Source organism: bacterium (assembly GCA_019695335.1).
Classification (GTDB): Bacteria; CLD3; CLD3; order SB21; family SB21; genus JABWBZ01.
This window is the reverse complement of sequence record JAIBAF010000020.1, coordinates 1-54,500: the sequence shown is the minus strand read 5'-3', so window position 1 is coordinate 54,500 and position 54,500 is coordinate 1. Positions and strand designations below refer to the sequence as shown.

General features: G+C 43.8%; 39 protein-coding genes. 23 read left to right on the top strand and 16 right to left on the bottom strand.

The features are described from left to right. The 7 genes from K1X84_07220 to K1X84_07190 form a co-directional block, all read left to right on the top strand. Positions 1-390: hypothetical protein (locus K1X84_07220; protein MBX7151413.1), on the top strand; the 390-nt coding region annotated here is incomplete at its 5' end. A gap of 2 nt (positions 391-392) precedes the next feature. Beyond that, a complete protein-coding gene (locus tag K1X84_07215; protein MBX7151412.1) occupies positions 393-3,365 on the top strand; it encodes a DEAD/DEAH box helicase family protein in 2,973 nt (990 codons plus the stop codon). A 459-nt stretch (positions 3,366-3,824) separates the two neighbouring features. Then, a complete protein-coding gene (locus K1X84_07210) occupies positions 3,825-4,028 on the top strand; it encodes a helix-turn-helix domain-containing protein (protein MBX7151411.1) in 204 nt (67 codons plus the stop codon). Between the two features lie 624 nt (positions 4,029-4,652). Continuing rightward, the gene (locus tag K1X84_07205; GenBank protein ID MBX7151410.1) at positions 4,653-5,312 is read left to right on the top strand and encodes a hypothetical protein; all 660 of its coding nucleotides are present in this window, start codon (positions 4,653-4,655) and stop codon (positions 5,310-5,312) included. Positions 5,313-6,650: 1,338 nt separating this feature from the next. Next, positions 6,651-11,360, top strand: coding sequence for a T9SS type A sorting domain-containing protein (locus K1X84_07200; GenBank protein ID MBX7151409.1), 4,710 nt, complete (start codon positions 6,651-6,653; stop codon positions 11,358-11,360). Between the two features lie 30 nt (positions 11,361-11,390). Beyond that, positions 11,391-11,969, top strand: a complete 579-nt coding sequence (locus K1X84_07195; GenBank protein MBX7151408.1) for a hypothetical protein — start codon at positions 11,391-11,393, stop codon at positions 11,967-11,969. A gap of 146 nt (positions 11,970-12,115) precedes the next feature. Beyond that, positions 12,116-14,806, top strand: coding sequence for a T9SS type A sorting domain-containing protein (locus tag K1X84_07190; GenBank protein ID MBX7151407.1), 2,691 nt, complete (start codon positions 12,116-12,118; stop codon positions 14,804-14,806). 41 nt (positions 14,807-14,847) lie between these two features. Here the strand turns inward: K1X84_07190 and K1X84_07185 are convergent, their stop codons facing one another. Further along, on the bottom strand, positions 14,848-15,237 hold the full coding sequence (locus K1X84_07185) for a hypothetical protein (GenBank protein MBX7151406.1): 390 nt from the start codon (positions 15,235-15,237) through the stop codon (positions 14,848-14,850). 171 nt (positions 15,238-15,408) lie between these two features. Between K1X84_07185 and K1X84_07180 the strand changes: the two genes are divergently transcribed. Beyond that, positions 15,409-16,158, top strand: a complete 750-nt coding sequence (locus K1X84_07180) for a protein phosphatase 2C domain-containing protein (protein ID MBX7151405.1) — start codon at positions 15,409-15,411, stop codon at positions 16,156-16,158. A 10-nt stretch (positions 16,159-16,168) separates the two neighbouring features. Here the strand turns inward: K1X84_07180 and K1X84_07175 are convergent, their stop codons facing one another. From K1X84_07175 to K1X84_07135, 9 genes are all read right to left on the bottom strand, one after another. Continuing rightward, positions 16,169-16,318: a CcmD family protein gene (locus K1X84_07175; protein MBX7151404.1), complete on the bottom strand. Its 150-nt coding sequence runs from the start codon at positions 16,316-16,318 to the stop codon at positions 16,169-16,171. A 43-nt stretch (positions 16,319-16,361) separates the two neighbouring features. Continuing rightward, positions 16,362-17,765 carry a hypothetical protein gene (locus K1X84_07170; GenBank protein ID MBX7151403.1) on the bottom strand — a complete coding sequence of 468 codons (1,404 nt, stop codon included), beginning with the start codon at positions 17,763-17,765 and terminating at the stop codon, positions 16,362-16,364. Continuing rightward, the gene (locus K1X84_07165) at positions 17,762-18,436 is read right to left on the bottom strand and encodes a redox-sensing transcriptional repressor Rex (GenBank protein MBX7151402.1); all 675 of its coding nucleotides are present in this window, start codon (positions 18,434-18,436) and stop codon (positions 17,762-17,764) included. Before K1X84_07165 ends, K1X84_07170 begins: the two co-directional genes overlap by 4 nt. Continuing rightward, positions 18,436-20,880 carry a DNA gyrase subunit A gene (gene gyrA, locus K1X84_07160; protein MBX7151401.1) on the bottom strand — a complete coding sequence of 815 codons (2,445 nt, stop codon included), beginning with the start codon at positions 20,878-20,880 and terminating at the stop codon, positions 18,436-18,438. Before gyrA ends, K1X84_07165 begins: the two co-directional genes overlap by 1 nt. A 39-nt stretch (positions 20,881-20,919) precedes the next feature. Continuing rightward, positions 20,920-22,857, bottom strand: a complete 1,938-nt coding sequence (gene gyrB, locus K1X84_07155; GenBank protein ID MBX7151400.1) for a DNA topoisomerase (ATP-hydrolyzing) subunit B — start codon at positions 22,855-22,857, stop codon at positions 20,920-20,922. Between the two features lie 26 nt (positions 22,858-22,883). Further along, entirely contained in the window at positions 22,884-23,174 is a 291-nt protein-coding gene (locus K1X84_07150; protein MBX7151399.1) for a DUF721 domain-containing protein, read from the bottom strand. Next, positions 23,167-24,273: a DNA replication/repair protein RecF gene (recF, locus tag K1X84_07145; GenBank protein MBX7151398.1), complete on the bottom strand. Its 1,107-nt coding sequence runs from the start codon at positions 24,271-24,273 to the stop codon at positions 23,167-23,169. The genes K1X84_07150 and recF overlap by 8 nt, the downstream gene beginning before the upstream one ends. A gap of 26 nt (positions 24,274-24,299) precedes the next feature. After that, entirely contained in the window at positions 24,300-25,412 is a 1,113-nt protein-coding gene (dnaN, locus tag K1X84_07140) for a DNA polymerase III subunit beta (GenBank protein MBX7151397.1), read from the bottom strand. Positions 25,413-25,662: 250 nt separating this feature from the next. Beyond that, entirely contained in the window at positions 25,663-26,409 is a 747-nt protein-coding gene (locus tag K1X84_07135; GenBank protein MBX7151396.1) for a class I SAM-dependent methyltransferase, read from the bottom strand. A 195-nt stretch (positions 26,410-26,604) separates the two neighbouring features. On the opposite strand from K1X84_07135, the gene K1X84_07130 reads away from it, so the two are divergent. The 4 genes from K1X84_07130 to K1X84_07115 all read left to right on the top strand — a co-directional run bounded on the left by K1X84_07130 (position 26,605) and on the right by K1X84_07115 (position 31,041). Then, entirely contained in the window at positions 26,605-27,330 is a 726-nt protein-coding gene (locus K1X84_07130; protein ID MBX7151395.1) for an alpha/beta hydrolase, read from the top strand. 1 nt (position 27,331) lies between these two features. Next, a complete protein-coding gene (locus K1X84_07125) occupies positions 27,332-29,422 on the top strand; it encodes a hypothetical protein (protein ID MBX7151394.1) in 2,091 nt (696 codons plus the stop codon). A 227-nt stretch (positions 29,423-29,649) separates the two neighbouring features. After that, on the top strand, positions 29,650-30,450 hold the full coding sequence (locus tag K1X84_07120) for a glucose 1-dehydrogenase (GenBank protein MBX7151393.1): 801 nt from the start codon (positions 29,650-29,652) through the stop codon (positions 30,448-30,450). Positions 30,451-30,456: 6 nt separating this feature from the next. Next, complete coding sequence (locus K1X84_07115; protein MBX7151392.1) at positions 30,457-31,041, top strand: hypothetical protein; 585 nt, start codon at positions 30,457-30,459, stop codon at positions 31,039-31,041. A gap of 73 nt (positions 31,042-31,114) precedes the next feature. Here the strand turns inward: K1X84_07115 and K1X84_07110 are convergent, their stop codons facing one another. Continuing rightward, on the bottom strand, positions 31,115-32,101 hold the full coding sequence (locus tag K1X84_07110) for an ABC transporter ATP-binding protein (protein ID MBX7151391.1): 987 nt from the start codon (positions 32,099-32,101) through the stop codon (positions 31,115-31,117). Positions 32,102-32,311: 210 nt separating this feature from the next. Here K1X84_07110 and K1X84_07105 point away from each other — a divergent pair, with 210 nt between their 5' ends. From K1X84_07105 to K1X84_07075, 7 genes are read left to right on the top strand one after another with little or no spacing between them, the layout of a single operon-like run. Next, the gene (locus K1X84_07105; GenBank protein MBX7151390.1) at positions 32,312-33,916 is read left to right on the top strand and encodes a phosphomannomutase/phosphoglucomutase; all 1,605 of its coding nucleotides are present in this window, start codon (positions 32,312-32,314) and stop codon (positions 33,914-33,916) included. Positions 33,917-33,929: 13 nt separating this feature from the next. After that, positions 33,930-34,244 carry a hypothetical protein gene (locus K1X84_07100; GenBank protein ID MBX7151389.1) on the top strand — a complete coding sequence of 105 codons (315 nt, stop codon included), beginning with the start codon at positions 33,930-33,932 and terminating at the stop codon, positions 34,242-34,244. Beyond that, positions 34,231-34,707: a hypothetical protein gene (locus tag K1X84_07095; protein ID MBX7151388.1), complete on the top strand. Its 477-nt coding sequence runs from the start codon at positions 34,231-34,233 to the stop codon at positions 34,705-34,707. The genes K1X84_07100 and K1X84_07095 overlap by 14 nt, the downstream gene beginning before the upstream one ends. 46 nt (positions 34,708-34,753) lie before the next feature. Beyond that, entirely contained in the window at positions 34,754-35,797 is a 1,044-nt protein-coding gene (gene ftcD / locus K1X84_07090; GenBank protein MBX7151387.1) for a glutamate formimidoyltransferase, read from the top strand. A 53-nt stretch (positions 35,798-35,850) separates the two neighbouring features. Then, a complete protein-coding gene (locus K1X84_07085) occupies positions 35,851-36,618 on the top strand; it encodes a polysaccharide deacetylase family protein (GenBank protein MBX7151386.1) in 768 nt (255 codons plus the stop codon). 15 nt (positions 36,619-36,633) lie between these two features. After that, positions 36,634-37,368, top strand: coding sequence for an SDR family oxidoreductase (locus K1X84_07080; protein ID MBX7151385.1), 735 nt, complete (start codon positions 36,634-36,636; stop codon positions 37,366-37,368). Continuing rightward, positions 37,368-38,438: a GNAT family N-acetyltransferase gene (locus K1X84_07075; GenBank protein MBX7151384.1), complete on the top strand. Its 1,071-nt coding sequence runs from the start codon at positions 37,368-37,370 to the stop codon at positions 38,436-38,438. The genes K1X84_07080 and K1X84_07075 overlap by 1 nt, the downstream gene beginning before the upstream one ends. On the opposite strand, the gene K1X84_07070 is transcribed toward K1X84_07075, so the two are convergent. Then, positions 38,439-38,861 (bottom strand): ubiquinol-cytochrome c reductase iron-sulfur subunit, encoded by a 423-nt coding sequence (locus tag K1X84_07070; GenBank protein ID MBX7151383.1) that lies wholly within the window; start codon positions 38,859-38,861, stop codon positions 38,439-38,441. It lies immediately after the preceding gene. 129 nt (positions 38,862-38,990) lie between these two features. On the opposite strand from K1X84_07070, the gene K1X84_07065 reads away from it, so the two are divergent. Genes K1X84_07065 through K1X84_07050 form a run of 4 tightly spaced genes read left to right on the top strand, consistent with a single transcriptional unit; the run spans position 38,991 to position 42,423 of the window. Further along, complete coding sequence (locus K1X84_07065) at positions 38,991-39,983, top strand: phosphotransferase (protein ID MBX7151382.1); 993 nt, start codon at positions 38,991-38,993, stop codon at positions 39,981-39,983. Then, on the top strand, positions 39,967-40,746 hold the full coding sequence (locus K1X84_07060) for an HAD family hydrolase (GenBank protein MBX7151381.1): 780 nt from the start codon (positions 39,967-39,969) through the stop codon (positions 40,744-40,746). The genes K1X84_07065 and K1X84_07060 overlap by 17 nt, the downstream gene beginning before the upstream one ends. After that, positions 40,743-41,453, top strand: a complete 711-nt coding sequence (locus tag K1X84_07055) for a nucleotidyltransferase family protein (GenBank protein ID MBX7151380.1) — start codon at positions 40,743-40,745, stop codon at positions 41,451-41,453. The genes K1X84_07060 and K1X84_07055 overlap by 4 nt, the downstream gene beginning before the upstream one ends. Then, positions 41,443-42,423, top strand: a complete 981-nt coding sequence (locus K1X84_07050; GenBank protein MBX7151379.1) for a stage II sporulation protein M — start codon at positions 41,443-41,445, stop codon at positions 42,421-42,423. Before K1X84_07055 ends, K1X84_07050 begins: the two co-directional genes overlap by 11 nt. Here the strand turns inward: K1X84_07050 and K1X84_07045 are convergent. The 4 genes from K1X84_07045 to K1X84_07030 all read right to left on the bottom strand — a co-directional run bounded on the left by K1X84_07045 (position 42,404) and on the right by K1X84_07030 (position 53,943). Further along, the gene (locus K1X84_07045; protein MBX7151378.1) at positions 42,404-46,033 is read right to left on the bottom strand and encodes a hypothetical protein; all 3,630 of its coding nucleotides are present in this window, start codon (positions 46,031-46,033) and stop codon (positions 42,404-42,406) included. The two genes, K1X84_07050 and K1X84_07045, sit on opposite strands and share 20 nt — an antisense overlap. Before the next feature lie 217 nt (positions 46,034-46,250). Next, positions 46,251-47,270 carry a PorV/PorQ family protein gene (locus K1X84_07040; protein ID MBX7151377.1) on the bottom strand — a complete coding sequence of 340 codons (1,020 nt, stop codon included), beginning with the start codon at positions 47,268-47,270 and terminating at the stop codon, positions 46,251-46,253. Between the two features lie 79 nt (positions 47,271-47,349). Then, positions 47,350-50,922, bottom strand: coding sequence for a hypothetical protein (locus K1X84_07035; protein ID MBX7151376.1), 3,573 nt, complete (start codon positions 50,920-50,922; stop codon positions 47,350-47,352). A 66-nt stretch (positions 50,923-50,988) separates the two neighbouring features. Continuing rightward, a complete protein-coding gene (locus K1X84_07030; protein MBX7151375.1) occupies positions 50,989-53,943 on the bottom strand; it encodes a TonB-dependent receptor in 2,955 nt (984 codons plus the stop codon). Between the last annotated feature and the right edge of the window lie 557 nt (positions 53,944-54,500).

Sequence of the window (54,500 nt, the reverse complement as noted above, 5' to 3'; positions counted from 1 at the left end):
AATAAAGGTAATTTGAAAATGGCATTGCAAACCTTCATAGACATTATAAAATTAATACCCGAAATTTTATTACTATTTGGCAAAAAAAAAGAAAAGGCGGTTGATGCGTTGGTGAGCTTACGAAATGCAATTAGAGAAACAAGAAAATTTATAGCAGAAAGCGGCTATGAGCCAAACACTGATTTAAGCATGCTTTGGCTGGATGCTTTTGGCAAGATTAAAAAGGCAGGTATTTATTCTGAAAGTGAGTTCCCTGATTCTTTGTACCATAAGGCGAGATTTTGGGAAAACCCAAAAATGTGGCTTAGAGAATCAGGCTCTTTGGAACTCATTCCAACTTTAATTCAACTTGAAAACGAATGTGATTTACTCTTTGAAAAAATAAAATAGTAATGGCCCGACCAATTCACACAGAAGTAACATTCGAAACCGCCATAGTAGATTACCTGACCAAATGCGATTGGCTTTCAGGTCGCGCGGAGGACTTTAATCGGGAAACCGCTCTGGATGAAAAGAATGTTTTGGCTTTTCTCCAAGATTCACAGCCGAAAGCATGGGAAAATATTAAAAAACTCTATCAAGCCGATACCTCCGCAAAAGTCATTTACCGCCTTTGCAAAGAATTGGAATTACGTGGCTCGCTTGATGTCATTCGCAATGGTTTCACCGATAGTGGCGTGCGCTTCAAGATGGCCTATTTCAGACCTGAAAGCGGGCTGAATCCCGAAACGATTGCGCTGTACAATAAAAACCGCCTTATCGTTACCCGGCAAGTTCACTACAGCACCAAAAATGAAAACTCCATTGACTTGCTTTTGAGTTTGAACGGCTTGCCCGTTGCGACCGTCGAGCTAAAGAATCCATTCACCGGGCAAGACGTGACGAATGCTGAAAAGCAATATATGTATGACCGCGACCCGCGCGAATTGCTGTTTCAATTCAAAAAACGCGCGTTAGTTCATTTTTCTGTTGACCCCGACCAAGTTTATCTGACCACAAAATTGGAAAGCGAGCGTACCCGTTTCCTTCCTTTTAATAAAGGCTTTAATAACGGCGCGGGCAATCCGCCGAACCCTGACGGCTACAAGACGGCCTATTTGTGGCAAGAAATCTGGCAAAAAGACAGCTGGATGGATATTATCGCCCGTTTCCTTCATTTACAAGTGGAAGAAATTACCGTAGATGGAAAAAAATTTAAAAAAGAAACTATGATATTTCCGCGTTTCCACCAGTTGGAATCTGTACGGAAAATGACAGCCGATGCCAAAATATACGGCGTAGGAAAAAATTATTTAATACAACACTCAGCCGGAAGCGGTAAAAGCAATACGATTGCATGGCTGGCGTATCATTTATCGAGCCTCCACAATAAAGAAGATAAACGCGTTTTTGATTCGGTCATTGTCGTGAGCGACCGGAATGTCTTAGACCAGCAATTGCAAAACACGATTTATCAATTTGAACACAAAACAGGCGTTGTTCAGTGCATCAAGGAAGATTCAAAACAATTAGCGGAAGCTATTACCGCAGGGACAAGCATTGTCATTACAACATTGCAGAAATTTCCGTTTACGCTCGACAAAATTAAAGACCTGCCAAAGCGGAATTACGCCATAATCGTTGACGAAGCCCACAGTTCGCAAGGCGGCGAAGCCAGCAAAAAGATGAAAGAGGTTTTGTCTGCAAAGTCTTTGGAAGACGCGGAGGTTGAAGATGGAATAGAAATGGAAGACGGCGAAGATGAAATTCGTAAATCTATGATAGCGAGGGGCAAACAACCGAACCTTAGTTTCTTTGCTTTTACAGCTACACCCAAAAACAAAACGCTGGAGGTTTTCGGAGCGAAGAATAACAACGGAAAACCGGAGCCGTTTCATCTCTATTCCATGCGGCAAGCTATTGAAGAAAAATTCATTCTGGACGTATTGCAGAACTATGTAAGCTATAAAACATATTTTAAACTCTCGAAGGCCATCGAAGACGACCCTGAACTGAATAAGAAAAAAGCCAGCCGGGCAATTGCGCGTTTTGTCTCTCTGCACCCGCATAATCTGTCCCAAAAAACAGAAGTAATGGTTGAACATTTCCGGCAAGTGACATCGAAAAAAATTGGCGGTAAGGCCAAAGCAATGGTCGTGACCAGTTCACGACTTCACGCTCTGCGTTATTACTTGGAATTCAAAAACTATATCAAAGAAAAGAATTATTCGCATATAAAAGCTTTGGTTGCTTTTTCAGGCAAGGTCATTGATGAAGGCTATACGGAAGGCGTGTCGGAATCTGAACTCAACGGATTCGGCGAAAAGGAATTGCCTGACAAATTTAATACCAGTGAATATCAAGTTTTGTTGGTAGCCGATAAATATCAAACGGGATTTGACCAGCCCCTCTTGCATACTATGTACGTGGATAAGAAACTTTCCGGTGTAAAGGCCGTGCAAACGCTTTCAAGGCTTAACCGGACTTGCATGGGAAAAGAAGATACATTCATTTTAGATTTTGTAAACGATACTGATACGATAATCGAGGCATTTCAGCAATACTACGAACAGACTGGCTTGGCAGAGACTACCGACCCGAATCATTTGTATGACTTAAAAAATAAACTCGATGCCGCTCAAGTCTATTTTCAATCAGAAATAGACGCATTCGCATCAGTCTTTTTTAAACGGGATGCTTCCCCTACCAAAGACCAAGCGAAGCTTTACGCATTGACAAGTCCGGCGAAAGACCGTTTTTCAAATTTAAAAACTGAGGAGTTGAAAGATAGTTTCAAGAAATCCTTGATTTCATTTGTAAGGCTTTATTCTTTCTTGTCTCAAATCATGCCTTTCCAAGATGTGGAATTAGAAAAATTCTACTCGTATGGACGTTTATTATTGAATCGCCTGCCCAAGACTGATGCAAGCGAACGGCTAAAATTAGATAATGATGTGACGTTGCAATATTATCGCTTGCAGAAAATAAGCGAGGGTGGTTTAGTCATGGAAAAGATGGGTGAATACAATCTTAAGCCTATGACCGAAGCCGGAATTTCAAGGGATAAAGAAGAAAAAGCAAAGTTATCACAAATTATTGAAGTATTGAATGACCGTTTTGGAATGGAACTGGACGAAGCGGACAAGTTATTTTTTGACCAAATTGAGACGGAATTACTAAAAGACGAAACTCTCATGAAGCAGGCTCAGACCAATTCAATTGAGAATTTTAAATTCGGATTTGAAGACAAACTCATTTCGACGCTTATTGACCGCATGGAAGATAACCAAGATATTTTTCAGCGAATCATGGAGAACACTTCTATCAAAGAAACCGTAGCTGACGTTATGCTCAAGAAGATTTACGAGAGGTTTAATACGAAGTAAAAAATTCTCTTGGCAAAGATTTCGCTAATAGGCTTGAGTGACAAAATCCATGAAGACTTCTTTATTTTGTATGTATAAGGTAAATCCAGTTTTATCTCATAACATTCCATTATCATTCGAAAATCCTACGCAACTCCCAATATAATTACACTTACAAAAGGTAGCTTGTATTAATTTGCACTAAAAAAACGCTTTGAAAAAAAGGCTTTGAGACTGAACGATATTTGTTTATCTTATTCAAGACTGAACAGTATTTGTTTGTATTAATTGATAAACACCGTGTTGTTCTTTGAAATACAGGGATGGAGTGAGAAATGGGAGATATGAGGTCTTGCCTATCTTTTGTATTTTTATTCAGAGAACAAAGGTGACTACTTAGTAATTTAAAAAATAACAATAAAAAAAGGTGCAGAAGAGTTGTATAGACTCTTTTTCACCTTTTTTTTTTAAGGAGAAAAAATGGATAAATGTAAATTTCTTAGTGTCAGCGAGGCTGCGAGTTACTTAGGCTACTCAAAATGGACTATTTACGACCTTACGCGTAATCGCCGGATTAAATATTACAAAGGCAAGCGATTTATAAGATTTCTTCAAGAAGACTTGGATAGATTCCTTGAGGTAAAATATTTACCAATTGACGTTTTAAAATCAAAATATAACTAAATAAAAAAAGCGGCCTCAGTATCAGTGAGTTCCGCTTTTTAGAAAGAGTACCAAATGCGCACATATTCTACGCCAAAAATGGGACTGATGCAAGAGTCATTTTCAAATCGGTCTCAGATTGAAATTACGAGTTCAGGAATTGTTAATTGGCATGACGGCAAACAATCCCGTAATATCGGCTGGATAATTGGAACAACATTTCACTGCGAACGCCTTCCGACAAAACATCTCCACAGAAAATCCAATGCCTACGGCTTCAATTACGAGCTACTCAAAGGCAGTTCATTTACAACAATCATAATCCACCTACCCTTTGGTAAGTTCCTTCAAACAAGTCGAGAGACTGTCCTCCGCAAAGGGTTTTTTATGCAGTTTTCCGGTTTTGAAAAGCAGATTTTTTTGAAAGTTAACGACTTCGGAATTGATAAGGAAGTACCTTCAGAAATAGTCATGTCATCTCAATTAGAGATATTTTAAGAAATGCGGATTCACGTTGAACTGTCAAAGGAAATAATCAAACAAAAGCTTTATAAACCATTTAGCTTTTGGATAGCTGCCCGATACTTATTTCCAATCGGAAAATTTACTCCCAGCTTTACCAATATGAACACTATGGGGCAACTAATGAATCGGAAGGAAAGAACAGTCAGAAAGTATCTGGCAATGGCGAAATCATTGCATTGGGTTCGCCCCGTCGATTCTGCTGGCTGTTATTACTTTACGAGCTATCAGAGGCTTTTGTATGATTTTTCCATTGAATCTGCTTCCTGCTTCAATTTCAACGTGGAGGATTTGCCTCTCATGAAAGAGATATTTTTTTCGGTCAATATTGAGCATTTAGTAAAGTGGCGGAGGCATCATCATGGCAAGGGCACACACGGCGCGAGGTTTTATACTTTGCGCCAGTCCTTCAATAAACGGGATAGCTTAAGCGTTGACGCGCTTGAGCCTCACTATACGCCTGATATGCTCTCCGTCCGCTATTTACAGAAGATGTTCAATATATCGGCTTCGACCATCCACAACAGGAAACTGAAAGCATCAAATTGTAGTCTTTTGAATTACGCTCATAATCAGATAAAAATTGATTGTTCGGATAACCGAATTGTTACAGGCCTTCGCGCTTTTCACCAATTGGGAAGCCGGATAGTTTATAAAGACGGGCAATATTTTCTTAATCTGAGCGATTCATTCAAGTTTGAACGGCCAACTAAGTTTTTTTCATCGCCTATTCGGTGCTCCAAAAAGGATTTTTTGCGCAATACGCGCGTACGGGAGAAATAGCCTATGGTTCTAATCTACTTTAATATTTCTAAAAAAGGAGTAACCCTTATAAATCCCGTATCATTCGTTCAGATTTGTGCATTTCTGTTTCGTGTGGTATTGGTCGATAAACCCATAAAGTAGTTTAAAGTAGTATGCTTTCAAGGTTAAAAAGTGAGTTTTCCGCCGCCATAAAAACTATCGTAACTCCCCTTTTTTCTGGACTCAAAAAATTAATATTTGCTTTCAGTTTGAACTTGCTCTCGTAATCTTCAAACCTTATCTTAGAATGTGCTAAACTTCCACGTCAAAAAAAACTTTATTAAGAAACCGTTGGCGATTAGCGGCTGTGGAAGGTCTTGCACGTTGTCAGCGGTTTTTTCATTTTACAAAGGTAAAATATCAAGTCACAGTGCCCCATTTAGTGCCGCAAAGGGTAAGAGCTTGACCGTAGGTTTAATAAATTCCGTAGCTCAGCTGGATAGAGCATCTGCCTTCTAAGCAGAGGGTCACAGGTTCGAGTCCTGTCGGGCCTACTTTTATCGACAAATCTCATTACAGCTCTCTAAAACTAAGGTATTTTCCCAATAACGTACCCGGCTAATATTGAAATAACTGATTTGAAAGTTAATAAACTTAAGGTTTTTTTATAAAATAAAATATTGACTATTAGATAATTAATTTTTAACATTTCGATGACACAATTAGGTCAATAACAACTGAAAAGCAGTCGTTATAACCAAATTCAGACCCAAACGGGGTAGTTAAAACTACCTATCTTTGCTTTCCTACATTCATTAATTTTTTAAAAAACACCTTTCATCTAACACAAGTATCCGTTGGATGAAATGAATTAACTTTCAAGGAATAATATGAATAATTTAATTCTTTCCTTGATCCGTTATTTTCTTTTTTTCATTTCTTTTGTAATCACGACTTGCACCTCAAGTCATTCAACGAAAACATTCCAGAATGAAAGTGATTACAGAACCTTAGCGACTTCAAAATTTCAAGGACAATTTGACGTATTGTTTAATAGCGACTCCACCTATGTCCTTTGCAGCCATTCATCAAAACCTACCGCTTTAAATCCCAAGAAAAGTGTCAGTTTTTTTATTTATAGCTTGTCTGAAAAAAAGATAGTCTATGAAGAATCCATTGCCGACGGAAGTGTGCGTTGGACAAGTCATAACGAAGTCGAAATACTTTCAAAAACCGGGCACATGACATCGGAGAACGAATCCGGAGTCCACCTATTTATTTTCAACGTATCTCATCATACTAAAAAGCAAATAGATCAAAATTCGCGCGATCAATAAGTATTCATAGCATCCTAATCACTGAATAAAGGAGAGAGTTATGAGACAACGTTTTCTATGGTCAACCGGACTATTATTGACCGGAATTGTACTGTGTGTCGGTCTTGTTGGTGTGATCGAAAAGCCGATGCCGAACAATACACCGATGGCTTTCATACCAAACAATTTATTGCCAACAAAAAAGCGGGTTCAAAAACATAAACAAGAAAATCATGAAAGTGACAATCCCGAAGGATTTGTCCAATTTCAGCATGATATCCGAACCAAAGACGGACAATCGACGCCCGCATACATATCCAATTATAGAATCAAAGAAATGATCAAAGCGGGAATCTTAAGTTCTGATGCTTCAAGCCAAACATCGAGAAAATTGTTGAAAAGTTTCGATGCGTTGCCTTGGGTGGAGAGAGGCCCGGCTAATGTGGCCGGCCGTACGCGCGGACTGATTATCGATCCGGATGATGCGACGGGTAACACATGGTTTACGGGATCCGTTTCTGGCGGTGTTTGGAAAACTACCAATTCCGGTGCATCGTGGGAAGCCAAAGCTCCTAATCTGCCTAATTTATCGGCCACTTCTCTGGCGATGGCTGCATCCAATCACGATGTGATTTATATGGGTAGCGGCGAAGCGTTTACCGGAAATGGAAAAGGTGACTTTTATACCTATAATTCCGGCGACGGCATTTTTAAATCGACAGATCACGGCGAAACATGGTTTCAATTAGCCAACACGGCCGGCAATTCTCATTTCAAATATGTTAACCGTGTCATCGTAAGCCCAACAGATGAAGATTTAGTATTGGCTTGCACCACAGACGGCATTTACCGCTCGATTGACGGTGGCGATAACTGGGATCAAGTTTATTCCAGTTCCAATTCAGTTCAACATATCATCGCCAATCCGTTAAATTTCAATACACAATATGCATCGGTCAATGGTTTTGGCGTCGTGCGTTCATTTGACGGTGGTCAAACCTGGGCCAGTGCCAAAACCGGTATTGGGGGAGTAAGCCGACTTGAATTGGCCATTACTGCTCTAGATACTAATCGAGTTTTTGCCGCTGCTGAAGTCAGTAACAGTACTTGTGATTTATATGTGAGTGATGATCGTGCATCCACTTGGCTACTCGCCAAGAGTACTGATGGCAAAAATTGGTTAGAAGCCCAAGGTGATTACGATAACACAATTGTCGTTCACCCCTATTCAAAGGATACTGTTTTTGTTGGCGGTGTTGTAATGCTGAAAATTGGTTTAACGCCTGTCATTGATACGGTACTTGTACGAACGGCCGATACAATTGGTACATCATCATTCCTGACATTTACTAATTTCGGGCTGGGACATCTAAACGGCGGTATGGGAACAGGATTTGGCGGTTTCGGAAGCACTAACCCTACAAATTTGGCTGCGGCTGATACAACGTTTGATGTAGAAATTCGTTTCGGATCTGGAATTACTCAAAAAGCACATCGTTTTATGACTCAAAGCAAAGGAGCCGGACAAACAACCGCCCAATACAGTTATCTGGATTATGTTGACGTTCCATTTCAGGCATGGGATATTACAAATAACAGGCAGTTAATGATTTCATTCCGCGATGAAAAACGTGATGGAGCATGGGATTTAAGTCCCTCATCTATTGACTCAATCTCATCAACATTTAGAGAATACACTTTCATTCATGCCGTCACTTATAGTTCATCGGTTGCAGATCCTAATATAGCTGTTACCGGAGGCATCAAATACAAAGAAGTTTGCGAATTTGGCCCTCGGCCGCCTACAGATACAACTCCTTGGAATCCAAATAGTTTGCCAAATTCAAAAATAATCTTTACTGCACTCAAGAGTACAGCATCACGAAACAGAACAAACATTACAGTATCCAATCCCTATAATTTTCCACCTTATAATACTAAATATGGTTTTATAAATGGAAATGTTCACGTCGATCACCATAATTTGGCTGTTATACCCGTCGATCAGGCAACCAATAGTTTCAAAATCGTCAATACCAGCGACGGTGGAATTGCTGCTTCTACCAATAGCGGTAAAACATGGACAATCGATCAGACGACCGTTATTGGATATAATACGACTCAGTTCTACGGAGTCGATAAGAAGACGGGAGCGTATGAATTTATTGGTGGTACTCAGGACAATGGTACATGGAAATCGCCTGCAGGGTCAACCTCTACAAATACGTCTTCGTGGACTCGAGAATTAGGCGGTGACGGATTTGACGTAGCGTGGAATCCCGTACGAACCAATGAAGTTTTGGGAACGATCTATAATAATGCAATTTATAAATCAACTGACAACGGAACATCTTGGTTCGACGCCACCAGTGGCCTGACGGATCAGGATAATCTCGGACCTTTTGTTACACAAATTGGCCGTTCGAAACAAGATCCCGACCTTATCTTTGCCGCCGGAGCCAGCGGCGTGTGGAGATCAGACGATTTTGCGAATACGTGGAAACTGAGTACCGTCAGCACCGCTAATTGGGGTTTTAACGGGAGTATTCATTTTGTAAAGATCGGACAGAAAAATCCCCAAATTGTCTGGGCAGGTGGACGTATGTCCGCGTCAGGAAAAATTCAGGTATCAATCGACGGTGGACTTACTTTTACAGCCACTAATAATTATACGACTGCAACCTTGGGCCGGCTATCAGGGTTAGCGACACATCCGACAGAAGATTCAACTGCGTTTGCTCTATTTTCTTTTGCCAATTCTCCGAAAGTATTGCGAACAACCAATCTCGGACAAACGTGGGAAGACATTTCCGGATTTGGCGCTAATTCATCAAGTAGCAATGGGTTCCCAAATGTAGCTGTGTATTGCTTGCAAGTTATGCCGCATAACTTGAATGAAATCTGGGTGGGAACAGAAATCGGATTATTCATATCGACAGACAATGGTGCAACGTGGGCTTTTGCCAACAATGGACTTCCGCCAGTCTCGATCTGGCAACTCAATATAGTCGATGATGATGTAGTCGCTGCAACATTTGGCCGCGGAGTTTGGTCAGTGAATATACCCGATATCCCGACATTACCGGTAGCCACTTTAGCGCCACGAATCAATTCATCGGGCCAAAATCCGAACGGAAAAGTAGCAGTCAATGTCAGTTTGCGCTCGGCATACGATTCAACATCGGTCATAATTAATCAGGTTAAAATAGCAACCATCGGCACTAATACAGTCAAGGACACTGCTTTGGAAGTAACAACTCTGATCTCCGGCAATGTACCGGTCCAGATTGTATCCTATAAGAACGGAAATACTTACAAATCTTATGCGCAAACTATCCAAATCATTCAAGCCAATGCTCCTCAAACAAAATATGTCAACAACTTCAATTCCGCCAGCAGTGATTTTACCGGTAATGGTTTTTCCATCACAGCACCCTCAGGATTTTCTAATCCGGCTATTCACACAGCTCATCCCTATAGCGACAATCACGAACTTATTTACCAATTGAACGTCCCTGTAATTGTTGCAACGGGAACATCTAAATTAGTCTTCGATGAAATTGCGTTAGTGGAACCTGGTGATCCAGGGACTGTTTTCGGGGATCCTAATTTTTGGGATTACGTCATTGTGGAAGGTACAGCAGACGGTATTACATGGATACCTCTAGAAAACGGGTGGGATGCACGCCTCCAATCAGTCTGGGTAACAGCTTTCAATAACAACGCAAACGGAACGCCTTCGCTTTTCCGCCGACATGAAATTAATTTATTAAGCAAATTTTCTGCGGGAACGCCAATTTTTATTCGTTTTCGTCTGTTTGCCGATGAAGCCACTAATGGATGGGGATGGGCCATCGACAATCTCAATATCAATGGTGATCAGACTTCACCCAGCCTCGTATTGGGAGTTCTGGCCTCACCAGTTGTCAATGTGATTCGTTTTGCCGTGGGAGCCGATGAAAGCATTATTTCCGTTGCCTTATCGGTTAATTCCACTTCGATTACTTTGACAAAACAAGGTAACTTATATTTTGGAAATTATACGATTACGACTGTCGGCAGCCTCAACACGACAGTTTCAGCCACGGATTCGACGCTTAATCCATCCAGTTTTTCACGTTCGTATACAATTTCGCAATTGTCCAAATCCACTTCATATCATAACTATTCATTCAGTGGAAAAGGTAACGGATACATTTTATTAGGCCAATCCATGGCACTGAATGTCCCGCCAAACTTAAGGTTAATCGGATTGCCTGTGGACGTCGCTGTAACGGGAAGTTATGCTGACTTGAAAGCGGAATTTTCCTATGACGCAGGTACGGTGCGTATAGAGTATACGGATTTCGATGAAGCTAAAATTGGATTATATCAATATACCAACGGTACATGGCAATATGCCGGCGGAATGGGCGACAAAGGAAAAGTTGCCGCTGCTGTAACATCGAATCAGATCGCCGTATTTTACAATCCGGATTTTGATGCAACACCTAAGGACTTTGCGTTGGAAAGAAATTATCCGAATCCATTCAATCCAACAACGAATATCCGTTACTCCGTTCCGGCTGAAAACAGAGTTGTCATTAAAGTATACAATATGCTTGGTCAGGAAGTCCGTACTCTGGTCAATGATGTCAAACCGGCTGGTAAATTTGAAGTGGCATGGGATGGAAGGAATAATGCAGGTCAGAGCGTTGCAAGCGGCGTATACATCTACCGCATGGAAGCCGGCCAATTCAACAAAGCTCAGAAAATGCTTTTTATCAAATAAAATGCGTTAAAAAAAATATTGGAGACTATTATGAACAAAATCAAATATCTCAGCATGACCTTGATGGTTGTATGGAGCTTACTAAGTTGCGGTGGCGGCGGTGGTGGTTCGGATTCAACCCCCATCGATGACGCCAACAATCAATTCAATTCAGGCAATTATGCCATCGCCTTGCAAGCGTACGTTAATTTAATTGCTAGCGAAGGAAGCCCTGCAAGAGTGGGCGCTGGATGGTGTCAAATTCGGCTGAAAGATATTACTTCGGCAGCAACTTACTTCTCCGATGCAGCTGCCGATTCTTTGATAGACGGATATGCAGGATGGAGCTTTGTTTTATGGGCGCAAAACAATCCTCAGGAAGCCATTGACAAAGCCGATTTTGTTTTGACAAAATCTCCCAGTTATATCTTTAGCCTCGATACGGACATAACCGCCGACGAACTAATATGGATTCAGGCTGCCAGCTACCTTCAACTTGAAGATTATTCATCGTGCTATGATAAAATCAAAGCTCTCGATTCTTCGTACACTGTGAATTTGAGTGATCCTAACATCGAAGATTTACTACTTCAAAAATTGACGTCTCTAGGATCGGCATCTCAAATCTAATATCTTAGAAAATCATTCAAGTCAAAAGAGACTGTTTCTAAACAGAAACGGTCTCTTTTTATTTTTCCATTGATCGGCAAACACAGCCTGACTACTTTATTTTAATTCAAATTCCTGATTTCAAGCTCTTACATTGTGATAGTCTTATGAAATTTTTGTTCCTTCTGCTTCTGATGGGTTTTAATCTTCTCTTCGCGCAATTTCCATCTGTCAAACCTTCCCAAAAAACAGACCGTGCTCTGGACGCCATGAAAAACGAACCAAGCCGCTATCCGGTTTACGATAATACAGTCATGATCAGGCTTCGCCAGCAATGGTTTCTCGCACCACGAAGCATTCACGGTTTTTTCCCACAAATGCATTACATGAAAGTCAATCAATTCGTCGCTGAAAAGCAACGTTTGAATAAATCGACTCAATCCCAAACGTGGGTTCCGGTCGGTCCTGCCGCCATCGTCAATACGGGCGATCATAAATATTCCGGGCGCGTCATCGCCGTCAACGTCAGTCCGTTTGATACCAATATCGTCATCATCGGCGCGGCAAGCGGCGGGATCTGGAAGAGCACCGACGGCGGACATAACTGGTCGCCCAAATCCGATGAACTGGGATCGCTCGCCGTCAGTTGTTTTGCGCGTCATCCGTCTGATCCCGATATCATATATGCAGGTACTGGCGAACCGAGTTTCAACGCCGATGCGATCAGCGGCATCGGCATTTTAAAATCTACGGATGGCGGTGATAGCTGGTTTATTGCCGGGTCATTTTCGTTTTCCCTGACCCATATCGCCGGCATCAGCGTCAATAAAAATAATCCCAATGTTATCGTCGCGGCCAATTATTACAACGACAAAGATAACGAGGCCAACGGTATTTACCGATCGACTGACGGCGGCCTGTCATGGTTGCCTTCCAGTCTTCTTGGTACGCAATTTCGCCCGTGTTCTCTGGCCGAACATCCCGTCAATAATGACACGTTGTGGACGGTGCTCGGACGAACCGTCGCGCCCAATCAAAACGGAATTTGGAAATCGACCGACGCCGGCGCGACATGGTTTATGATCGCATCCGGATCGGCTCAAGGTTTACCCGATATGTCGCTGGCCGGTAAATCTTCTTTGTCGGTGTGCCAAAATTACCCGGGATATCTTTATGCCATTTTCAGCAAAGGCGATGACAGCCAATTACTCGGTTTATACAAAAGCCGCGATGGAGGAATTTCATGGAGTAAAACGAATTTGCCGGATTCTTCTTCAGCTTCCGTAGCCGGCGGGACAGGATTTTTTAACGGACAGGGATTTTATGATATCTATGTGGCGGCGCATCCCGGCGATTCGAACATCGTCTACACCGGCGGCATTGATGTTTTTCGTTCTCTTAACGGCGGCAATCAGTGGAAGAATATCAGTAACGGTTATACGATACGCAATTTTCATCCCGACCAGCAGGCCTTTGCATTTAATCCGCTCAATCCCAATACCATCTACCTGGCCGGAGACGGCGGCATAAAAAAATCGTATAATGGCGGTAACGATCTTTCGAATCATGCACTGACCGATTTGAATTCCAATCTTCAGATTACGCAACTCGTCGGTCTTGCCGTCGCGGCCGATGATACGAATATGATCCTCGGCGGATCGCAGGATAACGGAACAGAATTAAGAACGGAAAACTCCAATGATTGGTCGTATGTTGTCTCAGGCGATGGCGGTTTTTCCTTTATCGATCCGACCAATAATAATACCCAGTACGCCCAACGCAACCGGACTCAAGGGGATGCTTTTACACAAATTCGTACGCGTAACCGCTGGTCGTCTGTAATGTCCATCAATAGCGGCTTAAACACTGACGATAATTCGCAATTTTATGTTCCCTATACGTTGGATGAATCGCTCCCGGCACGGCTGTATCTCGGTACAACGAGAATTTATAAAACAACCAATGCCGGCGACAATTGGTTTCCCGTGAGTACCCAACTGACTTCCGGCGAGGGCCACACGATCAGTATACTCAAAGTATCGAGGACTCAGCCCAATTCCATTGCAGCCGGAACAACCGAAGGCCGGATATGGCTGTCCGTCGATGCCGGCACTCAATGGGCGATGATCTCCGTGTCCGCTCTGCCGCAACGGCCGGTGGGTGACATTGCATTCAGATTATTTAATGACGAAACGATGTACATTGCATTTCAGGGATTTTCGGATGAAGTGTTGCAGGGAACGCCCGGCGATAACAAAGGCCATATCTGGAAGACCAATAACCGCGGCCACACATGGGCCAATATCACCGGCAATTTGCCCGATATCCCCGTCAATGCGATCATCGCCGATCCGAACGATACGCTTCATTTGATTATCGGTACGGATGTAGGAGTCTTCCGTACGACGGACGGCGGGACTTCATGGGCTCCGTTCAATAACGGATTCCCATCGGGCGCTTTTGTTTTACGGCTCGTTCCACACTACGCCAGCGGTAATCTGTACGCCGCAACGTATGGACGCGGCGCTTACAAAATTTCGATCTTCAATGCTATTGAATTGCCGCCGCCCGGCATCATCCCGACTTTTTCACTTGAACAGAATTTTCCCAATCCGTTCAACGGTTCCACGACCATTGAGTTTTATCTTCCTGAACAGGAATCCGTACGGATTGTAATTTACAATGTATTGGGCCAAAAAATCAGAACGCTTAAACCGGCCGGTTCCGAGACAGGTTATTCCTTCGTAACGTGGGATGGCAAAGACGAATCAGGGAAAGAAGTTGCGAGCGGTCTATACATTTATCGCATGATAACAAAAAATTTTACAAAAACCAGAAAAATGCTTTTCATAAAATAGATGCGCGTAAGCGAGTAATTGCTTTTTTAAATTTCTGCTTTTTATTGAACGCGTTTGACGACCCCATCTTTGATTTCAAATTTTCCGGGACCTATTTTAAACGCATAACGTTTGCGATCAGCTTTTGCACCATCGGTTTTCTGACCGGCCGAGGCCATGCTTTCAAATACGGCATTCACTTCACTTTTCAAATCGAGCGATTGATTGATTTTCAAAACCGTATAACCCTGCTGTCCCCATACAGACGCATCGCCGCTATTCGTTGAAACAAACTGCTGGCTCCGGTTTTGTGTACGTTCTTGCATGGTATTCCATTCGCTTTCCGAAATTTTTTTCCGTTTCTTCAAATCATCGGAACTGTATTGAGAATCCTGTGCAAAAGCCGATACGGCGCTTAAAAGTAATAAAGCAGTTACAATCACGCGTGTCATGAAAAGCCTCCCTGGTAAATTTTGGAATTATATAAATGTAAATCGCCCGGCATTGAAAGTCAAATTTTAAAAACGATTATAGCATTTTTTGCCGCTTGATTTATCCGAATAATTTTTATAACATAGCTCTACGAACCTCTATTGACATTTCATTTTCGGAGAATTCACTGAATGATTTTACGTTTCGCGAGTATTACGGATCGCGGACTCAACCCCAATCGCCATCATAATGAAGATTCATTTCTGGTGGCTGAACCCCTCTTTATTGTTGCGGACGGGTTGGGCGGCGAACTTGCCGGCGAAGTAGCCAGTCACATGACCGTTGAAAAATTCAATGACTTCTTTAGAGATGCTACCCGTGAAAACGGTTTGTCTTCACGGAGCGAATTATCGGTCATCGAGCGGGTCATCAAAAAAGTCAATTACCTTGTTTATCAGGAAGCGCAAAAACCTGAATATAAAAACATGGGATCGACATTATCGGTTTTGTATTTTTACATGAACCGTGCGCTGGTGGGTCACGTGGGCGACAGTAAAATTTACCGTTCGCGAAATGGTAAAGTGGATCAGTTAAGCAAGGACCAGAGCATCGTCCAGCAGATGATCGACAAAGGCGTTATCACGCCGGAACAGGCTCGCCGGCACCCTATGCGTAATGTTCTGATTAGTTGTATCGCGCACAAACCGGATATCGATGTTTACACCAAAGAAATCGAAATGCAAGAAGGCGATTTTTATTTATTGTGTTCGGATGGCGTTTCTGAATATGTAACGATGGATATGATTGCCGAGTTGAGTAAAAGCGGGAAAAATCCTGAAGAAATTTGCCAAACGATTAAAGAAATTGCATATACCGGCGGCGCCATGGATAATCTTACAGCCATCTGTATTTTTGTCGACGGCCTCACGGAGTCGGATTAACTCTCTATCCTTATTTTTTTCCTTTTTCATCCAGCATACGTTTGACCTGCTGTATTTCCTGCAACAGTTCTTTTTGTCTTTTGGACATACGATAGATAAGAAAGTAAATGATCAGCCATACGAATGTAAAAGCGGCAAAAAGATAAGACAAATTTTCCATATCACTCTCCGATTAATTCCAGTAACATTCCGATCTCATCTGATCAATTATTTTGTTCGGGTGGATAATAACGCGTATAAACAATATCGCTGAGGCGAATCGCTTCTTTGCTGTAAGGATCGACTTTATTGGCGACGAGTTTATCGTCCAGAACGCCGATCGCTTCTTTCCACGTTTTGGAGCGATTCACTCCGTGCATAAATTCACGGTAATCTTCACGGTCGTCGTTAAAAATACTTTTCAAAATTATTTTTTCATCTTTTTCATTGATCAACGATTCCATTAAAACCAATCGATCGGATTCTTTCAAAGCCGATAATTTGATCGCGCTGGTATCATCCGAAAAACTTTCAACCAATTCCTCTTTAATAAATTCACCGGTGACATCGGCCGGCTCAATCGTTAAAGGAGCGCCCGTGGATCGTACGGCAGTTTCTCCGGATTGATCGCTTGCCCCGGTTTGCAAAATCTGTTTTTTGTGGCTGTCGGTAGATTCTTTCGGCTGATTCTTTTTTTCTAAAATTTCTTTAATGTCAATCAGCTCGCCGCTTTCGTCTTTTTTCAATGTTTCATTGATGATGACGCCCGTCGTATCTTTCGGTTTTGTTTCAACGGTTTTAACGGAAGCATCGTACGGCTTTGGAAGTTCGGGTACAGCTTTATTGGCTTTGAGAATCGTAAAACGATTTAGTACCTGACGCAAGCCGTAAAGATTGATCTGATCGCTGCCCAATTCTTTCTCAATATTCAACGCCACTTCAAAATCCCTCAGCGATCGGTCTTCAAACGCTTTCATCAAAATATCGATTTCAATACTATTGGACGTACGGGCTTGAAGGTCGTTGAGTTCCTTCATGATGAGCCCGCTCACCTTCAATACGTTTTCCAACCCGTCCCGGCTGAACAAACTCTGATTGATTTCAGTCAGGAGCAAGCGGAACTGCCCTTTGGTGAGATAGGCAATGCTTTTGGCTTGGGCATATTTTTCGAGTGCGTCGGTATAATAGCGGTATTTTTCAAATTCGCGCATCTTGACGATGATTTCGTTAACCGGGCGCGTGGCCGACGTCGAAAACAACACGTCTTCTAGAGTTGCAAGCGGCATGACAATGTACCGGATGCGCAAAAAAAGCGTTTCCTTGACCGCTTTCTCGACTTCATCTTTTGAAATCAGGAAGTTTTTTTTGTGGTCATCAATGAGCGACGTAAGACTTTTGGATAACGGTTCTGAAGCGTAATTTAAGGATGCGTGAACAGGAGCCGAACCGATGCGCTGTTTCTCCTGCAAAAAAATATCTTCATACCGCATTTGAAAGATTTTACGTATGACTTCATCCGTATCTTTCGTCAATTCGTAATACGAACGATGCGTTTTTGACGAGCTCAATTTCATTTCGAGCTGTGCGTACACGGTTTCAACAATTTTGTCAAAAAGCGCTAAGCTCATGAAGCCTCTTTCTTCTGTTTACTCGTAATAAAATAGGAAAGTGCTTCCAACTCCATCGCGGTATTTTCCTGCCGTACGGCCGTTCCTTCAGGAACATTCAGACTTCGCGGAGCAAAATTCAGAATGGCTTTGACTCCGGTTTTTACGATACGATCGGCAGCCTGTTGAGCCGCTTCAGCAGGCACAGCAAGAATTGCAATGTCGATTTTTTCTTTTTCAAATTCATCGCTCATTGTTTCCATATTTTTCACGAACAGTGACTTGATTTTTTTACCGATCTTGGACGGATCATTGTCAAAAATCAATTTTAGATGAAATCCGTGAGCGGCAAATTCTTTATAATCGATGAGCGCCGTTCCAATATTACCCGCACCGATAATCGCTACGTTCCACTGACGATCTAATCCGAGAATTTCGGCAATGTTTTGTTTCAGATCGAGCGTCGTGTATCCCAATCCTCGTTTGCCAAAATTACCAAAGAATGAAAAGTCTTTTCGCACCTGCGCCGACGTCAGTCCCTCGATACGTGCGAGTTCATCCGAAGACACATACTCCACACCGTCTTTGATCAATTCCGTTAGCGTGCGGTAATATTTGGAAAGCCGCCGTACCGTGGAAAGCGATACCTTCCCGGGGCTTTGTTTGGACTTATCAGATCGATTATTGTTCATTATTCTTCTGCGCCTTCTTCGTCTTCCTGAATACTGGTAATATCAGAAATGGTATCATCCTCTTTCAGTTTGACTAACCGTACGCCTTGCGTATTACGACCCATCGTACGAATATCAGCCATCTTCAGACGAATGACCATTCCGTTTTGAGTAATGATCATGAGATCTTCATTATCAACCACTTCCCTGATTGCAATCATATTGCCGGTTTTGTCGGTGGACTTCATGGTGATAATGCCTTTACCGCCGCGGCGTGTGATCCGGTAATCGCCGACATCGCTGCGTTTGCCGTAACCGAGATCAGAAACGACCAGAATGGTTCCGTTTTCACGTTTGAGCGTCACCATGCCGACGACGAAATCTTTTTTCTCCAACGTGATGCCGGTTACGCCGCGAGCCGAACGGCCCATCTCCCGCACGTCATCGTTTTTAAACCGGATCGCAATCCCATCTTTCGTTCCGAGGATAATGTCTTGCTTTCCGTCAGTAAGTTTGACGTCGACCAAATCGTCTTTATCTTCGATAGTAATCGCTATAATTCCGCCTTTGCGCGGATTACTGAATTCCGACAAATTCGTCTTCTTGATCACACCGAACTTGGTTACCATGACCGCAGAGTATTTCTCATCAAATTCTTTGACATTGATGAAGGCACGGATTTGTTCGTCGCTTTGTTGCTCGATCACATTGGTGATGTGTTTGCCGCGAGCCGTTTTGCCTACTTGTGGAACTTCATATACCTTGAGCCAGTAACAACGTCCTTTGTTGGTAAAGAATAAAATATAATCGTGCGTCGACGCGACAAACAGATGTTCGATGTAATCGTCGTCTTTCGTCGTACCGCCGGAAACGCCCGTTCCTCCGCGTCCTTGACGTCGATAACCGCTGACCGGGAAACGTTTGATATAACCTTGGTGGGAAATCGTCACGACCATTTCTTCTTCGGCAATGGTGTCTTCGAAGTCGATCTCCTCCACTTCTTTCTTCAGAATTTCCGTACGGCGATCGTCACCGAATGTTTTTTTGATTTCCGCAAGCTCCTCCTTGATGATATTCATCCGCTTGGCTTTGCTGGCCAAAATGCCTCTGAGCTTCTCAATGAGTTTGATAATTTCTTTGTACTCGTTTTCGATTTTCTCCACTTCAAGATTGGTCAACCGTTGGAGTTGCATTTTGAGAATTTCGAGTGCCTGTATCTCGGACAGCTTGAATTTTTTCATCAAACCGTCTTTCGCGGTCTGAGGGTCTTTTGCTTTTTTGATCAGTGCGATGACGGCGTCGATATTTTCCAAGGCAATCTTTAAGCCTTCGAGGATGTGGGCGCGTTTTTCGGCGGCATCGAGTTCGAATTTTGTACGACGATTGACCACTTCATGCCGGTGATCAACAAAATGCTGCAATGCCTGGCGGAGATTGAGCACCATCGGACGGCCGTCGACCAAAGCCAGCATAATAATGCCGAACGTCGTCTGCATCTGAGTATGTTTGAACAGGTTGTTCATCACAACCTGAGCATTGGCGTCACGTTTCAGTTCGATCACCACACGGATACCGTCACGGTCGGACTCGTCGCGAAGCGCGCTGATGTCTTCAACCTTTTTGTCGCGGTTCAATTCCGAAATTTTTTCAACAAGATTGGCCTTGTTAACCATATAGGGCAGCTCGGTAACGATGATACTCTGCCGGCCATTTTTAGCCGTTTCAATGCTGGCACGCGCACGAATGGTCAGTTTACCGCGACCGGTTTCGTAAGCCTCCTTGATGCCGTTGGTGCCGTTGATGATACCGCCGGTAGGAAAGTCCGGACCTTTGACGTGCTTCATCAAATCTTTGACCGAAATGTTTTCGTCGTCGATTACAGCCGAAACGGCGTCGATGACTTCCGAGAGATTGTGCGGTGGAATATTGGTAGCCATACCTACGGCGATACCCGTCGAACCATTGATCAAAAGATTGGGGATAACCGCCGGCAAAACTTCTGGCATTTGGAGAGTATCGTCGAAATTGGGAACAAAGTTGACCGTGTTTTTTTCCAGGTCGCGTAACATTTCTTCGGCAATGCGCGAAAGCCGACACTCGGTATAACGCATGGCCGCCGGCGAATCGCCGTCGATGGAACCGAAATTACCCTGACCGTCAACGAGCATATAGCGCAACGAGAAGGGTTGGGCCATACGCACGATCGTGTCATACACGGCTGTATCGCCGTGCGGATGGTACTTGCCGAGCACTTCACCGACGATACGCGCGGATTTTTTGTACGGTTTGTTGTAAGACATGCTAAGTTCATTCATGCCGAAAAGCACACGACGATGAACTGGCTTCAATCCGTCACGGACGTCAGGAATGGCACGGGAGACGATAACCGACATGGAATAGTCGATGTAACACTCACGCATTTCGTCTTCAATATTCTTCGGAACGATTTTTTCTATAGTTGACATTCAGTTGCTAACTCCTAAATGATTCTGATGATTAAATTTTTAAATATCCAGGTTACGAACGTATTTTGCATTGTCCTCGATGAACTTCCGACGCGGTTCCACCGCATCGCCCATGAGGGTTGAAAATACGTGATCGGCTGTGGCCGCATCTTCGATTGAAACCTGCAACATGACACGTTTATCCGGATCCATCGTCGTATTCCACAACTGTTCCGGGTTCATTTCTCCCAAACCTTTGTAACGCTGAATATTGACATCGTCTTCTTTGGCGCCCCATTGTTTGAGGTAGGTAGCCTTTTCCTCATCGTCAAAAGCGTATTTCTCTTCTTTGCCTTTTTTGAGTTTATAAAGCGGCGGCTGAGCGATATAAAGATTGCCGTTTTCCACCAAAGGCCTCATGTGACGAAAGAAAAACGTCAGAAGCAGTGTACGAATATGTGCGCCGTCGACGTCGGCATCGGTCATGATAATGACTTTGCCATAACGGAGATTCCCAATATTGAAATCATCCGTACCAATGCCCGTTCCGATCGCGCTGACGATGGTCAGAATTTCCTCGTTGGATAACATCTTATCCAGGCGCGCTTTTTCGACATTGAGGATTTTACCTTTCAAAGGAAGGATCGCTTGAAATTTACGATCACGCCCTTGTTTGGCCGAACCGCCTGCCGAATCACCCTCGACCAGATAAATTTCACAATATTGCGGATCATTGATCGAACAGTCGGCCAGTTTGCCGGGCAAGCCGGAACTTTCCAGCATGTTTTTCTTACGCGTCAGGTCGCGGGCTTTGCGCGCCGCTTCACGAGCCCGTGCCGCCTGAACACATTTATCGATAATCTGTTTGGCAATGCCGGGACTTTTTTCGAGAAATTCGCCCAAGCCGTCACCAACCGCCGATTCGACAATGCCTTTGACTTCGCTATTACCCAGCTTCGTTTTTGTCTGACCTTCGAATTGCGGCTCGGCTACTTTTACGCTGATGATCGCTGTAAGTCCTTCGCGCGTATCGTCGCCGGTGATCGTTATACCTTCTTTTTCTTTGATCAGATTGTTTTTAGTGGCGTAGTTATTCAGCGTACGAGTCAATGCCGTACGAAAACCTGAAAGGTGCGTACCGCCTTCGATCGTATTGATGTTATTGACGTAGCTGAATACGTTCTCTGTATAAGAGTCGTTGTACTGAAACGCAATTTCGACCGGGGTATTTTCTTTTTCAACTTCGATATAAACCGGTTTCTTCATGATGGCCTGACGCGATTCATCGAGGTATTTGACGAACTCCGTAATACCGCCTTCGTAATGGTATTCTTCTTTTTTATTCTTTTCGCGCTTGTCTTCGAGAGAAATTTTGAGATTGCGATTCAGAAATGCCAGTTCACGCAAGCGTGAAGCAAGCGTTTCAAAAGTATAACTCGTCTTTTTGAAAATAGAGCTGTCGGCCATGAACGTCGTCGTGGTACCCGTTTCCTTGGATTTACCAACCTCTTCAACCTTGGTTGTAGCCTTACCGGCCTTATATTTCTGACGGTAAAGTTTGCCATTGCGGCGAACTTCCACTTCGCACCACTCGGAAAGAGCATTGACGACAGAAGCACCGACGCCGTGGAGACCACCCGAAACCTTGTATGTATTTTTATCGAATTTACCGCCGGCGCCGAGCACGGTCATGACGACTTCAACGGCCGGCTTTTTCTCGGTTTTATGCATATCTACGGGAATACCGCGGCCATTATCAACGACCGTTACACTATTGTCTGAATTGATAAATACATTGATCTCCGAACAATAACCCGCCATCGCTTCGTCGATCGAATTGTCAACGATTTCATAAACAAGATGGTGCAATCCGCGAGCACCGACATCGCCAATATACATCGCCGGACGGCGCCTTACGTGCTCCAGGCCCTCGAGTACCTGTATATTCTCGGCATCATATTTCGAGCCGACTTTTTTCTCTTTTTCAGCTACTGCCATGTATGTTTTTTTCCTTTAGTTGGTTTTTATCTGAAAATAATCTCTTTGATCGTATAATCGCCAAAATATGCATTCAAGCGTTGGCGAATGGAATCTTTCTGATAAAATAATTCCTGCCGCCATACGCTGTTAATGACTTCGAGAAATAAAACTCCATTTTCAATTTTCACCGCACGTGCGCGTTTACAGAACTCAGAGCCCATGGCTTTTTCAAACTCGAGAACAACTTTTTGTTCATGAACGCGCCGGTCGATGCCAAGATTTTTTAACAATTGATCGAGCGCCGTGCCGACGGTTTGAGCGTTTTTTTTATTCAATGCTTACTACGCCCTTTTCTACCGTATAAAACTTCAATGGTTTTTCAACCGAATAATCAAACGTCCGTTCGGCCGTCGTCAAAAAAACCTGGCCGGCATTTTCTAAATACCGCAAAAGCTGCTCGCGGCGTGCCCGGTCGAGTTCTGAAAAGACATCATCCAAAAGTAATATCGGCGTCTGTTCGAGCCGTTCTTTGAGAAATAGAAACTCAGCAAATTTTAAAGCCAAAGCGAATGTTTTAAATTGACCTTGGGAACCGTAATCCCGGATATTGACACCGTTGATCGAAAACCGTATTTCATCTTTATGCGGACCGAAAAGCGACGTTCGGCGCTGGCATTCCTTCATTCGGCCGTCACGCAAAGTTTTTATGAATTGATCGCGAATGAATGTTTCATCGGCTTCCGCGATATCGGCTATCGTGCTTTTGTATTCCAAGTCAACGGATTCGGCCTGCGACGCAATCGCCGCATATACCTTACAAACGAGCGGCCTGAATTCCTGAACAAATTCGAATCGCCGTTTGAGAATCCGCGCACCGTTGGCTGCCAGCGCTCCATCCCATGAATCCAGACTCTCTAATCGCTGGGGTTCGGCATTCAAAAGTGCATTACGTTGGCGTAACGCCTGCCGGTAATCCTGCAGATCTTTGAGATACAAAACCTGCATTTGCGAGAGCGCAATGTCCATCCATCGGCGGCGTTCGCCGGGCGAACCGGATACGATGGCAACATCTTCGGGCGCCGAAATCGCAACCGGAAATTTCCCGATCAGCTCGGAAAACTTATCCAATCGTTTTTTATCAATTAAAACGGATTTGCCTTCACCGCGCTGAAAAACCACGCGCACGTTTTGCGCACCATTTGCCAAAGAACAGAATCGTCCCTCCGCTTCAAAAAACGGCTGTTCAAATCGCAATGCCGCTGCATCATCGGGAGTTTTAAAACTTTTGGAAAGACACAAAAAATAAATCGCTTCAAGAATCGATGTTTTTCCCTGCCCGTTATTGCCAAGAATGATATTCAAACCGTCAGAAAAATCGATCCCAACCGATTCGTAATTTCTAAAATCTTTAAGTCGTAAATGAGCAATGACCATGTAAAGGTATTTCGTTCATGCAGCCATCAGTCATTCAACCGCACCGGCATCACCAACATCATTTGGTGTTCATTTTCCACCTGGTGCGACGGCGTGATGATACCTGCGCTCGTAGGGCCTTTGAAATGCATATGCACTTCGCTTGTGTCGATATTGTTTAGTGCTGACATCAGCAGGTGCGCATTGTAGCCGATCTGGATATCGTCGCCTTCGAACTGAACTTTCAATTTTTCAGTGCCTTTGTTGCCTCCGTCCATATCCTCCGCTGTGATCGTAAGATCTTTTTTACTCATCCCCATTCGCACCTGATGCGTGATCGGGTTGGCAAAAATCGACACGCGTTTGAATGCATCCGCCAGCATATGGGTTTCAGCCGTCATTTGTTTATCGTTATTGGATGGAATGACGCGTTCGTAATCAGGATATGTTTCTTCCAATATCCGGCTGTACACCTGCGTGTCGCCCATGTCGAACCGAATGTGGTTTTGGCCGAAATTGATCGACGTCACATCTTTGTTTTCCTTGGCCACTTCGCTGAGCGCTTTGGTCGGAACGATCACATTCAGCGCGTCTTTGATGTTCGACTCGAATTTCGTGTACGTCATTTTGGCGAGGCGATGGCCGTCGGTCGCAACCAACCGCAATTCGCTGCCCATCACCTGGAAGAGCACGCCCGTGAGCGCCGGACGCAAAGGATCGCTCGAAACCGAGAACGACGTTTTGCCGATCATGCGGGACAATACTTTTGCATCGATTTTCAATTTTCCTTTTTCATCGACGACCGGTAACGCCGGATAATCGTCATCCGTTTCACCGGACAACCGGTAATCGCCTTTATCGCATTTCACTAAAAGCTTAAATTGCGCATCGGAAGAAATTTCCAGGGGAATATTCGGTAAATTTTTGATCAATTCATTGAATTGTTTCGACGGCACGGTAATGCCGCCCGGTTCTTTGACGTCGACGGATATTTTTGTGGTAATGGAAACGTCGAGATCGGTAGCCGTTAAATTCAAAAAACCTTCTTTCGCCGTAATGAGAATATTTCCGAGCACCGGTAATGTTGTTTTGGCGGGAACAACACTTATGACTTTGACGAGCGCTTTGCTCAAATCAGCCTGAGTGACGATGAATTTCATAATGAAAGGCTCCTATAATTGCTCTTTGCGGATATTTTTATCTAAAAAATTTTTACAATGACTACTGATCGCCGCACGTAGAATGCGCCTTGATTTTGTAAGTTAAACTCATGTTTTATATTAATCGGAAACAATGAAATTCTCAATCGGAAATGCCTATCAGAGGGCAAAAGAATAGACAATATTTGTATGAAATTCAAGTGAAAATTAGGTACATGGCGTGCGCAAGAAGGGCATAAACACGCCGTCACTAACGGTTACACACGATTACAAAATCAACCGATTGATCCGTTAGATCCCCTTCGTTAAAATTTCCATATATAGCCGATAACCTCAAATCCGATAACGAGATCAAATGCTCCAATTCATACCTAAAAAAATACCGCATCGGAAATGTCCATGTTTTATCCATCGTTATTCCGTTTTCTTCCCAGATGTGACGCATGGTAACATGATTGGTTTGATGTATTCGATCCGGAATGACGGATGTAATGCGTTTCAACGAATGACCGGACGACCATTCACCCTCAAAATCAACCGTCGGCGGCATCCCTTCCGAACACAAAACCGGGTTGGGAACAAACAGATCGAAAATAAATTTACCGTCTGGCGTCAGGTGATCCGCAATCGTATTTAACGCATTTAGTTGCTCTTCAATAGTCGTCAAATGCGAAAATACACGAAATGGCGCAACAATCAGCTTGAATTTTTTTTCCAGTTTGAATTGCCGAACATCGCCGACTTGCACGCGAGAGCAGTTTTCAGGGCTTAATTTTGATTGCAAAGTGCGGATCATTTCCGGACTCAGATCAACACCATACACGTCTGCGCCTTTTTCCAAAGCTTCCGTAAAAAGTCTTCCGGTTCCGACGCCAACTTCCAACACCGGTCCGTTCGTTTCCAATGTTTTTTTGAGATAATAATCGTGGTCAACGCTCGTTCGGATTTTAGCATAAATCACGTCATAAAATCGCGCGACAAAATCAGGATATTCCATCTTTTCACACCGGAGTTTTGCGGAGAACTCAGAGTTATTTAACTTATTGTAATATTGACTGCAATAATATATTGCCATAAATTGACTGGCGCAAGATTAGTTCTTTGTCTTTTTCCTATTACTAATGTGAAAAAAATTTCAACGATCATTATTATTTACGGTTTCATAGTTCTCGGGCTGCAGGGATTTGAGAGGATGAATTTGTACCATCCGCGAAGTGAGTGGATTTCTCTCGGTATTCGGTTCGAAGACGCGATGATTCATACTCAAGACGGCGAATCCATTAATGTCTGGTTGATGCCTAACGATACGGCGCGTTTTGTTTTCCTGCTGTGCCATGGCAATGCGGGCAATAATTCATATAGACAGTTTCAAATGAAATCGTTGCACGAATTGGGTTTTGCGGTAGCGATCTTCGATTATCGCGGGTATGGCAAAAGTACCGGCCGGCCAACGGAAGACGGATTGTATAACGATGCTGAAACGGTTTACCGCTGGCTGACGGAGGAGAAAAAATATACTCCCGATCAGATTATTCTGATTGGAACATCCCTTGGCGGTTCGGTGGCGGTCGACTTGGCCATGCGTCAGCCTGTACGCGCGTTAGTCGTCGAAAGTTCATTCACATCGAAATTTGGCATGGCCAAAGTCGTGTTTCCTTTTATCCCGATAGCCTGGTTGAGTTATGAACAATTTAATTCTCTTGAAAAAATTGGATCATTAAAGTGTCCTGTGCTGATAGCCCACGGTGATCGCGACCGGATTATTCCCTATGGGCAAGGCCGGTTATTGTTCGAATCGGCACGCGAACCTAAATTTTTTTATACGATTACCGGCGCCGATCACAATGATTATTTACAAATCGGCGGTAAACCTTATTTAGATACGATTCGAAGATTTGCAACTAACCTTACATTATAGCATGATCAAATTATCCGTTCTCGCAATGTGTTTGTTGAGCGTTTCTGTCGTACGTGCAGACGATTTAACCGTCGAAACCATCATGCAACGCGCCAAAGAAGCTCGTGAAGCCAATCGTAAAGCGCTGAAAAGCTATAAACTCAAACTCTATTCCAAAGCTTTTTTCGAAGCGTACAACCGTAAAACAAAAGAATTGGAGCCTTACGCGCTGACGCAGGTTCACTCCGAGGTTTACTGGAAAGCGCCGGACCAATTGAAAGAAATCGAAACGGCTCGTCGTCACCTTGATGCTTTTCCGTCATGGGCTAAAGTAGAGATCTACGGATTCGGCCTCATCGACGATTTTGGCCGGGAGGACATCCCCGTTGGCAATGTTTCGGTGATCGGACCGCTTTCAAAAAATTCTGAGACTTATTATGATTACACGCTGGAGGGATCCGTTACTTTCAATCAAATCGAAGTATATCAAATTCGTGTCAAACCTAAAACGAAACATGAGCCTTTAGTCGACGGATTGATTTTTATTGCCAACGATTCTTACCAGTTGGTTGGCGTTGAACTTACATTTAACGAAGCTGTAAAGTTTCTACCGAAACCAGAAGAGATCCGTCTGAAACAGAAGTTTGCACTCTATGACGGGCAATTTTGGCTGCCAGATGAATTGGAATGGATGCTGCGAATTGAGACCAATTTTCTCGGACGTAAAGGCAAAGCCAATTGGCATGCTGTTTCACAGGTATACGACAGCGAAGTTAATCCTGACATCCAAGACAAAATTTTTGACGGGAAGTCATGGGAAAGAAAACCCGAAGCGGCCTTTAAAGATTCCATATTTTGGAAAAACAACGGCATTATTCCGCTTTCAGACAAAGAGGAGATCGGGTTTCATAAGCTCGCCGCACTTCCCAAAAACAAAAAAATCATCGCTCCGGATATTGAAAAATTTGAGAAAGAACAACGTCAGGAAAATATCCATCTTGGATTCAAGCCGCTTCCGGACGGGCGGTATAACCGCGTCGAAGGGCTTTTTCTCGGCGGTCAGGTCGAATTCAAAGACATGGCTTTTAAAAAAGCCATTCGGGACGTCACGCTTAAAACTAAGTACGGTTATGGCTTCTCGGATGATCAGCACAAATATTCCGTGGAATTGAGTAAAAGTTTTTCTGAAAAACGCTACACGTTCGGAGCTCGGTATTATGACGATCTCGATCATCGTGAATTGCCGATTGCCGGTAACTTGTGGATGAACTCGTTGACAGCTTTGACTTACCGTTACGACAAATTCAATTTCTTTTATGTCAAAGGTTACGATGCGTTTGCCATCTGGCAGCCGAAATTTAATTTAAAATTTGACGCCAAATATACCGACCGCGACGACCGTAGTGCTGAAAAAAATACAGATTACGCCATTATAAAAAGCTACTACAAATTCGATCCCGTTATTCCAATCAATGAAGGACATCTTCGGCGCCTTTCGCTCGGAATGAATCTTCAATTTGGCGAAGGCGAAGGTATTGCACCGCGCAATCCTTATTGGAATCTTGAGTCCACTGTTGAATATTCAAACGACGACTGGTTGAAAAGCGATTACAACTTTGTTAAATATTATTTCACGAGCCGGTTTCATATCCCTACAACACGGCGCGGTTCTTTTGACGGAAAAGCCTATTTTGGTTTTGGCAAACATTCGCTGCCCCAGCAATATCTGTTCGATCTATACGGCGGCACTACGCCTTACGTTTTGAAAACCATTGGCATCGGTGAATTCCAGGGCAACTACATGGCGGCGATGACGATTGAACACAATTTTGGCGGCGAATGGCTCGAGCGTACCGGTTTGCCTCTCCTCAGAAACGGTTACATCGACTTGATCCCGAGTTTCAGCGTCGGATATATTGATATGTCAAAGAAGGAAGAATTGAATCTTGTGTATCCGGTTCAAAGCCTGACCAAGCCGATTTATGAAATCGGTTTCGGTATCGGCGATATTTTTCGTTTGGCACGCATCGATTTCGTATGGCGTCTTAATCAGCGAAAAATTGGAAAACAAAACTTTTCCATGACGTTGATTACTTTTCTTTCCAAATATTAATTCCATACCGGAACGCATCGAATTCGCTGTGCATATTTTTCTGCTTTATTTCTGCAAATTATTTTCAGGATTATTAAAATTTTACCGCAAGATCTTGATGTAGAACGAATCCTTCTTGTCTTTCTTGCGCAAAATTTTTAAACTTATATCAGTTACCAACCTCAAAATTTTTTTGTCAATTTACGTATCATCTTTACGTTCCATCCAATCCAAATTGAGGAGTTTTTATGGAAAAAAGACTTGAAGGCCAAAAAGCGCTGGTCACCGGTGCGAATTCAGGCATTGGAGCGGCGATTGCCGAACGCCTTGCCACGGAAGGCGCTGAAGTTGTTATCAATTATATCGCCAACGAAGACGCGACGAACGCACTGATTGCAAAAATCAAATCTAAAGGCGGCAATGCCATCGGGATCAAAGCGGACGTGTCCAATGAAGAACAAGTCAATACTATGTTCGCACAAATGTTCAAGTCTTTCGGAACGATCGACATTCTGGTAAATAATGCCGGAATTGAAATTCACAACTTTCTTGAGAACGTGACGAAGGCGGAATGGGATAAAGTGATCGGCGTTAATTTAACCGGTAATTTTTTATGTTCGCGTGCCGCGGTGAGACAATTTCTGAAAAACGAAAACCGTCCGAAATCGCGCTCGCGTGGAAAAATTGTAAACATTTCATCCGTTCATCAGGTCATTATGTGGGCCGGATTTGCATCGTATTGTGCCACCAAAGCAGGGATCAATCTTTTTGCTCAATCCGTTGCGCAGGAATACGCTGAGAAAAAAATCCGGATCAACAGCGTTGCGCCGGGCGCCATCAAAACACCGATCAATCAAAACGTTTGGAGCGATCCTAAAGGCATGGCTGATCTGATGACGAAAATGCCGTACGGGCGCATCGGCGAAGTCGAAGACGTGGCCGCCGCCGTAGCGTTTTTATGTTCCGATGAAGCCGATTACATCACCGGTACCACTCTCTATGTCGACGGAGGTATGTGCCTGTATCCGGAATTTCGGTTCGGCGGGTAATTTTCAATGAGTGAACAACCGACAAAATCTGCCGATTCGGAAAAACCAGAGAAAAAATACGAAGACGAGTTAGGCGCGTACATTCACCTGAAAATCGAGGAACAAGAAAAGCCTGAAGGTGAATTTGAAAAGATTGTGCCAGAAAAATTGCGCCAAAAGGGTTTTTGGAAGCGCTTGCACCTTCGGCGCAAAATCATCGTCTCGCGTACGGCCGAGTTTTTCATGGATTGGAAAAAAATGGTCGCCGTCTGGATTGTATTGCTGGCGATTGTTGCTCTGGGATTGTATCTCGAATGGGATAAAGAAATTGTCGGCGGTACATTATTGCTGGTCGGAATTGTTTCCAGCGCGTTCTCCTGGTTGGGCGCAGGTATTTTGAGTGTGATCGGTTTGGTACCATTTATCGGCCCCTTGCTGGTCACGATTCTTAGTTCATCTGTCCTATGGGTTATCAACGGGCTCGGCTACTTCGTTTCTGTCATCGCGATCAAAGCCGGACACGGTAAGGCCGTGTTGAATTACCGTTTATTAGTGATCGTTTTTTTGTCCGGATTGGTAACAGGCTACGTGATTGCAAAAATTGTACATTAATGTCCCCGCGAATCACGCGAAATATACTAATTATTAAACTCCATTCTTTTGTGCTTTTTTGCGGCAATTTTTCTCAGCGTTCTCTGGTGTGAATAACGTTTTCCCATTCCCAGCACGCAACTGTATGGCCGGATTCGATTTCTATCAAATCCGGTTTTTCATTTTTGCAGCGCTCGGTAGCCAATGAGCATCGCCGATGGAAATGGCATCCAACAGGATAATGCGAGGCATCAGGAACGATTCCGGGAATAGTGCTGAGCGTTTGTTGAACTGAATCGATTTTTGGGATCGAATTGAGTAAACCGACGGTATACGGATGACGCGGGTTTTTAAAAATCGTTTTGACGTCGGCGGATTCGACAATTTTTGAAGCATACATGACCGCTACCCGATCACACATTTCGGCTACAACTCCGAAATCATGTGTGATTAAGATGACGCTCATACCGCGCTCTTTCTGGAACTGCTTGATCAACTCCAAAATTTGCGCCTGCACGGTTACATCCAACGCCGTCGTGGGTTCATCCGCAATCAGCACTGACGGCCCGCACGCCAGCGCCATCGCGATCATCACCCGCTGCCGCATGCCGCCGGAAAGTTCATGCGGATAAGTTTTGAATGTTCGTTCCGGATCGGCTAAACCGACTTCGCGAAACAATTCGATTGTCTGCGACCGGGCTTCGCCGTCTGTAATATTTTTGTGCGCCAACAATGCTTCCGACACTTGATCGCCGCACGTAAAAACCGGATTGAGCGACGTCATCGGCTCTTGAAAAATCATGGCAATCTGATTGCCTCTGATAGCACGCATCTTATCCGAATCTAACGTCAAAAGATCATGTTCTTCAAAAACAATTTCGCCTCCGACGATATTTCCCGGCTCCCTAATCAATCGCAAAATCGATAAAGCCGTTACGCTTTTCCCACACCCCGATTCGCCAACCAGCCCCAAGATTTCGCCTTTTTTAAGTGCAAAGCTCACATCATCGACGGCTTTAGAAATTTTGCCGTTTTTTTCGAAGTAAGCTTTGAGATTTTTAATTTCTATGAGGTTCATGATAATCAATGGTTACGCCAAGGTGTCGAGATGCAACATTAATTCTGGCATTAACAACTCGTTTTCTGCAGAGTAAAACGCTTATTTTACCCGGTTTTTATTCTTGCAAAAGGTACGAATTGCTCTTAAATTGAGCCGTCTTTTCAGACGATTACAACATACCGTTTACAATTTCTAATTTCAAATAAACTTTTTAAAGGAAGATCACTGTTTATGGCCAAGACAATCAAGCGTGTAAAAAAAACAAGTAAGAAAACTTTAAGAAAAAAATCAAAAAAAAAGCTGGGCGCGGGAAAGAAAGTCAAAACGACCGGGAAAGTGTCGAAAAAAGTTATTAAAAAAAGTGCGTCAAAAAAAAGTAAAACTTCGAAATCCAAAACCAATAATAAAAAACCTGCCGGTAAAACCTCGCCAGCCAAGCCTTCTCAGACAGTATACGTTAATCCGAACATTTTCAGGGAATACGATATTCGCGGTATCGTCGTCGATGATCTGAAACCCGGCGTTGTCGAATTGCTCGGCAAAGCTTACGCGTCGTTCATGATCAAAAAAGGCGCAAAAAAAATTACTGTCGGGCGCGACGTACGGACGACTTCACTCAGTCTTAAAAACGCACTGGTGCGCGGAATGCTATCAACCGGCATGAACGTCATCGATGTGGGCGAAATTCCGACGCCGGTATTATACTACTCGATCGAATATTATAAAACGGACGGCGGCATTATGGTTACCGGTAGTCATAATCCCCGTGAATACAATGGATTCAAAATGTGCTTGGGGCTCGCTCCGATTTATGGCGCACAAATTCAAGAACTGAAACATATGATCGATACCGGGGATTTCAAAACCGGTCGTGGACAAGTGGAAGAAAAACCGATTGTAGCACATTATTTCGATATGATTGCTTCCAAAATTCACCTGAACCGGAAATTCAAGATCGTCATCGATTCCGGTAACGGCACTGCCGGAGTGATCGCCCCGAAAATTTTCCGTGACCTTGGCTGCGAAGTGATCGAACTGTATTGCGAACCGGACGGCAATTTTCCAAATCACTTGCCTGACCCTACTAAATTAGAATACGTGGAAGATTTACGAAAATTGGTTGTTGAACATGGAGCCGATATCGGCCTCGGATTTGACGGAGATTCCGACCGGGTCGGCGCGATCGATGAAAAAGGCCGCATTGTATGGGCGGATAAGTTACTGGCGCTGTTGGCCCGCGAGATCAATCAAAAAAAACCGGGATCTCAAATTCTTTTTGACGTCAAATGTTCCCAAGGCCTTATTGAAGACATCGAAGCGCACGGCGGAAAACCGTTTATGTGGAAAACCGGTCACTCGCTTCTCAAAGCCAAAATGAAAGAAATGCACAGCCCGTTGGCCGGTGAAATGAGCGGTCACATATTTTTTGCCGATGATTTCTTTGGATACGATGATGCCATTTACGTCGCGTGCCGTTTGGTGCAATTGCTATCGCGTCAGCCTAAAAAATTGTCTGAATTAGCCGATAGTTTTCCTCATTTTTATTCTACGCCTGAAATCCGTGTCGACACAACGGAAGAGGACAAATTCAGAATCGTAGATGAGGTCCGTGAATATTTCCGGTCAAAATATTCAATCATCGACGTAGACGGCGTACGCGTTTTATACGGCGACGGCTGGGGGCTGGTACGCGCTTCGAACACACAGCCTGTTCTCGTAGTACGTTTCGAAGCAAAATCAGAAAACCGTTTGCATCAAATCATGGATGAAATGATCGCCAAACTGCGCGAGTATCCGTCCGTCACTATCGACGACAAAGAACTGAAAATTTACTAACCAAAGGCCGCCCATGAAAACTGTTCAAGGCGTCTATCGCAATGGTAAAATCGAAGCGCTGGAAGAATTCCAGGCGGAGAACAACACCAAATTGCTGATCGTACTAACCGATGAAAAAATTTCAGACGACGTCGCCCCAAATCTTGAAGGCGTTTCCGTCCTCGAAAAGATACGCCGCCGAACCAAAGCCGAAGTATCCTCCGATCAACAGGTTAAGTCTCGTGAAAAGCTCAAACAAATTGCGGCGCAACTCGACGGTAAACTTCCCTTCTCTACTGTAGATGAAGCCACGCAAAGCCTGAGGAGATACGCCGATGATAATGATTGACAGCGACGTATTCATCATGGATAACTTTTACACCTCCGACCCGCGGTACGAAGTCAACAGCCTTTTTTTGCATCGTATGCAAGGCACTAAAAATTTTACAACGATCTTTAACTTACTTGAAGTGTGCAGCCTGATCGCGCCTCATTGCAATGAAAAAGAGTTGCTTGGTTTTTTTGAAAATTTTGACCGCACGTATAATGTCGAAATCATGTATCCGTCCACCTACGATCTTTCCACGGAATATTTTCTCGATCACTATTTCGGAGAAATACTGCATACGACACAGTACACAGGCAATCTGATGGACAGTCTCATTTTTATGCTGGTCAAGCAGAAAGGTCTCCGGTTGGTTGTTTCCTGGAACGCTCAACGTTATAAGAAAAAATTCTCAAAACTCGGACGGATCGAATATCTGCAACCGGATGAATACATGAAGTTCTATAAAAATATTGAAAAAAAATAGTCCGTCTTCGAATCGTCCTGCCATCTTAACTTAATCCGAAAAAACAATGAATAAAATTGTCGAATGTGTTCCTAATTTCAGCGAAGGCCGGGATACCAAAATTATCCAAGCCATTGCTGACGCGATCGAAAAAATTAAAGGCGTCAAATTGCTCAACCTCGAACCTGACAAAGATTACAACCGCGTAGTTGTAACGTTTGCCGGTGATCCTCAAGCCGCCGTAGACGCGGCTTTGGCCGCCACAGGTGTGGCGTGTGAAATGATCGACATGCGACGCCATCAGGGCGAACACCCCCGCATGGGAGCTACCGACGTCGTGCCTTTCGTCCCTATCAGCAACATCACCATGGATGAATGCGTTGCGTTGGCCAATCAATTCGGTGAGCGAGCCGCGGCACAATTAGGGTTACCTATTTACCTCTATGCTCAAGCCGCACGAAAACCTGAACGAAAAAAATTACCCGACATTCGAAAAGGCGAATACGAAATGCTTGCTCCGAAATTACAAGATCCTAATTGGAAACCCGATTTCGGACCGAATGAATACACTGACCGCGTTGTCCGATCTGGTGCTACGGCAACGGGCGCACGGTTTTTTCTGATTGCATACAATGTCAATCTTGAGACTCACGAAGTATCGGTCGCCGACGAAATTGCCGGCCGTATCCGCGAAAGCGGTCGTCCTAAGAAAGATGCGCAAGGAAATGTGATGAAAGATGAATCCGGCAAAACGATACGTATCGCCGGTTCGCTGCGGGAAACCCAAGGCAAAGGCATCTATATGGAAGCGCATCACATTACGCAGGTGTCAATGAACCTGCTGAATTATCTGATCACATCCATTCATACGGCTTTCGAAGAATGTAAGAAAGAAGCGCAAGCACTCGGCACTAAAGTCACCGGCAGCGAAATTGTAGGACTCGTTCCGAAAGATTCTATTGTTATGGCTGGAAAATTTTATTCGGATAAATTAAAACTCAATTTGCATGACGATAATGACCTTATTCAATGCGCCATCGAGCAATTAGGTCTCAGTCAGCTTGCGCCTTTCGAAGCCAACAAAAAAATCATTGAATACATGTTGCAATGACGTCCTCCGGAACATATTTATTTAGCATCGACCTGGAAGACGTTAGAGATTTTATGGCGGACGGCGATCGTTATCGCGAACGAGTACCGGTCATGACTGAGCGTTATCTTACTTTTTTACGTGAGTGGAAACTCCGATGCACCTTTTTTGTTGTCGGAGATGTTGCCAGGAAATATCCCGAGTTGATCCAACAAATCGTCAAAGATGGTCACGAAATCGCCTGCCACAGCAATAAACATATTACGCTGGAAAATCTGAACGAACGTTCTTTTCAGGACGACCTGGAAAAAAATATCAGCCACTTGCAAAATGCCGGCGCCCAAACCATCAAGGGTTTTCGAGCTCCTATCCTATCGCTGACCGACCAAACACAATGGGCATACGGCGTTCTCGCAAAACTTGGATTTACCTATTCGAGCTCCGTTCTTCCCGCGCGGAATCCTTTGTACGGGTGGCCGGAATTCGGACACAGCCCGAGATCGATCGACGGAATTTTAGAGTTGCCAATGACGCTGTCTTCAGGTTTATATCCCCTTCCATTTGCAGGCGGGACATATTTTCGTGCATTGCCATTGTGGTACACCTTAGGTGCTTTTAAACGCCATCACCGGTGCGGTCATGCCGTATTGGGGTATTTTCATCCTTACGATATCGATACGGAACAAGAACATTTTATGCATCCCGGAATTCACAACAATCGTTTTTTTAATTTTCTGATGTATTATAATCGACGATCTGTTTTTCCAAAACTAGAATCTATTTTAAAACGCGGTTGGAACATCATCCCCTACGTCGATTTCATCCAACAACACTACCATTAAACCGGATTAGAAATTATGTCTTCACACACCATTGTTTTAACCGGAGCCAGCGGCGGCATCGGACGAGCCTTAACGGAATATTTTCTGGAAAATAAACTCACAAACCTTGTATGCCAATATAAAACCCACGACGAAGCGCTATTCGAAGTATTACGCAAACATGGCCTCGATGAGCATCGGCATTCATTTCATGCCGATCTGACCGACGAAAATGATGTTCATCAATTTGGAGAATTTACCCGGAAAAATTTCGGTCAGCCGTGGGCGCTGATCAATCTGGCCGGCGCTTCAACTAATGCTATGAGTTGGAAATTATCAAAAGACGAATTTGTGAGAATCATGCAGGCCAATCTCTTAACGACTTTTTTAACATCCAAAGAATTTATTCCCGGAATGCGTGAAACCGGCGGCGGACGCCTGGTCAATATTTCCAGTGTGGTTGCCTTTACCGGCATCGCCGGCGCTTCGCATTACGCGGCAGCTAAAGCGGCCATCGTCGGGTTGACCAAATCCATGGCTCAAGAGCTTTCATCAAAAAATATCACAGTCAATGCGCTCGCATTGGGATATTTTGACTACGGCCTCATCAAAGACGTTCCGGATGCAATGTTAAACGAAATCAAAGCGCGAGTGCCGCTCAAACGCCTCGGACTTGCCAATGAAATCGGCGGTATGATCCGGTTTCTCATCAGCGATGATGGCGCGTTTACAACCGGCCAGGTCCTCCATATCAACGGCGGATTGTACTAATGGATTTTCAATCTTTCGATGCATCAAAAAACCTCGACGAACAACGCAGGCTTTTTGTCGCTTGTTTTCCGGAGAATCAAAATACTCCGATCGTATCCAAAGAACACTACCAATGGAAATTTCACACTTTCCCGGCAAAGCCTCATTCTTATGAGTTTTGCGGCTATGATCAAGGTGAAATGGTCAGCTACTACGCCGCTCTGCCTTACCGTTATTCCATTCATGGCGAAGAAAAGTTATGCGGGATGGTATGCGATGTTATGACGCATCCTAAGATGCGTGGTAAAGGTGTCTTTACCAAGATCGGTCATTATTCAACGGATCAACTGAAACATCTCGGAATTGATTTTACTTCCGGCTACCCGATTCGTCCCGAAGTCATTCCGGGACATTTAAAAGTAGGATGGAAAATTGCTTTTAAATTACCTCTGTATATCCAGTTCTATCGTTTTAATACCGTTTTAAAAAGTAAAAAGCTTTCATTGTTTTCTCCCTTTGCCAACATCGTCATGGCATGCTGGCGGCTTTTACTTAAAATATTTGAGAAAAAAACCGTCGGCGAATTCGAAATTATTGACCAGCGCCAAATTCATGACATACCCGGTTATACAGAATTTTTTGAAAAATGGAAAAAGAATATTCCGAATGCGCTGCTTAAAACACCGGATTTTTTATATTGGCGCACACAAGCTCCCGGAGCGGAATACAAAGTCATTTTACTTCGTGATCAATCCGAATTAATCGGTTTTTGCCTTACTCGTTTTACGGTGCTTGAACGGATACCTTGTGTAGCCATTTTGGATTGGATGATTTTGGAAGGAAAAGATGCCGCCCGGTTTACTCTCAACCGCGCTTTGCGAAGACTCGTCAATCATTACAATGCTGAAGCCGTCGTAACAATGATGAGTCCGTATTGGGCGGAACGGTACAGTTTGTGGAAGCTTGGATTTATGCAATCACCCTATGCTTTTTCATTGATCATCAAAAAATTAAACGATCAGCTTGATGACACAAAGCTGTTCAATGAAAAAGACTGGCACCTGATGTGGATTGATTCCGATGATTTGTGATTACACCGTCACCGTTAATTGATTACCGGTAAGTTTTACTTTGTATTGAATAATATTATCCTTGGAAGGACCTTTTGTAACTTGTCCGGTCATATCATAAGTACTGCCATGACAAGGACACACAAAAGCATTCTTATCGTGCTTGTACTTTACGTTACATTTTTTGTGACGGCAGATCGCTGAAAAAACAACGAATTCCTTTTCGCCGGTTCGTACGACGATTAGATTATCTTTATCAGCCCCTACTGTAACATCTTTGATCAAAACCGATCCACCGACCGCCTGCAAGGGCTCAAAATCATCAACATTGATCGTATAATCGCCGGCAGCAGCTTGAATTGCCTTTCCCGCCACAACGCTCCCGATAATTCCTAATACGGATGATTTGATAAAATTTCGCCGGGAAAAATTTTTCTCAGACATGCCTCGCTCCTTGCATTAAATTAAAGGTCAATGATAGCGATTGGAAAAATTACTTTTTTAATATAAGAAATAATATTTCACAAAAACAATCGGATTGAGTATTTTAATTGTAGATTAGCGTACATAAATATGAATCACGTTTTAAACAAATTGTTTCCTCAGCAACCATTCACGCTTACGCCAGTAAGCTCGGGAGCATCTTCGAAAAAATTTTTCCGAATAACCGGATCGCTGGCGGACAAGTGGAAGCAGCCATCGCTGTTGCTGCAATCGATGGCCGATAAACCCGAGTCACTCAAGGATTACATTGAAATTCAACGCGTTTTTGAATCACAGTCTATTCCATCGCCAAAGATTTTTTATAAAAACACAGAATTTAATTTCCTGCTGGTCGAAGACTTGGGTGACCATACGCTTGAAAACCGCATTTGTGATAATTATCTCCAAAATCGAAATCTTTATTTTCAAGCCATCGATCTGTTGATACGGCTGCAAATTATTCCGGGATTCGTTTCGTCCGTGGCGGCACATCGTGTCTTTGATTACGAAAAATTTACTTTTGAATATCAATTCCATATCCAAGAACAATTACTAAAAAATCATTTTCAGTATACATTAAATGAACAGGAAGAAAAAATTCTTGACGATTTTCACCGGCTGCTTGCTACGGAAATTTCCTTACAACCACGCGTTTTTACTCACCGTGATTTTCAATCTTCCAATTTGTTGCTTTCATTTGACCGATTGTATTTGGTAGATTTTCAAGATGCGCGGTGGGGACCAGCTCAATACGATCTCGTTTCCCTTATTGAAGACGTCTACGTACCGTTGGATCCTGATTTTAAGCGTGAATTAATCAGATATTACTTCAATAGAACAGTAAAACTGGATTTATTTAATCCGGACAGTTTTGATCGAATTTATGACTGGACTTTGATTCAACGCAAATTGCATGATGCGGGAGCTTTTGTCTACGCTTATAAACATTTTGGAAATAAAAAGTATTTACCGTACATTTCCAATGTGGTTCATCACGTTCTTCAATCCATGAAACGGTACGAAGTTTTCGGTGAAACTTATGAATTACTAAACCGGATAGTGGCTTATGGCAACCGCAGTTAGAAATCGCCGCGTGCAATGGCTGTTCTTCGATATCGGAGACGTCGTTGCGAATGAAGACAAGCTCCGCTTTAACATTTACAAAATCCTCGAATCCAGTTTACGCGAACATAAAATCGATCTCACTTTTCAGGACATTATTGCATGCCGTGAAGATCTGATCTTAGGTCATGCCGATGAGTCGCCGCACTACACCATTGCTAAAATGTATCTGGATAAAGCGGCCTATGATCAATGGCATGATTCCATCAAAACCTATATTCACAAACATCTGACACGTGACCTGATCCTTGTTCCGGGAATGGATAAAGTATTAAAAAAGCTAAGTAAAATCTATTCGCTTGGAATCATTGCAGACCAGCCTCACGAGATTATGCAATTTCTGAAGAAAAACGGCATCGAAGAGTATTTCAAAATATTTGCCATCAGTGGTTTGTTAAACATGAACAAACCGCGTAAGAAAATCTTTGAATGGGCTGTGAATCATGCCGGATGCAGTTTTGATCAGGCCGTTATGATCGGCGATCGCATCGACCGGGACATTTTTCCGGCCAAACAACTCGATATGATGACCATTCAGGTTCATTGGAATACTTATCGTAAAGGCTTTACGACAAAAAATAAAAAACAAGAGCTCTATCTCGCGTCTCTTGATCGTATCAAAAACTGGCAAATTGAACCTAATAGCCCCAGTGAAGCCGCCGATGCCGTCGTTGAGAAAGTCATTGATTTACCCTCCGTTATTCAAAAGCTCGGATCTGTATGAAGGCGATGCTATTGGCGGCCGGCTACGGTACGCGCCTTCAGGAGATTACGGCCACACTTCCCAAACCGCTGATCGAAGTGCACGGACGACCTTTGATTTATTATCCGCTTTCCGTTTTAAAAAAGGCGGGAATACGTGACGTTATTATTAACGTTCATCATCATGGAGACAAAATAAAAAATGTTCTGGGCGATGGACGATCGTTGGATATGATCATCCATTATTCTGAAGAAAAAACCATTCTTGGAACCGGCGGCGGGATTAAAAATGCTGAAGCGTTGTTGGGCGATGAAATTTTTGTCGTGATCAATAGTGATATAGTTTGTGATATTAATCTGGCTGACGTCATTCACTATCACATGAAGTGCAAAAGCGATGCGACAATGGTAGTCCGGCATGATCCGCAAGTGCCCAACTTCGATGAAATCAAACTGAACAATGATTTCAATGTGGTTTCGATCAATGATGTTCCAACACCGCCGAAGATTTACATTGCTCGTATGTTTACGGGCATTCATATTTTAAGCCCAGTTGCATTCCAATACTTAAAGCACGAGTTCTCATCCGTGATTACCACGTTTTATCAACCCGCTTTACATGAACAACGTTATATTGCAGCCTACGATTTCAACGGTTTTTGGTGTGACGTAGGAACCAAAGAAAGCCTGCAACGCATTAATTCAGAGGATTTACCGTTTGAAATTTGAAACGTTTGTCAAACAAAAAAAAGATACCTGGAATCGCCTGAATGCCTTGATCGAAGCGAACAGCGGCGCATCCAGTAAACGGGAGGAAGATCTGTCTGAAATGGTGCGTCTTTACCGTTCAATATCCGCGGATTATGCCTATGCTAAAGCCAATTACCCTTATGACCGCGTCGTCATCGAGCTCAATACACTGATGGGCAAAGCTCACGCGGTTATTTATGGCTCGCAACCATTCCGCTGGAAAAAACTTTCAGATTTTTTCTTTTCTGAATTTCCTAACATGTTCAGACACCATTTCCGATTTTCACTATGCGCTTTCCTGATCTTTTTAGTTGCAGCCATTTTTGCTTTTATCGGTAGTCTATCCAATCCGCAATTGCCGCAATATATCCTCGGTGATTATTATGTTAACATGACGCTTGAAAATATACAAAAGAACGACCCTTTTGCTGTATATAAACAAGCGGACAGTCCTGTGATGTCAAGCTTCATCATGACCAACAATATTAAAGTCACTTTTTTTGCGTATGGAATGGGGATTTTGGCCGGCGTGGGAACGATCTACGTTATGTTCTACAATGGATTAATGCTTGGTGTTTTTTTCTTTGTTTTTTTTGAGCACAATCTATTGACAGAATCCGTAGCCACGGTGATGTTGCACGGTACCATCGAATTAACGTGTATTTTTATTGCCGGCGGAGCCGGATTACTAATCGGTAAGGCGCTGGTTTTTCCTGAATCTTACAGCCGTCGCGAGGCATTAAAAATTTACGGATTCGACTCGATTAAATTGATCCTGGGCGCTGCGCCGTTATTGATTATTGCCGGATTGATCGAAGGTTTTGTCACGCGCATGGACATGACTATCCAATTTAAGATGACTTTTATCGTTGCCAACGTATGTTTTTTAATTTGGTATCTCGCGTTGTTGGGTAAAGAAAGAAAAAAAACTACTCTTCTTGCTGAATGACAGCAAACTTCACCGTCGTTTTTCCGATCTTCGGGACTTCGATCAATGCAATGTACATCCCGCTCGCAATGAATCGCCCTCGCTCATTCCTCAAATCCCATATCTCCATCCCCGTATATCCTGACTCCGGTTCTCCCTTCGTGTAAGGCTCCGTGTCCAAACGTTCATTATTCGATGTCGCATTATGTTGTATAATCTTCACCAAATCCCCCGATACCGTAAACACCTTGATCGTCACCACATCCGGTAAATTCATAAACTTTAACAGCTTTTCCCCTTGCAATACTTGATCTCTATACGCCTGCCCATAATAAGGATTCGGTACCACCTTTATGTCCTTCAATGACCGGCGTATCGTCTTATTCTCCGCTTTGGTTAGCGCTTTGGTTGTAAATGTATAACGATCATTCGGAGTGATTAGATGATACACTCTCGCTGTTAGGATTCCTTCATCAGGAATATTACGGTAAATCAATCCTTGTAAACCTCGGGTTACCATATCAATCGCATAATCATCCGCCATAGAATCATATCCCATTTGCGTACGGATGAAATCACGGTATGCTATTCCATCAAAACGCCCTTCTGCCGAATTATCATCCTCATTATCACGATAAGTCGGAAACCAAGCCGCATAATTAGCTGTTCCAATGCCATACAATGTCACATTAGGTTCCAGCGGCCGCCCATTGAACGGCATCACTCCAAAATGTCCTGTCAAAGCACTCAGATCATACGAACTTGTATCAAAACCCATCGTACTTCGACGTTCAGGTCCAAAACCGTCATCCGCAGCAATAGCACTTAATCCAATACTTTCAAGCGACCACAATGCATTCGGTCCGCCGGTATCATAATGACTATTGCGTAACGTCGTATTGATCTGACGTGCAACTGTTACTCCATCCGACGGATCGATTTCAAATACTTTAAACGGCACACGCAGATAATTAACTAATCCTAATGTACCACCGTTGGTACAATACGCATAACTCCACTTCGTCGAATCACGGCTGAACTGGATCTCGAAATCCTTGTTGGCTGTCGTAACTGTTTCGGCTTCTATTTCGGTAGATGCAAACGATCCATTGGCATTTCTAAAAACTCCGCCGACTAAATCTGAATTGGGAGAAAAAATACCGGACGGACTGGAGAGACCCCATGTATTGAATTCGGGAATGGTAAGCCTATTACCATTCCACGCCCCGCGGAACCATGCCTGCGTAAAGCCTATGCTTGTAAACTGTGGCCCTGGAGTATAGGTAACCGATTTAAAATATCCGACAGGAGGACCATATACTTTGATCAATACTCCATCCACGATACTAAACAACTCATCCTTCTCATCCTCATCCTTTGATGCGATGATCGTTGAAAAATAACGGTCATCGACTTCCTGATCCCCTCCGTCATAGATTCCATTCCTATTCACGTCACGATACGTCGAAGGATCGTCCGCTTTATTCGAAAACGGAATTAGTATCCCTTCACGAAAAATCCGATACGCCATGATATTCGGCGTAAGCCCTTGCAATGTATCTCCACCTTGACTACCTGGAATTTGAAAAAATTCTATTGTATATGCATTGCCGGTTATTTTTGACGGATCAATTACATTCACTTCTAACGAAGCATCTGAATAGCCCGCGGAATGCTCAACCGCACTCACTTCCACGCCTTCTACGCCCGGTCGGTCTTTATCCGGCACCACTGCCACTGCATTGGCCATCTTGGACGATTCTAGCGTGATCGGCAGTCCCACCGGACTGGCTATGGCCGCTCCATCCGGTGACGCTGCTGCACTGCCTGTATATCCGATATACGGCTGCGCATCATACGAACATACTGCATAATAATACTTTCTTCCGTTCACCACCTCCCGATCAACATATACATACTTCAACCCATTATCAGTACCGATCTCTACAGGTTCAATCCTAAGCAAACCGCGTTCATCAACATATACCGTAATCTCAACTCTCTTTCCGTCTATCTTGTCAAACTCAGCTATCTTTTCGTAACTCCCTTCCAAACCTGTCAGGCTTTTATACACCCGGTAACCTTGAAAATCATACATCACATAATCCGCGGTATACAGCGGTGTCGTGATTCCGGCTTTCTGGCCAAACTCATCCACCGTATATTCTGCCGCATTGCCCCACGAAATGAATACGGCTTTATCCATCCCGGCTACTGCGATTTTTGGTACTTCGGGCGGCTCGGGACGAGCAAAGCCTGAACTCAATACCATTTGAGCGTACAAATCCGTTTGTTTCATCTTTGCAAATGCCGCTAACCGGTTCGCGCCTTCGCCTCCGATCACTCCTGCCCATATCTCCTGATTATCTCCCGATCTTAACGTGAAAGGACCGGTGCTGTTCAAAATTCGCCAGTCATTTCCATCCCGTTCCGACGCAACATCCGGTGACCCCTGTTGTGTAAGTGGATTGCCAGGAAATATATATTTATAACCTCTGCCATTATCTGTTTTAGCAATTCCGCTTCTATTTAAACCTGCCAGCAGGTTATACCGCTCATTATTGGCGTGAGGATCGGTCCCATGGTCATAAGAAGCAGTTGAAATAGCGCCAAGCCATACGCTATCACCATTTAACAGTTTTTGCTCATAGTTATTGCCCGACGAATTATAGTACAGCCTATGAGTATTCCCGCTGAATTTTAGATAAGCATCTATTAAAATTTCCGAAGTATCTGCTATAGGTCCCTGAAAAAAATCAAATCCGACTGCCGCAGGAAATGGCTCGTCTTCGGAATCATAAGCGAATCCAATTCCAAGAATTGAATCGGATCCTACAATATCATTAAACGAATTATTGACATCCGAATCAGCATATATTCCAAAATACGAATCAGTATAGTCGACATTGGTTTTATTTGTGATCGTGAATTTTAAAAACACCACATCGGATAACAAAGGCTCGTCAAATACAAACGACTCTAAAACTACTTCCACTCCCAATCCGGGATTCGGGCTCGTCCCAGACTTTTCCTGGCTCCTCGTTGTATCCAGATCATTAAATACCACCCATGTCTGAGCATCCGCAATAAGGGAAGGCTGATTTGAAGCAGTCCTCTGACCTGGCCAGCTTGTCCAATCGGCCACGCTGGCCGAATCGTCACCCTCTCCTTGATTATATTTGTTGATGAAATAAACTTTGTTGGGCGCGGCGGCGGGATTTTCAGCCTGCAGTGAACTGAACGGAACATTGGAATTTACAATTCTACCAGGCTGATATTCTGAAGAATATTCAACTTCGCTACAAACTTTAATGCCGTCCTTGATAGTTGCAAAATAAAACCCAGCCGCGTAAACAAGTGTCCTGCCTGTTCCTCGTGGAAATTCACTGCCGGCACTGTTACCCCCTGATGGTTCAGCACCATTATAGTTATAGAAATACTGACCTGTATTTCGCATTACATAATTCCAATTATTATATCCAATCCATATCGTCTCGACAATATCCGGCTTTCTGAGTCTCGCTTTGAGCTTAATTCTTCCATCTTCTTTTGCCTCGCTTTGAGAAATAAGCCATGCAGCAAGTAAGCTAATTGCTGCCACCCATATTAATGTTCGTAAAACTGATTTCATATCCCCTCCGATCTTATGTGGAACGGTCGCAAGCAATTCAGATCTCAGCATTCGGCTTGCTGTATATAGAATATATTGAAATAGTACTTTTCAACCTGTAAAAAATTACATGAAAAAGTGTAAGTTATTTGAGATGGAGTTTAAATATATTTTTTTTAAAAAAAAAGCCCGCTCTAAAGAGCGGGCTTCATAATCAAGCAAGCAACTTCACAGCATTTTAGAATTTAATACCAACTGTAAAACGATGGGTTGCATCAAGTTGCCCCATATCAAGATAACCGTAATCAACCGTGACACCGAGATTGTCATTGAACTTATAGTCAATACCGCCGCCGAACGTCAAGCCCGCCGTCGATGCTTTACCTGTCTTGTAATCCCGGTCTTTCTTCAACGTCGACGTGTATCCCATACGGGCAAACACCATGTTCTGGAACCCATACTCAAAGCCCAGATTCGTACGACTCGCCTGGAAGCTGTTGATGTTCTGCTCCAGTAAACCTGTGATCGAATTCTGTTCATTGCGATACAACTCCATGCTCGCTCCAAAATTCACCGCCGCCGGTAATTCAAACGGCTCAGAATCGAATTTTAAAAAGGACGTCGAACCTGAAGCATCAACGATTTCGCGCGTAAGACCGTCGCCATCATACTTGGCCTGCGGACCGATATTCGTCGCCGCAAAGCCCAGCTTCAGTCCACGGTAACCCGTGTTATACGTAAAACCAAAATCGAAGCTCACTCCACTGGCCGATACCAGGTCGATCTTCGAATTGATGAACTTCACCGTCAAACCACCGCTCACACGGTCCGTGATCTGTTTCGAATACGAAAAACCTAACGCCAGTTCATACGGTGAATAAAATCCGATATTCCCTCCCGGACTCGCTTCCGTTGTCTTTTCGATATCTCCGTAACTCAAGTAGTTGAACGATATCGCAAACACGCCCGCTTCCGCATACGGAAACGACACCGCAGCATAGTTTGAGCTGATACCAGCAAAGTGATTCAAATACGAAAACGAAAACGTTGCCCGATCCGCCGACGATATATTCGCCGGGTTCCAGTATATCGCATTAGCGCCACTGGTCGTCGTCAGACCGTTCATGCCCATACCAACCTCCCGGGCGCCCATCGGAACCTTCAAAAACATGAAGCCGGCCTCTCCGCGTTTCTCTTCACCGGCCTGTACAGTGATAGCATATAACGCTATCATCAGTATGGATAAGATCTTTCTCATATGATTGTCTCCTTGAAAAATTTTATGCGATACCATCGGGGAGCCTTTCTAAAAAAGCTCCCCGGCTATCGACTTAATTTTATCGTACATCCGGTCCGTTAATTGTAGTGGCTTCCTGTATCACAGCAAACTTCACCGTCGTCTTGCCAACGCCCGGCGCTTCGATCAAGGCAATATACATACCGCTCGCCACGAATTTACCACCTTCGTTCTTCAAGTTCCACTGCTCTGTTGACGTATATCCCGCCGATACTGTACCAGCCAGATTCAGCGGATTGGTGTTACGACGGTCATTATTCGACGTCGAATTGTGATTAATAATCGTCACCAAGTCTCCCGCAACCGTGAAAACCTTGATCGTCGCTACATCCGGTAGGTTCATGAACTTGATCGTCTTGTTGAATAAATTTGACTGATACGTCGTTGCACGGGCATAATACGGATTCGGAACAACTTTGATGTCTTTCATCGATTTCTTCACTGTAGCCTTCGGCGCTGCATTCATTCCAGACGTATACAACGTATACCGATCGACCGATGTGTACGGGTGATTAACGATCATCTCAATCGTACCCTCGTCCGGCAATTGGGTATAAACTGTATTCTGTGTCGTGGCATCATAGGACGTTCCTACTATCGTAGTGCGACAGAATTCATTCCACTCCACGCCGTCCATTGCGGTAGAGGCCAGACTCGAAATCACTCTTGGTGCCGGCGTCCATACAGCATAGACATGGCCTGCAAATAAGCCCACACCGTTCAACTTTTCTCCACCAGCCAATGCTCCATAATGACCGGTCTTGGCTCCTAAATCATACGTCGTCGTATCAATGAAGAAATAACCGCGTGTCTGAGGGCCTAATCCATCATCCAATGGATCATTGGTAAATCCACCGGTATACAAACCAAATCCACGCGAGTTAGCACCCGCCGTATTCCGATCGCGTGTAACGATATTCAATTGTCTGGGCGTTGCATTACCATCCGACGGATCTACCTCAAACACCCGGAATGGTACACGGACATAGTTAACCATATTTCCGCTGCCGCCGCTGGTACTGTATGAATATGACCACTCGGCAGAATTACGGCTAAACACAATACGTAGATTACGATTGAATTCCGCTCCACCTGCATTGTTCGGTGGACCGCCGTAATTGACTACATATGGCGTGAAACCATGATCAGCATCTCCGATACCGAGATCTTCATATTCCTGATCGCCAAACTGACCATCCCAATGGCCGGTAAACCATGCTGTATCCATATTGGCAGCTGTATATTGAGGACCCGGCTGATATTCTACCGACTTGAAGAAAGCCGGCGGAGCATAGACCTTAACCATTATCCCGTCAATGATATAAAACTGTTCATCACTCAGATCGTTGTCTTTGACAGCAATGGTTGTTGCAAAATAACTGTCATCTAGAACTTCATCCGTGCCATTAAAAATACCGTCACCATTGGCATCATAAAATGTGCTGGGATTGTCAAGCTTATTTGAAAACTTAACCTGAATACCATTTTTGATAACACGGTATGCCGTCGTACTGGCTCCATAACCTACAAGATCTTTTCCGCTGAGTGTTGAATCGGGTATCTTGTAAAATTCAATGGTAATGTCCGTATTCGTGACAGCTCCATAATCAACAATCTCATATTCGATCAAACCGTCGCTGCCGCCGGCCACATGAACAAAACTATCCACTTGGGCTTCAGCAACCGAAGTACGAACCGGACTTGGTACAACGGAAGTGACGTTTGCACTCTGAGCCGTCTCCAATGTAATCGGCAATCCGAGCGGGCCAGGAATGGCGGCACCGCCGGGACCGACCACTGGGCTTCCTGTCGAACCGATATACGGCTGTGCATCATACGATGTAACGGCATAGTAATACCGGCGACCATTCACCACATCATGATCGGTATAGCTATATTTCAATCCGTTGTCTGTGCCAAATACCACTTCTTCGATACGTAAATATCCGTTATCATCAATGAATGCATTGGATTGGCTAACCCGGCCGTCAATTAAATCATATTCAGCTATCATGTCATAGCTGCCCGAGAGTCCCGTCAGACTTTTGTAAACACGATATCCTTGAAAATCATTCGAACGATAATTGGCTGAGAACGCAGGACCCGATAAACCGGCCAATTGTCCGAAATTGTCGACAGAATATTCTGCAGCATTATTCCAGGATATATCGACTTTGCCATCGCCTGCAGCCACAGACATAGCCGGCACTGCCGGGGCTCGCGGGAATACCAAGCCCGCGTTGAAAATTGTTTGCGCATAACTGTCTACCGTTTTCATTACGGCAAAAGCCGCCAGACGGTTTGCACCTTCTCCGCCGATCACGCCTGCCCATATAGTCTGAGCTGAATTGGCCTCAATTCTGAATGGTCCGCAACCGTGCAGAATACGCTGATCATTCCTATCCAGTGCGCTGGCCACATTGGCAGTGCCTTGTTGAGTCAGAGGATTGCCGGGGAAGGCATACTTATAGTTTTCACCTGTTCCGGTTTTAGGAGCTCCGGCTTTCGTCAAACCGGCCAGCAAATTATATCGCTCAAAATTGGCATGCGGATCGGTTCCATTAGCATACGTGTTAAATGACGTCGCACCGAGCCATATCTGGTTGCCGGGCAGATTCGTCACTTCATAACGATTAACTGCCGGATTATAAGTCAGCACCGTCTTATTCGCACCAAACTTCTGACGTAATTCAACTGAAACGGCTGCCGTATCGACCACGGGACCCTGGAAGAAATCAAATCCCGTTGCAGCCGGGAAAGGCTCGTTTTCGGAATCATAGACGAATCCGAGTCCGGCAACGGTATCTATACCGACAATATCATTACCGGAATTATTGACATCAGCATCCATCCACAAACCAATATAAGAACTATCGTAATTGACATTAGTCTTATTTGCGATGATCATTTTAATGAACACCACATCTGCCAGCGAACCTTCATTGATCGCATACGACTCTAACGTTACTTCCAAGCCCAATCCCGGATCGGGACTGGTGGCAATTGCTTCCTGGCTCAGATCTAAATCCAGATCATTGAACACCGCCCAAGTCTGAGCATCGGCAATGAGCGCAGGAGTATTGGAGACATCCCGAAGGCCCGGCCAGGCTGTCCAGTCCGCTAAACGGGCGGCATCTTCACCTTCGCCTTGGTTGTCCTTGTCAATCACATACACCTTATTGGTCGGCAACGCCGGATCTTCCGCCTGCAGTGAAGCAAACGGAACATTCGAATTTAAAATATGACCCGGTTGATATTCGGCTGAGAACTCAACCTCACTACAAACCTTATTGACGCCGTTTTTAGGAGCCGCCACATACAAACCGGCCGCATACACAATCGTACGGCCCGATCCGCGTGGAAATTCTCCACCGGCATTATTGTTATTATCATCCAAATCCGGAGAATCATAGAAATATGATCCTTGATTTCTCATCACGTAACTCCAGTTATTGTAGCCTACATATAAGGCATCTACAATATCCGGTTTTTTGATCCGGGCTTTCAGCCGTGATTTCGAATCTTCACGGGCTACACCCAACGATATATACATCAGGCTGATCGCCATGACCGTCAGGATACCCGCGATAGCGAATATTTTTCTCTTATTCATATAATTACAACTCCGTTTTATTTATCCTTAAGTCTCTTTTCTTAAGTAATCCGGTTACATCCGGAATTAGAAATTGAAAATAACTCCTAAGCGAGCCTGACGTGGTGTATCATAGCTTAAACCATCACGGAAATTGACCTGATACTCAAGCAACTGGCGTTGGTTCAAATTCTGTCCACCCGGCGAATCCAAGAAACCGTTGTCGTCAGCCAAACCTGTAGCCGTATACACCGTCAGAATATTCTTACGATCAAGCAGATTCAATACTTGAACATACACATTCATACTCATGTTACTGCCAAAATAAACCGTCTTATCCGCTTTCATATCAATGCGGAATGTCCACGGCTGGCGCTGGGAATTACGGCGGCCGACCACCTTACCTTGGGGCACACCGAAAACCTGAACCGGCACTACTTCCGTCGGAGTAAACGGCAAACCGCTTCCGGCATTGACTAAGAAATTAATGCCGGCATTCTCCAATACCTTCTGACCGCCCAATTCCGGACCTTCGCCTTTGGAGTTACGGATATCAAGCGTCGCATTGATGTTATGCGTTTGATCGAAATTAAGCGGTGCGTTGAATTTGGCATCCGAATAACCCAGCCAGGAAGCACGGAAACCAGAGTTTTCACCTGAACCTGTACCACGAGCCGATTGGAACGTGTAGTTCAAGCGTCCGGAGAATTTCGATACGCGACGAACTTCAAAAGCAATGTTGACACCTTGAATAACGCCTTCATCCGTATTGCCGCTCATAATAAGACCATTTGGCCTGGACGAAATCGCTCTGGAATTGATCAGATCCTGAATATCTTTGTAATAAGCATTAACATCGATAGCGACGTTATCACTCAAAGCCCTTCTCACACCCACTTCGTATTGTGTGCTCTTTTCAGCTTTCAGATTGGGATTGCCGACTGTGGTTGCAAAAGGAGGAGCCAGTGATTGTCTTTCCAAGAAATCAGGGCTCACATACAAATTCTGTAAATTCGGTTGTTGAAAGAATTTACCGTAGCTTAAACGGAACTGAGTCTTTTCAGACACCGGGAAGCTGACACTGAAACGAGGGCTGATCTTATGATCGACTTCCGCACTTTCATAATCCTCGGGTCCTAAATTACCAGCCCATAATCTGTCAGTCGTATTGGCTTGATAACCATTGATACCGTTTTTATCGGTAAACTTACCGGCTTGATTGGCATCATACTGACCCGTCGGGTCCGATTGATCTTTCAGCCGTTTGGCTCCCGGATCAAATAAGTCGTAGCGAAGTCCTCCGCGAATGACCAGTCCTTCATATTCTAATTTGTCCTGTAAATAGGCCGAAAAACTGGTTGGATTGGCCGGACCGAGAATTTTATTTTCTAAATCGTCTTTACCGATCTTAACCGGTTTGTAATTGGAATTTACGATATAACCAATATTGTCATTCGAGCCACCGATCGGATTATCAACGTCAAGAATATTCAGTAATCTTACCCAGTGGTAGAAATAATCGACACCGGCTTTGATCTGATGATTCTTATTGATCTGATTTGTATAATTGGATTTAAATGCAAGATACTTATCTTCATCCGAACGATAATTCAAAGCTCCACGGCCAATATCATTCAGCAAATTATCACCATAAAATGACGAAGAACCTGTATTACCCGTTTGAGCATTTGAATATAATTCGAGACCACTCCATTTAAATCGGTCATTCATAAGACGGCGTTTACTGACATATCCATTAACACCGAAATCTAAGAAACTCCGGTCGTTAATTGTGTATGTGGCAATACCGCCAACATTCAAGTTGTTTATGTCGCGTAATAATTGTTGATCCGGATTTAGTACGCGGGCCATTGTAAAGCTTCGGCGATAAGTTTGAGAATAGTTACCTGACAAATCCACACGAAGACGATTGGCAATAACATCAAAGGTCAATTTACCTTGAAGATTATAGCCGCGATCACTGTTCATGCCAATACCGGCTCCTCGGGAAGGACGAGCGCCTTGTTTGAATTTGATTTTACCGTTGCTGTTCACATCCCATAATACCGTATCCATGGCTCCGGCTTGCTCGTTGACAAGTCCGACATCAGAAAGCTCGAAAACAGGATGTCCAGTAATACTCGGTTCCGCATCTTTAATATTGCGGCCTTCTGCTGAAACATAAAAACGAATCTTATTGTTACCGGGAATGATCGGACCACCGATACCGCCGCTGAACACATTGTAGCCGTATGATTCGGCAACACCTAATCCACCCGGATCGCCATTCCACTCGACATTACCGGAATAACGGGTTCCGCCGGATTTAGTCGTTACCTGGATAATTCCTGACTGGTTACGGCCGTATTCGGCATCGAAACCACCAGTAATAACTAAGACTTCTTCCACTGCACCGTTAGGTACAGTCGCGTTTGCAATGCCGGTCAAAAGATTGTTTTGTTGGAAACCGTCCATATAAACACCGGTTTCATTAGGACGACCACCGCGTACGCTCACGTTACCGGTTCCACCGTCCAAATTTCTCACATTGGATTGAATGGTGATGCCAACCCCGAGATTAGCTGCCGCCTGGAAACCGCGGACCGGCAGGTTCTTGATTTCTTCGGATGATGTTACCGTCATGGTCATTGTCTGATCTTTTTGGATCAGTGGACGTTCCGCTACGATCACCACTTCTTCACCGCCCAACTCTGTTGCGCTCAAATCGAAATCCAAACGGGTTGTGAAGTCCGGTAATACGCGGACATTTTGTTTAGTAACTTTTGTATAACCAATCATGCTCGTACTGACGGTATAAACACCCGCCGGCACGTTGATAATGCTAAACTCGCCTTGTGCGTTGGTCGCAGCACCCATCGTTGTTCCTTCCAGAATGATATTCACACCCGGAAGGGCATCGCCCGTTTCTTTGTCCTTGACCATCCCGGTAATTTTACCGTTCGTGCCGGCGAACAATTGAACAGGAACAAAAACTGCCACTGCCAACAGCAATAGTAGTCTTCTGCATGTACTCGTGAACATAGAGTTCCTCCTTAGATTTGATGACGAGAGTTAATTAGATAGGAATGGAAAAGAAGTCGTAACAAATTACTGTCTTTGCCTCCTTTACTTTTGTTTAAAGCCTAACAAATTTTTTAAATGCGAAAGAAACTTTACTGTCTAGGATGAGAAAAAACTAAAATGAAAGAAATTGACACACTTAACATGTGTAAATTTTGATCAGCTTATGGTCTTTTTTAAGAAATGAGTTTGTTTTACCCTTATTGCAATATTCAAAGCCTAGGACGGCTGATTGGTAACTATATTGCGATATTGTGTGTTAGCGGGATCAATATATGACCCGTTTGTGCAAATGTCAAGCATTTTCTACCTGTTTGGGTCAAATCAATAACAACTATATAACCCATTTAATATAAAATTAAAAATTTCATACCCTAAACAGGTATGACCCGTTTGGGTTATTTTATTGTAAATGGGGGCTGTTCACTGTATAAATTTTGAATACGGTTTGAAGCAGGTTCGATGAATTTAATTGTTGAAATGGGAGGTTTTCCTATATATATTAGCGGACTTTTGAC

Excerpts from the sequence above, each read along its gene's own strand:
- K1X84_07035 (MBX7151376.1), bottom strand. The coding sequence starts at position 50,922 with ATGAATAAGAGAAAAATATTCGCTATCGCGGGTATCCTGACGGTCATG.
- K1X84_07045 (MBX7151378.1), bottom strand. The coding sequence starts at position 46,033 with ATGAAATCAGTTTTACGAACATTAATATGGGTGGCAGCAATTAGCTTA.
- K1X84_07170 (MBX7151403.1), bottom strand. The coding sequence starts at position 17,765 with ATGAGCTTAGCGCTTTTTGACAAAATTGTTGAAACCGTGTACGCACAG.
- K1X84_07070 (MBX7151383.1), bottom strand. The coding sequence starts at position 38,861 with ATGTCTGAGAAAAATTTTTCCCGGCGAAATTTTATCAAATCATCCGTA.
- K1X84_07030 (MBX7151375.1), bottom strand. The coding sequence starts at position 53,943 with ATGTTCACGAGTACATGCAGAAGACTACTATTGCTGTTGGCAGTGGCA.
- K1X84_07180 (MBX7151405.1), top strand. The coding sequence starts at position 15,409 with ATGATTTTACGTTTCGCGAGTATTACGGATCGCGGACTCAACCCCAAT.
- gyrA (MBX7151401.1), bottom strand. The coding sequence starts at position 20,880 with ATGTCAACTATAGAAAAAATCGTTCCGAAGAATATTGAAGACGAAATG.
- K1X84_07080 (MBX7151385.1), top strand. The coding sequence starts at position 36,634 with ATGTCTTCACACACCATTGTTTTAACCGGAGCCAGCGGCGGCATCGGA.
- K1X84_07100 (MBX7151389.1), top strand. The coding sequence starts at position 33,930 with ATGAAAACTGTTCAAGGCGTCTATCGCAATGGTAAAATCGAAGCGCTG.
- K1X84_07200 (MBX7151409.1), top strand. The coding sequence starts at position 6,651 with ATGAGACAACGTTTTCTATGGTCAACCGGACTATTATTGACCGGAATT.
- K1X84_07210 (MBX7151411.1), top strand. The coding sequence starts at position 3,825 with ATGGATAAATGTAAATTTCTTAGTGTCAGCGAGGCTGCGAGTTACTTA.
- K1X84_07095 (MBX7151388.1), top strand. The coding sequence starts at position 34,231 with ATGATAATGATTGACAGCGACGTATTCATCATGGATAACTTTTACACC.
- K1X84_07060 (MBX7151381.1), top strand. The coding sequence starts at position 39,967 with ATGGCAACCGCAGTTAGAAATCGCCGCGTGCAATGGCTGTTCTTCGAT.
- recF (MBX7151398.1), bottom strand. The coding sequence starts at position 24,273 with ATGGTCATTGCTCATTTACGACTTAAAGATTTTAGAAATTACGAATCG.
- K1X84_07075 (MBX7151384.1), top strand. The coding sequence starts at position 37,368 with ATGGATTTTCAATCTTTCGATGCATCAAAAAACCTCGACGAACAACGC.
- K1X84_07040 (MBX7151377.1), bottom strand. The coding sequence starts at position 47,270 with ATGAGAAAGATCTTATCCATACTGATGATAGCGTTATATGCTATCACT.
- gyrB (MBX7151400.1), bottom strand. The coding sequence starts at position 22,857 with ATGGCAGTAGCTGAAAAAGAGAAAAAAGTCGGCTCGAAATATGATGCC.
- K1X84_07175 (MBX7151404.1), bottom strand. The coding sequence starts at position 16,318 with ATGGAAAATTTGTCTTATCTTTTTGCCGCTTTTACATTCGTATGGCTG.
- K1X84_07190 (MBX7151407.1), top strand. The coding sequence starts at position 12,116 with ATGAAATTTTTGTTCCTTCTGCTTCTGATGGGTTTTAATCTTCTCTTC.
- K1X84_07105 (MBX7151390.1), top strand. The coding sequence starts at position 32,312 with ATGGCCAAGACAATCAAGCGTGTAAAAAAAACAAGTAAGAAAACTTTA.
- K1X84_07115 (MBX7151392.1), top strand. The coding sequence starts at position 30,457 with ATGAGTGAACAACCGACAAAATCTGCCGATTCGGAAAAACCAGAGAAA.
- dnaN (MBX7151397.1), bottom strand. The coding sequence starts at position 25,412 with ATGAAATTCATCGTCACTCAGGCTGATTTGAGCAAAGCGCTCGTCAAA.
- K1X84_07135 (MBX7151396.1), bottom strand. The coding sequence starts at position 26,409 with ATGGAATATCCTGATTTTGTCGCGCGATTTTATGACGTGATTTATGCT.
- K1X84_07215 (MBX7151412.1), top strand. The coding sequence starts at position 393 with ATGGCCCGACCAATTCACACAGAAGTAACATTCGAAACCGCCATAGTA.
- K1X84_07205 (MBX7151410.1), top strand. The coding sequence starts at position 4,653 with ATGAATCGGAAGGAAAGAACAGTCAGAAAGTATCTGGCAATGGCGAAA.
- K1X84_07125 (MBX7151394.1), top strand. The coding sequence starts at position 27,332 with ATGATCAAATTATCCGTTCTCGCAATGTGTTTGTTGAGCGTTTCTGTC.
- K1X84_07065 (MBX7151382.1), top strand. The coding sequence starts at position 38,991 with ATGAATCACGTTTTAAACAAATTGTTTCCTCAGCAACCATTCACGCTT.
- K1X84_07185 (MBX7151406.1), bottom strand. The coding sequence starts at position 15,237 with ATGACACGCGTGATTGTAACTGCTTTATTACTTTTAAGCGCCGTATCG.
- K1X84_07130 (MBX7151395.1), top strand. The coding sequence starts at position 26,605 with ATGAATTTGTACCATCCGCGAAGTGAGTGGATTTCTCTCGGTATTCGG.
- K1X84_07120 (MBX7151393.1), top strand. The coding sequence starts at position 29,650 with ATGGAAAAAAGACTTGAAGGCCAAAAAGCGCTGGTCACCGGTGCGAAT.
- ftcD (MBX7151387.1), top strand. The coding sequence starts at position 34,754 with ATGAATAAAATTGTCGAATGTGTTCCTAATTTCAGCGAAGGCCGGGAT.
- K1X84_07195 (MBX7151408.1), top strand. The coding sequence starts at position 11,391 with ATGAACAAAATCAAATATCTCAGCATGACCTTGATGGTTGTATGGAGC.
- K1X84_07085 (MBX7151386.1), top strand. The coding sequence starts at position 35,851 with ATGGCGGACGGCGATCGTTATCGCGAACGAGTACCGGTCATGACTGAG.
- K1X84_07055 (MBX7151380.1), top strand. The coding sequence starts at position 40,743 with ATGAAGGCGATGCTATTGGCGGCCGGCTACGGTACGCGCCTTCAGGAG.
- K1X84_07165 (MBX7151402.1), bottom strand. The coding sequence starts at position 18,436 with ATGAACAATAATCGATCTGATAAGTCCAAACAAAGCCCCGGGAAGGTA.